The 57,671-nt window shown below is 68.4% G+C and carries 52 protein-coding genes (2 of these 52 running past the window's edge); 18 read left to right on the forward strand and 34 right to left on the reverse strand.

Annotated features, from left to right (window positions below; genetic code table 11):
• Both RU09_RS16775 and RU09_RS16780 read right to left on the reverse strand, forming a co-directional pair.
• On the reverse strand, positions 1-1,509 hold the 5' portion of the coding sequence (locus RU09_RS16775) for a UPF0182 family membrane protein (RefSeq protein WP_042541976.1). Its footprint begins 1,389 nt before the window's first position; 1,509 of the gene's 2,898 nt are visible here — the first part of the coding sequence; it begins with the start codon at positions 1,507-1,509; its stop codon lies off the left edge, out of view.
• Positions 1,510-1,555: 46 nt separating this feature from the next.
• Entirely contained in the window at positions 1,556-2,650 is a 1,095-nt protein-coding gene (locus RU09_RS16780) for a YlbL family protein (RefSeq protein WP_156145961.1), read from the reverse strand.
• 116 nt (positions 2,651-2,766) lie between these two features.
• Between RU09_RS16780 and RU09_RS16785 the strand changes: the two genes are divergently transcribed.
• The gene (locus RU09_RS16785; protein WP_042541977.1) at positions 2,767-4,182 is read left to right on the forward strand and encodes a zinc-dependent metalloprotease; all 1,416 of its coding nucleotides are present in this window, start codon (positions 2,767-2,769) and stop codon (positions 4,180-4,182) included.
• 788 nt (positions 4,183-4,970) lie between these two features.
• Here the strand turns inward: RU09_RS16785 and RU09_RS16790 are convergent.
• The gene (locus RU09_RS16790) at positions 4,971-6,692 is read right to left on the reverse strand and encodes an ATP-dependent helicase (protein WP_042541978.1); all 1,722 of its coding nucleotides are present in this window, start codon (positions 6,690-6,692) and stop codon (positions 4,971-4,973) included.
• Positions 6,689-7,588: an NAD(+) diphosphatase gene (gene nudC / locus RU09_RS16795; RefSeq protein WP_042541979.1), complete on the reverse strand. Its 900-nt coding sequence runs from the start codon at positions 7,586-7,588 to the stop codon at positions 6,689-6,691. Before nudC ends, RU09_RS16790 begins: the two co-directional genes overlap by 4 nt.
• 63 nt (positions 7,589-7,651) lie before the next feature.
• Between nudC and RU09_RS16800 the strand changes: the two genes are divergently transcribed.
• Positions 7,652-8,983, forward strand: coding sequence for a phosphotransferase (locus tag RU09_RS16800; RefSeq protein WP_228385675.1), 1,332 nt, complete (start codon positions 7,652-7,654; stop codon positions 8,981-8,983).
• Here the strand turns inward: RU09_RS16800 and RU09_RS16805 are convergent.
• Positions 8,929-12,378: a UvrD-helicase domain-containing protein gene (locus tag RU09_RS16805; protein ID WP_042542187.1), complete on the reverse strand. Its 3,450-nt coding sequence runs from the start codon at positions 12,376-12,378 to the stop codon at positions 8,929-8,931. The two genes, RU09_RS16800 and RU09_RS16805, sit on opposite strands and share 55 nt — an antisense overlap.
• Positions 12,375-15,611, reverse strand: a complete 3,237-nt coding sequence (locus RU09_RS16810; protein ID WP_042541980.1) for an ATP-dependent helicase — start codon at positions 15,609-15,611, stop codon at positions 12,375-12,377. The genes RU09_RS16805 and RU09_RS16810 overlap by 4 nt, the downstream gene beginning before the upstream one ends.
• A 186-nt stretch (positions 15,612-15,797) precedes the next feature.
• On the opposite strand from RU09_RS16810, the gene RU09_RS16815 reads away from it, so the two are divergent.
• The 3 genes from RU09_RS16815 to RU09_RS18385 all read left to right on the forward strand — a co-directional run bounded on the left by RU09_RS16815 (position 15,798) and on the right by RU09_RS18385 (position 16,565).
• Positions 15,798-16,022 (forward strand): DUF3107 domain-containing protein, encoded by a 225-nt coding sequence (locus RU09_RS16815; protein WP_042541981.1) that lies wholly within the window; start codon positions 15,798-15,800, stop codon positions 16,020-16,022.
• Positions 16,023-16,029: 7 nt separating this feature from the next.
• Positions 16,030-16,317: a hypothetical protein gene (locus tag RU09_RS16820; RefSeq protein ID WP_042541982.1), complete on the forward strand. Its 288-nt coding sequence runs from the start codon at positions 16,030-16,032 to the stop codon at positions 16,315-16,317.
• Positions 16,318-16,406: 89 nt separating this feature from the next.
• Positions 16,407-16,565, forward strand: coding sequence for a hypothetical protein (locus tag RU09_RS18385; protein WP_197066113.1), 159 nt, complete (start codon positions 16,407-16,409; stop codon positions 16,563-16,565).
• Here RU09_RS18385 and RU09_RS16825 read toward each other — a convergent pair.
• Complete coding sequence (locus tag RU09_RS16825; RefSeq protein WP_042542188.1) at positions 16,562-17,275, reverse strand: ferritin-like fold-containing protein; 714 nt, start codon at positions 17,273-17,275, stop codon at positions 16,562-16,564. The two genes, RU09_RS18385 and RU09_RS16825, sit on opposite strands and share 4 nt — an antisense overlap.
• 167 nt (positions 17,276-17,442) lie before the next feature.
• Here RU09_RS16825 and RU09_RS16830 point away from each other — a divergent pair, with 167 nt between their 5' ends.
• Positions 17,443-18,966: a DEAD/DEAH box helicase gene (locus RU09_RS16830; RefSeq protein ID WP_042541983.1), complete on the forward strand. Its 1,524-nt coding sequence runs from the start codon at positions 17,443-17,445 to the stop codon at positions 18,964-18,966.
• A 97-nt stretch (positions 18,967-19,063) separates the two neighbouring features.
• On the opposite strand, the gene RU09_RS16835 is transcribed toward RU09_RS16830, so the two are convergent.
• Positions 19,064-19,939 carry a PHP domain-containing protein gene (locus RU09_RS16835; RefSeq protein WP_042541984.1) on the reverse strand — a complete coding sequence of 292 codons (876 nt, stop codon included), beginning with the start codon at positions 19,937-19,939 and terminating at the stop codon, positions 19,064-19,066.
• Positions 19,940-20,027: 88 nt separating this feature from the next.
• On the opposite strand from RU09_RS16835, the gene RU09_RS16840 reads away from it, so the two are divergent.
• Genes RU09_RS16840 through RU09_RS16850 form a run of 3 tightly spaced genes read left to right on the forward strand, consistent with a single transcriptional unit; the run spans position 20,028 to position 23,412 of the window.
• The gene (locus tag RU09_RS16840) at positions 20,028-21,050 is read left to right on the forward strand and encodes an endonuclease/exonuclease/phosphatase family protein (RefSeq protein WP_042541985.1); all 1,023 of its coding nucleotides are present in this window, start codon (positions 20,028-20,030) and stop codon (positions 21,048-21,050) included.
• Positions 21,051-21,087: 37 nt separating this feature from the next.
• Positions 21,088-22,509, forward strand: a complete 1,422-nt coding sequence (locus RU09_RS16845) for an aminopeptidase P family protein (RefSeq protein ID WP_042541986.1) — start codon at positions 21,088-21,090, stop codon at positions 22,507-22,509.
• 9 nt (positions 22,510-22,518) lie between these two features.
• A complete protein-coding gene (locus tag RU09_RS16850) occupies positions 22,519-23,412 on the forward strand; it encodes a phosphotransferase (protein WP_042541987.1) in 894 nt (297 codons plus the stop codon).
• Positions 23,413-23,587: 175 nt separating this feature from the next.
• Here the strand turns inward: RU09_RS16850 and RU09_RS16855 are convergent, their stop codons facing one another.
• The 3 genes from RU09_RS16855 to RU09_RS16865 form a co-directional block, all read right to left on the reverse strand.
• Positions 23,588-24,238, reverse strand: coding sequence for an alpha/beta hydrolase family protein (locus RU09_RS16855; protein WP_042541988.1), 651 nt, complete (start codon positions 24,236-24,238; stop codon positions 23,588-23,590).
• Entirely contained in the window at positions 24,238-24,888 is a 651-nt protein-coding gene (locus RU09_RS18150; RefSeq protein ID WP_197066101.1) for a DUF4870 domain-containing protein, read from the reverse strand. Before RU09_RS18150 ends, RU09_RS16855 begins: the two co-directional genes overlap by 1 nt.
• Positions 24,889-24,968: 80 nt before the next feature.
• Complete coding sequence (locus RU09_RS16865; protein ID WP_042541989.1) at positions 24,969-25,733, reverse strand: general stress protein; 765 nt, start codon at positions 25,731-25,733, stop codon at positions 24,969-24,971.
• Between the two features lie 99 nt (positions 25,734-25,832).
• On the opposite strand from RU09_RS16865, the gene RU09_RS16870 reads away from it, so the two are divergent.
• Genes RU09_RS16870 through RU09_RS16885 form a run of 4 tightly spaced genes read left to right on the forward strand, consistent with a single transcriptional unit; the run spans position 25,833 to position 29,239 of the window.
• Entirely contained in the window at positions 25,833-27,098 is a 1,266-nt protein-coding gene (locus RU09_RS16870; protein WP_042541990.1) for a magnesium transporter MgtE N-terminal domain-containing protein, read from the forward strand.
• Complete coding sequence (locus tag RU09_RS16875; protein ID WP_042541991.1) at positions 27,098-27,643, forward strand: DUF1003 domain-containing protein; 546 nt, start codon at positions 27,098-27,100, stop codon at positions 27,641-27,643. Before RU09_RS16870 ends, RU09_RS16875 begins: the two co-directional genes overlap by 1 nt.
• The gene (locus RU09_RS16880; RefSeq protein WP_042541992.1) at positions 27,640-28,758 is read left to right on the forward strand and encodes an Mrp/NBP35 family ATP-binding protein; all 1,119 of its coding nucleotides are present in this window, start codon (positions 27,640-27,642) and stop codon (positions 28,756-28,758) included. The genes RU09_RS16875 and RU09_RS16880 overlap by 4 nt, the downstream gene beginning before the upstream one ends.
• Positions 28,759-28,765: 7 nt before the next feature.
• Positions 28,766-29,239, forward strand: a complete 474-nt coding sequence (locus RU09_RS16885; RefSeq protein WP_231567652.1) for a YcxB family protein — start codon at positions 28,766-28,768, stop codon at positions 29,237-29,239.
• Between the two features lie 6 nt (positions 29,240-29,245).
• Here the strand turns inward: RU09_RS16885 and RU09_RS16890 are convergent, their stop codons facing one another.
• Positions 29,246-29,818 (reverse strand): hypothetical protein, encoded by a 573-nt coding sequence (locus tag RU09_RS16890; protein WP_042541993.1) that lies wholly within the window; start codon positions 29,816-29,818, stop codon positions 29,246-29,248.
• 41 nt (positions 29,819-29,859) lie between these two features.
• Entirely contained in the window at positions 29,860-30,246 is a 387-nt protein-coding gene (locus RU09_RS16895; RefSeq protein ID WP_042541994.1) for a translocase, read from the reverse strand.
• 89 nt (positions 30,247-30,335) lie between these two features.
• Between RU09_RS16895 and RU09_RS16900 the strand changes: the two genes are divergently transcribed.
• Positions 30,336-30,971: an O-methyltransferase gene (locus tag RU09_RS16900; RefSeq protein ID WP_042541995.1), complete on the forward strand. Its 636-nt coding sequence runs from the start codon at positions 30,336-30,338 to the stop codon at positions 30,969-30,971.
• Between the two features lie 90 nt (positions 30,972-31,061).
• On the opposite strand, the gene RU09_RS18395 is transcribed toward RU09_RS16900, so the two are convergent.
• The 3 genes from RU09_RS18395 to dapE form a co-directional block, all read right to left on the reverse strand.
• Positions 31,062-31,235: a DUF3117 domain-containing protein gene (locus RU09_RS18395; protein ID WP_079112537.1), complete on the reverse strand. Its 174-nt coding sequence runs from the start codon at positions 31,233-31,235 to the stop codon at positions 31,062-31,064.
• 96 nt (positions 31,236-31,331) lie between these two features.
• A complete protein-coding gene (locus RU09_RS16905; protein ID WP_042541996.1) occupies positions 31,332-32,549 on the reverse strand; it encodes a hypothetical protein in 1,218 nt (405 codons plus the stop codon).
• Positions 32,531-33,604, reverse strand: a complete 1,074-nt coding sequence (gene dapE, locus RU09_RS16910; RefSeq protein ID WP_042541997.1) for a succinyl-diaminopimelate desuccinylase — start codon at positions 33,602-33,604, stop codon at positions 32,531-32,533. The genes RU09_RS16905 and dapE overlap by 19 nt, the downstream gene beginning before the upstream one ends.
• Before the next feature lie 65 nt (positions 33,605-33,669).
• Here dapE and dapD point away from each other — a divergent pair, with 65 nt between their 5' ends.
• Entirely contained in the window at positions 33,670-34,623 is a 954-nt protein-coding gene (dapD, locus tag RU09_RS16915; RefSeq protein ID WP_042541998.1) for a 2,3,4,5-tetrahydropyridine-2,6-dicarboxylate N-succinyltransferase, read from the forward strand.
• A gap of 227 nt (positions 34,624-34,850) precedes the next feature.
• Positions 34,851-36,266, forward strand: coding sequence for a DEAD/DEAH box helicase (locus RU09_RS16920; protein ID WP_042541999.1), 1,416 nt, complete (start codon positions 34,851-34,853; stop codon positions 36,264-36,266).
• Positions 36,267-36,364: 98 nt separating this feature from the next.
• Here the strand turns inward: RU09_RS16920 and RU09_RS16925 are convergent, their stop codons facing one another.
• The 7 genes from RU09_RS16925 to RU09_RS16955 form a co-directional block, all read right to left on the reverse strand.
• Complete coding sequence (locus RU09_RS16925; RefSeq protein WP_042542000.1) at positions 36,365-36,835, reverse strand: SRPBCC family protein; 471 nt, start codon at positions 36,833-36,835, stop codon at positions 36,365-36,367.
• A gap of 11 nt (positions 36,836-36,846) precedes the next feature.
• On the reverse strand, positions 36,847-38,166 hold the full coding sequence (locus RU09_RS16930; RefSeq protein ID WP_153302153.1) for a citrate synthase: 1,320 nt from the start codon (positions 38,164-38,166) through the stop codon (positions 36,847-36,849).
• Between the two features lie 144 nt (positions 38,167-38,310).
• Entirely contained in the window at positions 38,311-39,423 is a 1,113-nt protein-coding gene (gene dapC, locus RU09_RS16935; protein WP_042542001.1) for a succinyldiaminopimelate transaminase, read from the reverse strand.
• 3 nt (positions 39,424-39,426) lie between these two features.
• Positions 39,427-39,747 carry a ferredoxin gene (gene fdxA / locus RU09_RS16940; protein WP_042542002.1) on the reverse strand — a complete coding sequence of 107 codons (321 nt, stop codon included), beginning with the start codon at positions 39,745-39,747 and terminating at the stop codon, positions 39,427-39,429.
• Positions 39,748-39,756: 9 nt separating this feature from the next.
• On the reverse strand, positions 39,757-40,233 hold the full coding sequence (locus tag RU09_RS16945; RefSeq protein WP_228385672.1) for a histidinol dehydrogenase: 477 nt from the start codon (positions 40,231-40,233) through the stop codon (positions 39,757-39,759).
• A 35-nt stretch (positions 40,234-40,268) separates the two neighbouring features.
• On the reverse strand, positions 40,269-40,583 hold the full coding sequence (locus tag RU09_RS16950) for an AzlD domain-containing protein (protein WP_042542003.1): 315 nt from the start codon (positions 40,581-40,583) through the stop codon (positions 40,269-40,271).
• Complete coding sequence (locus RU09_RS16955) at positions 40,580-41,290, reverse strand: AzlC family ABC transporter permease (RefSeq protein WP_042542193.1); 711 nt, start codon at positions 41,288-41,290, stop codon at positions 40,580-40,582. The genes RU09_RS16950 and RU09_RS16955 overlap by 4 nt, the downstream gene beginning before the upstream one ends.
• Positions 41,291-41,383: 93 nt before the next feature.
• On the opposite strand from RU09_RS16955, the gene RU09_RS16960 reads away from it, so the two are divergent.
• Complete coding sequence (locus tag RU09_RS16960; RefSeq protein WP_042542004.1) at positions 41,384-41,932, forward strand: helix-turn-helix domain-containing protein; 549 nt, start codon at positions 41,384-41,386, stop codon at positions 41,930-41,932.
• A 3-nt stretch (positions 41,933-41,935) separates the two neighbouring features.
• On the opposite strand, the gene RU09_RS16965 is transcribed toward RU09_RS16960, so the two are convergent.
• The 4 genes from RU09_RS16965 to typA all read right to left on the reverse strand — a co-directional run bounded on the left by RU09_RS16965 (position 41,936) and on the right by typA (position 47,749).
• The gene (locus RU09_RS16965; RefSeq protein WP_042542005.1) at positions 41,936-43,573 is read right to left on the reverse strand and encodes an MFS transporter; all 1,638 of its coding nucleotides are present in this window, start codon (positions 43,571-43,573) and stop codon (positions 41,936-41,938) included.
• 28 nt (positions 43,574-43,601) lie between these two features.
• Positions 43,602-44,615: a glutaminase A gene (gene glsA / locus RU09_RS16970; protein WP_042542006.1), complete on the reverse strand. Its 1,014-nt coding sequence runs from the start codon at positions 44,613-44,615 to the stop codon at positions 43,602-43,604.
• A gap of 172 nt (positions 44,616-44,787) precedes the next feature.
• A complete protein-coding gene (locus RU09_RS16975; protein ID WP_052493020.1) occupies positions 44,788-45,672 on the reverse strand; it encodes a phospholipase in 885 nt (294 codons plus the stop codon).
• A 163-nt stretch (positions 45,673-45,835) separates the two neighbouring features.
• A complete protein-coding gene (gene typA, locus RU09_RS16980) occupies positions 45,836-47,749 on the reverse strand; it encodes a translational GTPase TypA (protein WP_042542007.1) in 1,914 nt (637 codons plus the stop codon).
• Between the two features lie 101 nt (positions 47,750-47,850).
• Between typA and RU09_RS16985 the strand changes: the two genes are divergently transcribed.
• Positions 47,851-48,636 (forward strand): CPBP family intramembrane glutamic endopeptidase, encoded by a 786-nt coding sequence (locus tag RU09_RS16985; RefSeq protein WP_231567654.1) that lies wholly within the window; start codon positions 47,851-47,853, stop codon positions 48,634-48,636.
• A 15-nt stretch (positions 48,637-48,651) separates the two neighbouring features.
• On the opposite strand, the gene RU09_RS16990 is transcribed toward RU09_RS16985, so the two are convergent.
• From RU09_RS16990 to gcvH, 7 genes are all read right to left on the reverse strand, one after another.
• A complete protein-coding gene (locus RU09_RS16990; protein WP_042542008.1) occupies positions 48,652-49,215 on the reverse strand; it encodes a hypothetical protein in 564 nt (187 codons plus the stop codon).
• Between the two features lie 2 nt (positions 49,216-49,217).
• The gene (locus RU09_RS16995; RefSeq protein ID WP_042542009.1) at positions 49,218-50,891 is read right to left on the reverse strand and encodes a dipeptide ABC transporter ATP-binding protein; all 1,674 of its coding nucleotides are present in this window, start codon (positions 50,889-50,891) and stop codon (positions 49,218-49,220) included.
• Positions 50,888-51,832, reverse strand: coding sequence for an ABC transporter permease (locus RU09_RS17000; RefSeq protein WP_042542010.1), 945 nt, complete (start codon positions 51,830-51,832; stop codon positions 50,888-50,890). Before RU09_RS17000 ends, RU09_RS16995 begins: the two co-directional genes overlap by 4 nt.
• Positions 51,825-52,751 carry an ABC transporter permease gene (locus RU09_RS17005; protein WP_042542011.1) on the reverse strand — a complete coding sequence of 309 codons (927 nt, stop codon included), beginning with the start codon at positions 52,749-52,751 and terminating at the stop codon, positions 51,825-51,827. Before RU09_RS17005 ends, RU09_RS17000 begins: the two co-directional genes overlap by 8 nt.
• A gap of 103 nt (positions 52,752-52,854) precedes the next feature.
• Entirely contained in the window at positions 52,855-54,528 is a 1,674-nt protein-coding gene (locus RU09_RS17010) for a peptide ABC transporter substrate-binding protein (RefSeq protein WP_153302152.1), read from the reverse strand.
• A gap of 225 nt (positions 54,529-54,753) precedes the next feature.
• Positions 54,754-57,585: an aminomethyl-transferring glycine dehydrogenase gene (gene gcvP, locus RU09_RS17015; RefSeq protein WP_042542196.1), complete on the reverse strand. Its 2,832-nt coding sequence runs from the start codon at positions 57,583-57,585 to the stop codon at positions 54,754-54,756.
• A gap of 61 nt (positions 57,586-57,646) precedes the next feature.
• Positions 57,647-57,671, reverse strand: the 3' portion of a protein-coding gene (gene gcvH / locus RU09_RS17020) for a glycine cleavage system protein GcvH (RefSeq protein ID WP_042542013.1). The gene runs 353 nt beyond the window's last position; only the last 25 of its 378 coding nucleotides appear in the window; its start codon lies beyond the right edge, outside the window — the gene reads right to left on this strand; its stop codon occupies positions 57,647-57,649.

Genomic DNA, 57,671 nt, shown 5'->3' on the forward strand with positions numbered 1-57,671 from the left:
CGAGCCGTCCTTGCCGCGCGGGTAGTCGATCTCGACGGGGTCGGTGCCGTCCGGCGAGCCGACGATCGAGTACTCGGGCGAGTTCTCGCCGAAGTACACGCGCGGCTCGAACTTCTCCTGCTCGGTGAGGAAGCCCGCGGACGGGATGCCGCGCTCGAGGAACACCGGCTCGCCGTCGGACGTGCGCTGGTTGCCCGCTGCGACCACCAGGCCGTAGCCGTGCGTGTAGACGGCGGCGCGGTTGTTCCAGTTGCTGACATCGACGCCTTCCATGTCGAGGTCACGGACGGACACCACGGTGTCCTGCATCTCGCCGTCGATCTCGTAGCGGTCGACGTCGAGGTTCTGCTGGAACTGGTAGTACCCGCGGTACTGCTCGAGCTGGCGCACGGCCGGGCTGATCACGGCGGGGTCGACGATGCGGATGGATGCCGTCGTCTCGGCGTCCTCACGCAGCTGGCCGGCCTCGGCGTCGGTCTCGGCCTCGAAAGGCGTCGTCTCGAGGTCGGCGACCCCGTACGCCTCCTTCGTGCCGTCGATGTTCCGCTGGTAGAACTCCGCCTGGTACGCGTTCTGGTTCGGCGCCACCTGGAAGGTGGTCACCGCCCACGGGAAGCCGACGCCCACGACGAGCGAGGCGACGATCAGCAGCGCCGTCGCGGCGAGGGGGAAGCGCCAGCGACCGATGATCGCCGTGACGAAGAAGAGGATCGCGACGATCGCCGCGATGATCGTGAGGATCGCGAGACCGGGGATCGTCGCGTTGACACCGGTGTACGCAGGACCGACGATGCGGTCGTCCTGGGCGACGAGGGTCTTGTAGCGGTCGAGCCACAGGCTCGCCGCCTGCACGAGCAGGTACAGACCCGCGATGATCGCGAGCTGGATGCGGGCGGGCTTCGAGATGCGCAGCTCGCCCTGGCCGATCCGGACGGAACCGTAGAGGTACGACACGAGGGCGGTCACGATGAGGGTGAGCAGCAGGACCGCCGACACGAAGGCCAGGAGGATCGAGTAGAAGGGCATCGCGAACATGTAGAAGCCGGTGTCGACACCGAACTGCGGGTCGACGGTGTCGGTGGCGACGCCGTTCACCCAGAGCCAGACGGTCTTCCACTGGCTGGCCGCGGAGAAGCCCGCGAACAGACCGAAGAAGATCGGCATGCCCCACATCGCGAGGCGGCGCAGCGGCTCGATGACCTCCTGGTATCTGTCCAGCTGCGAGCTGAGCCGCACGTAGACGGGGCGCAGCCGGTACGCGAGCTGGATGGCCACGAACAGGGGCACTGCCATGCCGAGGAATCCGACGACGAACATCACCGCCGTGGCGATCCACTGGGTGGTGAGAACTCCCTCGAAGCCCACCTGGTCGAACCAGAGGTATTCGGTGTAGAGCGACGCGAAGACGAAGAAGCCGGCGATCAGCGCGGCGATGATCGCCAACGAGATGCCGAAGATTCGTCGCGAGGTTCGGGGAGTGGCCGGGTTCGGTGCAGAAGTCGAGGTCACCGTCCCATCCTAGGCACGCCTTACTGTGCTGCGGCTGTCATCCCTGTCACGGGGAGGTCACGACGTCGCATGACGGCAGGGATCCGACGTCACCGTCCTCGGCGATCACATCGAGCGCGGCGAGCGATTCCTCCAGGCTCGACGTGCTGATCACGGTCAGGCCGTCGGGGATATGGCCGGTGACCTCGTCGCAGTTCGTCGACGGTGCGAGGAAGTACTCCGCCCCCGCATCTCGAGCGCCGTAGAGCTTCTGCCGGATGCCGCCGATCGGTCCGACGGTGCCGTCGGCTTCGATCGTGCCGGTGCCCGCGACATTCTTCCCGCCGTTGAGCTCTCCCTCGGTGACGGTGTCGATGATGCCGAGTGCGAACATCATCCCGGCACTCGGGCCGCCGACGTTGTCGAGCTGGAGCGTCACATCGATCTCGAAGTCGTAATCCGTGCGCAGGGTCACGCCGATCAGCCACGTCGTCACGTCGCCGTCGGTCTGCTTCGCCGGCCTCACCTCGACGACCTGCTCTTCGCCGCCGCGCTGCACGGTGAGCTCGACCGGCGCACCGGCAGCATCCTGGATCGCCTGACGCAGCTGCTTGGCCGAGGCCACTGCGGTGCCGTCGACGGCCGTGATGACGTCTTCCGCCTCGAGAGCGCCCTCGGCCGGCGCATCCTCGACGACCTCCTGCACGACGACCTCGGCTCCGGTGTCGTAGCCGAGCTCGTTGAGCGCCGCGGCTGTCGCCTCGTGCTGCGAGTCGACCATGAGCGTCGCGTTGCGTTCGTCCCGCTGCTCTGTCGTGACGCCCTCGGGGAACACCGAGTCGAGAGGGACCACCGCTCGGGAGGAGTCCATCCAGGCCAGCGCGAGTTCGAACCAGCTCGGCGTGCGCTCGCGGTTGCCGACGACCTGCACCGTCGTGAGGTCGAGCGATCCGGCGGTCTCGAACGTCTCGGTGCCTTCGACCTGGATGAGCGGAACCTGCTCGCCGTCTGCGCCCGCCGCAGTGCCGAGGGTGTCGTAGACCGGGCCGGGACGCTGGATGACGTACGGCGTCGGGAGGAAGGTCAGCACGACGAGCGCGATCAACGCGACGACCAGCGCCCAGACGCCAAGTCCGAGCTTCACAGGCCGGGTTCGATCCACAGGTTCCTCCGTCGTTCGCGGGCGGCGTACAGCGATCTGCCCGCTTCGGGGTCTCGCGGCCGATCCTGTGACTAGCGTAGATGCCACGGCTTTAGGCGTGCTGAGAGGCGAGCGACATGTCAGACAACGACCCGACCCCCGAGGACTTCCAGGAGTTCCTCCGACGAATGATGTCCGGCCAGGGTGCCGGCGACATCGACCCCGAGGCGCTGCAGAACGCCTTCGCGGGCATGGATGGAATCCAGTTCGACCCGGCGATGATGCAGACCATCATGTCGCAGCTGCAGGGCGCGTTCGGCGGCGACGCCTGGGAGAACGCGCTGCGTCAGGCGCTGCACATCGCCAACCGCGACGGCCTCGGCATCACCGACGGTTCGCGGAGCTCGCTCGTCGACTCGTTCGCACTCGCCGACCTGTGGCTCGGCGAGGCGACGACGATCTCCGAGCTCAGCGAGTCGCCCAAGGCGATGACACGCGGCGAATGGGTCGAAGCGACCCTCCCGGTGTGGAAGGAGATCGCCGGCCCGGTGTCGACGAGCATCGCCGATGCGCTCACCAGCGCCCTCGACACGCAGGTGCCCGAGGAGATGCGCGACGTCGTGCAAGGCGCCGGCAAGCTCATGCGCGGTCTCGGCGGCTCGGTGTTCGCCGCCCAGTTCGGGCAGGTGCTCGGCAACCTCGCGCTCGAGGTGGTGTCGGGCGGAGACGTCGGCATCCCCGTGCTTCCGGCCGGAACCGCGGCTGTCATCCCGCAGAACCTGACGGCGTTCGGCGACGGTCTCGAGATCCCCGAAGACCAGATCACCCTCTACCTCGCGACCCGCGAACTCGCCTACGCCCGGCTGTATCGCCATTCGAAGTGGCTGCACCTGCACGTCATGGCCCAGATCACCGACTTCGCACGCGGAGTCACGGTCGATGTCGATGCACTCGAAGACGTCGCGAGCCGCCTCGACCCCTCGAATCCCGAGGAGCTCCGCGCGGCCATCGAGGGCGGTGCTCTGCTGCCCACGCAGACGGAGGCGCAGCGCGAGGCCCTCGCGCGTCTCGAGAACCTCGTGGCGACGATCGACGGCTGGGTCGACGTGGTGACGGCTCAGGCGACGTCTCGCCTCCCCGATGGGGCACGGATCGCCGAGGCGGCCCGCCGTCGCCGCGCGGTCGGCGGTCCGGCCGAGGACGCTCTCGGCGCGCTCGTCGGCCTCAAGCTGCGGCCTCGTCGTCTGCGCGAGGCCTCGGCCATGTGGCAGGCGGTGACCGACGCCGCCGGCATCGCAGGACGCGACGCGCTCTGGGACTACCCCGACCTCATGCCCACCTCGGAGGACATCGACGACCCGTCTGCGCTCATCGCACGACTTCAGGCGAGCGCACGAGGCGAGCAGCCCGTCGCAGATGAGTTCGACGAGGCCCTGGCCCGTCTGCTGGACGGCGACGACTTCTCGAGCGAGCAGCCGGAGAGATCTGACGCCTCGGAGGATGAGCAGGACTCCGACGGCGGTGACGGCCCGGGAGGCGATCGCCCGGTGTGAGCGGGGCGGGAGCGGGGTGCGCTGACTTTTCCACGGATGCCCGAGACTCCCCCACCGGAAGTTCGGCTTTGCGCAGAATCGAGGGATGTCTCCTCTGACACCCAAGACCATCACCCGCCTGGATCCCGCCGTTCCGCTGCTCTGGCGAGACGGTGAGACACTGCAGATCGGCATCGAAGGCACGCTGCGCATCGCGGCGTCCGAGCCGTGGGTCGAGCGACTGATCGGTCGGATGGCTGCCGGGTTCCGGCGCACGGCCTTCGATGTGGTCGCGCACGCCGCAGGGGCACCGCGCGCGGAGGCACGGATGCTCCTTTCACGACTCGAACCGCTGCTCGTCGACGACGCCCCGGCGCCGAGGGCCGCATGGGTGGAGAGCATCGACGTCGCCGACGCGCGCTGCGACTACCGCATGCGCGAAGCACTTCTCGACGAGGGGATCGCCGCCGGGGCGCGGGAGAACCCCGCCGACATCGGAGTCGTGCTCGTCGAAGGCGCAGCAGCCGCCCTGCACTTCGCCCGCTACCTTCGCGACGACACCTCGCATCTCCCCGTGGCACTCGAGCGAGGGCGGACGACCGTCGGCCCCCTGGTGGTGCCCGGCGAGACCCCCTGTCTCACCTGCCGCGACGAGCACGAACGCGAGCGCGACGACGCCTGGCCGCGGATGCACGCGCAGCTCATCGGGCGAGCGTCGGGTCCGATCAGCGTCGCTCGGATCGCGGACGCGGCGACGCTCGTCGCGCGGCTCCTTGCGGAGACGTCATCAGCGGGCTCGTTCGTCGACGTCAGCGGCGATGGCCGGCGCGAGTGGCGTTCGGTGACGTTTCATGCAGAATGCCGGTGCCGCGCGCAGTCGTTCCCATCTCTGCCAGGAACCGCGACGGCGCCCGCTCCCCTCGCCCCGCTGAGCGTGACCACGACAGCGAGAGAGTACGCGCGGCCCGCGTGACGCCGACGTAGGCGAGGCGGCGTTCTTCGTCGATCGCCTCGAAGCCGGTGGCGTACGAGATCGGAAGCGCGCCTTCTGCCCACCCGGCCAGGTGGACGTGCGGCCATTCGAGACCCTTGGCGGCGTGCAGTGTCGAGAGCGTCACGGTGCGCATCGTGGGCTCGTGCTGGTCTTTCGCCCGTGCCATGAGCGCATCGCTGAAGGTGCGCAGGTTCTCGTCCGGCCCCGCATCCTCGGCGAGACGCAGAATCGCGCGCCGAGCCTCCCACCCGTCGCGCTGCGCGCCACCGGCCGCGGGTGGCTCGTCGGAGAGCCCCAGCTCGCGGAGGACTCGCTGAACACCCGGGAGGAACCCCTGCTCCGTCGGGGCGACGGCGGCGGCCCTCAGCGCCAGGATCGCCTGACGCACCTCCGGCATGGCGAAGAACCGCGTTCCGCCCAGCACCGAGGTCGGGATCCCCTCTGCGGCGAGCGCCTGCTGCAGCACCGCCGACTGGGCATGGGCGCGATAGAGCACCGCGATCTCCGAAGGCGACGCGCCGGATTCGATCCGCGCCGCCACGGCAGCGGCGATCCCCTCGGCCTCGTCGCGCTCGGAGTCGTAGGCCGTGACCGTGGGTGATTCCGCGTTGAACGTCTCTCTCGCCGGGATGAGCTCGAGCGCGCCCGGCCGACCCTTCATGAGCGCATTGGCCGCTTCGAGGATCGGCGCCTGCGAACGGTAGTTCGTCTCGAGCCGCACGACCGTGGCATCCGGATGACGCCGCTCGAACTCGAGCAGGAAGCGCTGTTCCGCGCCGGCGAACGAGTAGATGGTCTGGCTCGCATCGCCGACGACGCAGATGTCCTTACGGTCTCCCAGCCAGAGTTCGAGCAGTCGGTTCTGGAGCGGAGAGACGTCCTGATACTCGTCGACCGTGAAGTGGCGATACTGCTCGTGCACGGAGGCGGCGACGCGCGGCTCCGCTTCGAGCATCCCGGCGCATGCGAGCAGCACGTCCTCGAAATCGAGTTGGCGCCGCTCGTCCTTCAGCGCCTCGTAGCGCTGCTGCAGCTCGACGAACTGCGCGGAGTCGATCCCGCTCACCGTGCGACCGAGCAGCGAGTGCTGTTCGACCGAGAGCATCGACACCTTGCGCCATTCGATCTCGGACGCGATGTCGCGGAGGGTCGCAGTGCTCGGGCGCAGACGCATCGAGTCCGCAGCCTGGCCGAGCAGTCTCACCTTGTTGTCGATGATCGACGGCGCGGGCGAGCCGGCCAACGTCGGCCAGAAGAAGTTGAGCTGGGCGAGCGCGGCGGCATGGAAAGTGCGCGCGGCGACCCCCTCGACACCGAGAGCGCGCAGGCGTCCCCTGAGCTCTCCCGCGGCCTTCGCGGTGAAGGTGACCGCCATGACCCGAGACGGCGAGTACGCCCCGGTGTCGACGCCGTGGGCGATCCGATGGGTGATCACACGCGTCTTGCCCGTTCCCGCGCCGGCCAGCACGGCGACGGGACCACGCAGAACGGATGCCGCCTCCCGCTGTCGATCGTCGAGGGCTTCGAGCGCGCTCACGCGCGCTCCTCGAACCACTCGAGGATGAGTGCGCGCGCGATCGATGCGGGCCCAGGCAGACCGACCGGTCCGTCGCCTGCGAGAGCGGACCCGATCTCGTCGCGAGAGAACCAGCGCACGTCGATGATCTCCTCGCCGTCCGGACGCAGCACGTGATCGTCCAGCGCCACCGCACGGAAGCCGAGCATGAGCGAGCGGGGGAAAGGCCAGGGCTGAGACGAGACGTAGCGCAGTGAGGCCAGTCGTACGCCCGATTCCTCCTCGAGCTCCCGATGCACCGTCGATTCCAGCGACTCGCCCGCCTCGGTGAATCCGGCGAAGCAGGAGTACATCCGTCCGCCCCAGTTCGCGTTCGCCCCGAGCAGGAGCCGTTCGCCGTCCGAGCTCTCGACCGCGACGATGACCGCAGGGTCCGTGCGGGGGAAGTGCTCGCGACCGCAGACGAGGCATCGGCGCGACCATCCGGCCTGCCGCAGCTCGGTCGCTCCCCCGCAGCGGGGGCAGAACGGCGCGTCGCGCAACCAGCCGCCGAGCGCGAGGGCCTCGATGAGCAGCTCTGTGTCGCCGGAGCCGAGACGCGCGCCCAGGTCGCGAAGGCCCAGCCAGACCTCATCCGGGGCGGTGTCGACGGTGTCGCCCTCCGGCGGCAGCACCGCGAGAAGCACAGCGGTTCCGTCACCGTCGCGCCCGAGGAGCGCCCAGGTGGCGTCGACGATCTCGGAGGCCGGCACCCGCAGCAGAGTGGCCGGATCGAGATCGGCGCCCGAGATGCGCACCCGACCATCGCGCACGGCGATCACCCTCGTCGCCTCCTCTGCGCGGAGTCGATCGAGGATCCCTGGCTCGATGCGCAGATCCGCTGCGCGGTCGAGGGAAGTGCTGCTGTCGGCGATCATCGGCTCCTCTCTCACGGGCGTGGCGGAAGCGGGACCGCCCCTACGTCCACCTACCCTGGAGGCATGGGACGCTCTCCATTCACTCTAGCCGCGGCGGTGACTGCCGCACTGCCCGGCGCCGAGGTGACCGGGGCGCGCGCGCTCAGTGCCGACGGCGACGGCCGCTTCGACTCCGCCGTCGCCACGCTCGCCGACGGACGCGAGCTCGCGATCCGCGTGGCAGACGACGACGAGACCTCTCGGGAGCTCGCCGCCGAGGCCCTCGCCCTCAGAGCGCTGACGGCCGGTGCGCGGGCGATGCTGCCCTTCAGAGCTCCCGAGTACATCGGCGAGACCCGGCTGGCGGACGCACACGCACTGGTGACCGAGCTGCTGCCCGGTTTCCAGATCGAAGCCGCGATGGTGCCAGCGGGCCGGGGCGCCGCCGAATCGATGGGCGCGGCGATCGCCGCCGTCCACGCGCTTCCCACGTCGGTCGTGCGCGGCGCCGGTCTGACCACACGGTCTGCTCAGGAGAGTCGCGACGAACTCGCTCGACTCGTCGACGCCGCCGCATCGACCGGGCGCGTCCCCGCTCGACTCACGGTGAGGTGGCGCGACGCCATCGCCGACGACGACCTCTGGCGTTTCGAATCGACGGTCGTGCTGGGTGGAGTGCAGTCCACCTCGTTCATCTTCCGCGACGACCCGGAGCTCGGCCCCGAGGTCACCGGACTCGTCGGGTGGCATTCGCTGGCTGTGGGCGACCCGGCGATCGACCTCTCGTGGCTGTCGACCGCCCCTGATGCCGCAGATGACGTCCACGCGTCGTATGCTCGCGCCGCCGATCGCGGCCCGGACGCAGCACTCGAGGTGCGCGCTCGGCTGCTCGCCGAGCTCGAGTTCGCCCGCTGGCTGGTGCATGGGGACTCGCTGCACCGACCCGACATCGTCGACGATGCCGCCGCTCTCCTCGAGGCGCTCGCAGACGGACTGCACAGCGACGATCTCGGCGTGATCGCATCGCGCAACGAGGGTGTCGAGTCTGCTCTCGATGCGCTCGACCGGGTTCCGTCGAGCGCCGTCTCCGGGGTCGACACATCGATGCAGACCGACGCGTACAACCCGGACGACCTCTGGCGCGACGACAGCGACGCCCAGAGCACGAGCGATCTCAGTGAGACGGCGGATGCCGCCCATCGCCTCCAGGTGGGTGGCCTCGAGACCGAGGACCTGTCCGGGGTGCGCGACCAGCTCTCGGAAGACCGCGGTGCGGAGCAGCGCACGACCGGCGATGCTCATCATGCCGACAAGCCCGAGAAGGCGGATGGCTCCGACGAGGGGTCGCCGGAAGATGAAGCTCAGCGGGCCGCCCGAGCAGCGCTCCAGCGCTGGAAGAGCTCCGGCTCGGAGTAGACCCGGTCACCGCGGATGACGAGGTCGTCTGCGACGTAGTAGAGCGCGACATCGATCTCGTCGAGCGGCACGCCGAATCGGCGATGGTAGGCGAGGCGATACAGCGCGAGCTGCAGCATCCGCTCTTCCCGCTCCTGGGGTGTGCGCGGGGCCTTGCCCGTCTTCCAGTCCACGATCTCGATGCGCCCGCCCCGGTCCTCGCGTCGGTAGACCGCATCGAGCTTGCAGATGACGATATGGCCCTCATCGCCCGGCAGCGCGCCGCCACCCAGCGCGAAGTCGATCTCGATCTCGACCGCGATGGGCTTGAGGGATCCCCACTCGCTGGCCTCGAAGATCTCCTGCAGAGTCGAGAGGTCTGCGGCGTCGGCTGACGACACCTCCGCTCCGCCTGCGCTCTCGCCGAAGGAGAGGTCGTCTTCGTCTACCTCCCAGAGTGCCTCGTCGACGCGCTGGCCCACGCCGACCAGTTCGCTGCGCCGCTCGACCCAGGCATGGAACAGCGTGCCCAGGCGAGTCTGCCGATAGGGTCGCTCGGGCATCGGGCGGACGAGGGAAGACACCGTGCCGGCGAAGTCGGTGACGTAGTCCTTGAAGCGGGAAGCGGGCACGCGAGTCGGGGGTGGCGCATCGACGCCGTGCAGTCGAGCGGCACGCTCGGCGAGCAGACGGACCAGCTCCGGGGAGGCCACAGGGTCGCCCTCGGCGGCAGCGCGCACAGCTGCGGCCGCGGACTCGACGATGCCTCGCCGAGCACCGAGTGGGTCGAGCGGCCAGGTGAGCGTGGCGCCCGGACCTTCATAGGGGTTCTCGTCAGGATCCACGGGCTCGATCGGCCTGCGACCGAGCACCTCCATGGCCTCGATCAGGTACGGGCTCGGCGCCTTCGGCTGCTTCTGCCCCGCCCAGTGCGCTCCGGTCAGGAGCAGGTGGCTGCGCGCCCTGGTGACGGCGACGTAGGCCAGTCGGCGCTCCTCCTCTTGCTGATACTCGCGATAGGAGTCCTTGAAGACGGTGATCGCGCCCGGCGCCGTCTTGCTCTTGCTCGTCAGAGATGCGATCCCGGCCTTCAGCCGCTTGGCCGGATCGAGCTCCTCGTCAGAGGGGGCGATCCAACTGAACGTCGGCAGCGCCGCGCTGTCGCCGCGCAACGCGAAGGGCAGCACCCCGAAGCCGAACCACCCCGAGGTGTCCGTCGGTCGCGACGGCAGTTCCCCCTCGACCATGCGCACCACGGCGACCGCATCCCATTCCAGGCCTTTGGAACCGTGGACGGTCAGAAGCTGAACCACTCCCGGCTCCGGCGGCTCCGGGCGCGGCACCAGTTCATCCGTGCTCTCGGCCTTCTCGAGCCAGGCGAGGAGGCTCGAGATCGTCCCGCGCTCGTCGGCGGCGAGGAACGACCTGACCTCGTCGGTGAACGCACGCAGCTGGGTGGCGGCGATACGAGCCGGCCCCCTCGTCTCGTTCGCAGCGAGCTCGATGTCCAGACGCAGTTCGAGCTCGATGAGCCTCAGCATGTCGGGAAGCGGCAGCGACGAGGCTCTGCGAAGACGTTCGAGCATCTCCCCCGCTGCGCGTATGCGAGAGCGACCCTCCGGTGTGATGCCCGACAGAAGGCGGTAGTCATCGCTGAGGCCGCGGAGCACATCGACGGCGTCGATGATGGACAGCGCCTCGTCCGCGCCTCGTGACGCGCGGATGCGCTTTCGGAGTTCGTCGTCCAACGGCAGCAGACCGCTGTCTCTCCGCGAGAGCTCCGCTGCAAGCCCCTGCAGCGCGGCCATGTCGGCGACCCCGACCGAGAAGCGAGGGCCGACGAGGAGTCTGATCAGAGCTGAGCCGGCGGTGGGATCGTGCAGCACCCGCAGTGTCGAGACGACATCGACCACCTCGGGCGTGGCCAGGAGACCACCGAGGCCGAGGATCCGGTGGGGAATGCCCTGCGCGGCCAGGGCTGCCGCGAAGGTCTGCATGTGGCGCTTCGACCTGAACAGCACCGCCCCGGTGTGCGGCTTGGCTGGGTCGTCGTGTGCTGCACGACGCGCGGCGAACCACTCGGCGACCGCGCGCGCTTCCTCATCGACCGTGAGCGGGAAATCCACCTCGACCGCCCCGGGGCCCGCACCCGGGCGGGCCTCGAGGGGCGGCACGTCCAGCCCAGGTCTGCGAAGCGGACCGAGGATGCGGTTGGCGACGCCGAGGATGCTCCGGTCGTTGCGCCAGCTCGTCATCAGACTGTAGTTCCCGACGGTCTCCTGCTCGGAGAAGGTCCGCGCGAAGGCGTGCAGGTTGTCGGCGCTGGCGCCTCGCCATCCGTAGATCGACTGGTGGGGATCGCCCACCGCCATCACGGCGGAGTCTCGGAAGAGCCGTGCGAGGAACTGCGTCTGGATCACAGAGGTGTCCTGGTACTCGTCGAGCAGCACGACCTGATGCTGCTGTCGGAGATCTTCGCGCACATCGGGTGACGACTCGACGATGTCGTAGGCGCCGCTCACCTGGTCGGCGAAGTCCAGCACACCACGTCGTTCCTTCTCGGCGATGTAGTCGCGGACCAGCACCGACAGAGCGGGAAGAGCGCGAAGATTCGCCACCGCGGTCACGACATCCGCATTGCTCGAGTACGGCTCGAACGCCTCGGCCTGACGCAGCGCGATCCGGTCCGCGCGGTCGAGGTCGACCCTGTGGTCGAGCGAGTCACCGGCCAGCCTCTGCACCGCATCGACCACTCCCGCCACAGATCGGTCTATCTGTTCCAGCTCGGGGAGGTCGGCGCGCAGCACGACGTCGCGCACCAGCATCCAGGACGCCGCCTGACTGAGCATCGCGACGTCGGACTCGCGGCCGATGCGCGCCGCGTGCTCGCGCACGATGCCGTCTGCGAATGCGTTGTACGTCGATACCTTCGGACGGATCAGCAGGTCCTCGGCCGACAGGGGGGCCGAGTCGCCCGCGGTGCCGAAGCGCTGGGCGAGTTCATCGAGCACCTGCGATCGGACGACCTCGCGCTGACGGCCGTTCGCTGCTTTCGACACGCGATCGAGAGCGTGGCTCGCCACGATCTCGGGAAGGTGCGGCAGCAGCCCCCTTCTTCCGTATTCGTCGATGAGCGCCAGCCTGGCGCCGATCCGCTCGGCGAGCTCACCGGCGGCCTTGCGGGTGAAGGTCAGCCCGAGAATCTGATCGCGGCGCACGTGCCCGTTCGCGACGAGCCAGACGACGCGACCGGCCATCGTCTCGGTCTTGCCGCTGCCCGCTCCCGCGACCACGAGCGCAGGTGCGGGTGGCGATTCGATCACCCTCTGCTGCGCCTCCGTGGGCGCCGGGAGGCCGAGAGCGGCGGCGACGTCCAGTGCAGAGATCCCGTGCCCCGCTCCCGTCCACGCAGTCACGCGCTCACCGCGGCGACGGTGTGGATGCGGCACGGCTGGACCCGCCATTGGGTGTCTGCGCAGTGCGCCTCGACGTGCGCGGTGAAGCTGGACGCCGACATGCCTCGCGCGGCCTCGGCGATGCGTCCGAGGAACTGCACCCGCTCTTCGCCGGCGAGGGTGTGCTGGTGTGCGACGCGGAAATCGCTCCCGGCAAGGGTCTTGGCGACCAGCACGAGCCGCGCTCCGGCCAGCGCCGCCGGATCCGCTCCCTCGATGAGCCCCTCTTGCACAGCCACCTGGTATGCGGCGAGCTGCGCGTGGTCTGCGACCTTCTGCTCGCTCTCCGGCTCGTACTTGCCGGTCTTCAGATCGACCACCACGACGCGTTCTCCTCCCTGCGCATCGGCCATACGCGTCCATCTCTGCCCTCGGGCCTTCGCATGCTCCCCGCCCCCGGCGGTGTACGCCTCGACCCTGTCGATGAAACCGTGGACGATCGCGTGGTGCGGGTGGGGGTCGTCCGGTTCGGTGCTCACCGGGCGGACAGCAGGCGGGACGCCGATCTCCTCCGGAACCTCGACCGCGAATCGGAACTCGACCTCCCCGGCGATCACGCGACCGCCTTCCTCTGCCACGTCCGAGAGATAGCTGTGCAGTCGATCGATGTACAGGTCGGCTCGACGACGCTCTTTCCTGCCGATCCAGGCCGTCTCGAAGTCGAGCTCGGGCCAGTGCTCGGCCAGAACGTCGCGAAGGCGATCCAGTTCCCCGTCGGGCACCTGCTCCATCGCTTCATGGATGATGGTGCCGATACCCGCCGACGGCGGCATCACGGTGTCGCCGCCGAGCGCGGAGACCGCCCAGTTCAGCTCGCATTCCTCGAACGATTCCATGCGTGACGGCGACACCCGAGCGGCATCGACCGCGAGGTCGTGCAGTGGGGCGTCGGTCGTCGGCGGAGCCACGCCGTACCACTCGGACGGGTCCGCGCCCGGCACGCCCTCTCTCGCGAGCACCGCCAGCTGCGCGGACGCGTGCTCTCGCGCGGCCGGGGAGGTCGAGGTCGTCAGCACCCGGCGATGACGGGCGACGAGCCCGCGCAACGTGAGCGGATGCTCCGCCGATGCATGCAGCTCGGGCGGATCGGGCGGCGGGAGGAAACCGAAGAACGGGCTGGGCATCAGGTCGTCGTCGTCGACCGCGGTGACCAGGAGCCGGCGGCGCGAGCGAGAGATCGCGCGCACGAAGAGCCGCAGTTCGTCGTGGAGTGCCGCGCGGCGCCGGTCGAGGGTCTCGGGCGGGTGCTCGACGGTTCCGGTGCGGGCGGCGAGCAGCGCATCGGCGAGGCGCCAGGTCTGCAGCATCCCGCCGCGCAGACGCACGTTCGGCCAGATGCCGTCCTGCACTCCGGCCACCACGACGGCGTCGAACTCGGTGCCGAGCGCTGTCGCAGGTGTGAGCAGGGTCACCCGTCCCGGCCGATCGGGACTCGACAGGGAGTCTTCGGGCACCTCACTGTCGAGGATGTCGCGCACGAACACCTCGGGCTTCTCATTCGGGGTGCGTTCGACGAACCGCTTCGCCGCACCGAACAGGGAGACGAGGGCGTCGAGGGCTCTCGCGGTCTCCGCACCGCTGGGCTGCAGCGACATCTCGCGCCACGCGACCTGGAGCTTGCGCCCGTCGACTGCCCTGGACTGATCCCAGACCCGCCACAGAAGATCGTGGATCGTCTCGCCGTCAGCCGCCGCGGAGGCCACCTCGGCGATGGTCGAGGCGAAGCGCGCGGCCAGGCGGGATTCCTGCGCATCGATGAGAGTGAAGTGGTCGGGCGCGGCCAGCGCCTGGCGCAGCAGCTCCCGAGCCGGCGTGGACCCGCCGAGGTCGAGCTCGATATGACGCAGACGTGCCCGCAGACGCCGGAGACCGATCGCATCCATGCCGCCGAAAGGAGTGCGGAGCGCCTCCTCCCAGTCCTGGGAGGTCCGGTCGTCAGGTGCGGTGAGGGCCAGGCGCACGATGCCGACGATGTCGCGCACGATCGGCTCGGAGCCGAGGGGCCGCTGCACACCCGCGGCTCTCGTCGGGATCTCGCGTGCCGCGAGCTCGGACTCGAGGTGCGTCACCTGCCGGGTGTCGTGCGCGATCACCGCGATGCGATCCCACGGAACACCGTCTGTGAGATGCCATTCGCGCATGACGCCGGCGATGCGGTCGAGCTCTTCGTGCGGCGACGGCGCGATGAAGGTGCTGACGTCGGTGGGGGCGCCTGATTCCTGTGCGTCGAGCGGTTGGGGGGCGCGTCGGTGGTCGATGCGGCCCGACGCCCCGATCGCCTGAGTGACGGTGCGGGTGAGCGCGGTGAGAGCGGGCGCCTGCCGATGGGGCCTGTCGAGGACGTGCACCTCGCCGAGCGCGGCGGCGAGCTGAGCGAACAGCTCCGGGCTCGCACCGCGGAAGGCTCCGGAGGAGATGTCAGGGTCGCCGAACGCGAGCACTGCCGTGCCTCGCGCGCGCAGCGCCTCGACCATCGCGATCCCGCCACGTGTCAGCTCCTGCGCGTCGTCGATCAGCACCACCCTGAGATCCGCGAGGGGCCCCAGGACAGTCGACTCGGCCGTCTGCAGGATCGTGCGCGCCTCGGCGAGCAGATCTGCGGCGTCACGGTGGGATGCCCGCGCCAGATCGAGCACCGCGCGGTACTCGACGAGGAAGTCGGCGACGGCCGACCAGGCCGCATCGTCGGCCGCGCGCAGCTCCACGGGCTGCGCGCCGAGCTCGACGCACTCGGCGAGGAACGCACGAAGCTCGGAACGGAAGCCCTTCGATGCGCGAACCGCGGGGCTCAGCGCCTGCGGCCATACGATGCGCTCGTCTTCCGCATCGCCCGCGAGCAGCTCGGCGATCAGACGGTCCTGGTCCGCCCCTGTCAGCAGGGCCGGCGGCTCTGCTCCTGCGCGCACCATCGCTCCGCGCACGACCTGGAAGGCGAACGATCCGAGCGACCTGGCCAGCGGGCCGGGGGTGGCCTGACCGATTCTGACTCCGATGCGGTCGCGCAACGCGGTGGCCGCCTGCCTGCTCGGCGTGAGGACGAGGAGCTGCTCGGGGCGCATCCCGACGGTGTCGAGCAGATGCACCACACGCTCGGTGAGGGTGCGGGTCTTGCCCGTTCCGGGCGCCCCGATGATGACACCGGATGCCGACACCTCTGCGCCGATCACGGCGTTCTGCGCGGCGTCCTCTGTCATGTCCTCCACGCTACTGCGGCGCACGGACATCGCCGCCCGCCGCCGTCTCACGACGCTGTGCGCTCAGGGCGAAACCCACCCGATCGGCGGATCCCGTCGTCTCGCCGCCCGGTAGAGTTGGGCGCAGTCGTCGACCTCCGAGGTCGACTCGACCACAGCATCGTCGACTGGAATACAGGAGTACGCGTGGAAATCCGCATCGGCATCATCAACACCGGCCGCGAGCTCAGCTTCGAGACCGCTTCGAGCGCGGACGAGGTTCGCGCACAGGTCTCCTCGGCTCTCGAGCAGAACACCTCTCACCTGAGCTTCGCCGATGTGAAGGGCAACTCCTACCTGGTTCCGACCGCGAACCTCGCGTACATCGAGCTCGGCACCGAGGAGTCTCGTCGCGTCGGCTTCTTCGCCTGACGCCACGATGTACATCCTCCTCGCTCTCGTCGGAGCGTGCGCGCTCGGCATCGCGGCCCACTACATGATCGGTGGCCGGGAGCTGCGCGGGGTCGCACTGACGCCCGCGATGGCCACGGCCCTCGCCGCGCTCTTCTATACGGGCATGCAGTGGCTGGGCGTCGGAGAGGACAGCATCTGGCTGTGGCTCGCGAGCATCGTCGGATCCGTCGCGGTCGCCGCAGGCCTCACGGTCGCGATCGTCGCGTCGCGCCGTCGGTCGGACGCATCGGCCAGGGCCGCGCTCGGCATCTGAGCATTCGTGAGCGAGCGTCGCACGCTGCGGTGGATCCGCGTCAGCGTCGGCGTGCTGATGCTCGGCCTCGTGGTCAGCGGTGTCATGTCGTGCCGCTCGCGCTCATCGCCGGCAGCATCCGGGGCATCCCGCTCGGCTGGCAGCTCATCGACATCTCGTTCGGCGTGGTGGGCGCAGTCCCCGCCGTCGTCGCCTGGCGTCTGACCCGGCGGCTCGAGCGGATGCGCACGCAGACCGCTGCGGGCTAGGAGGCCAGCCCCATCGCGTCCATGCGACGCGCGTGCGCGCCCATCAGCTCGGTGTAGACCAGCTCGACGCGGTCTTCGCTCATGGCGGCGAGTTCGGGCTGACGCAGGGCTGAACGGCACACCAGGATCGTGTCGCCGACCAGGCGGCGCGCCCACATCGACAGGAGCGATCGCCACTCCCCGTCGCCGTCGATGGTCTCCTGGATGATCGCGACGATCTCGTGACGGGCGTCGTCCTCGCCCAGGATGGCTGCCACCCGCTCGCCGGTCTCTCCGTAGCTCGAGGCGAGCGCGAAGTAGAAGTCGTCGAGCATCCCTGCGGTGATGTAGACGGCCAGCAGCGTCTCACGTGGACGCGCCCCGATCGTCTTGCGACGGAATGCATCAAGGTTCTCGCGGAACGGGAGCATGAGCTGCGTCGGATCGTCACCGCGCTCGGCGATCAGGTCGACGATTGCCCGATGCTTCGTGAGAGCGGCGCCGGCCGCGCGAGACAGGGATTCCTTCTCGGAGAGCTCGGGCGTCGCCCTGATCAGTCGGGTGAGCGTCTCGAAGTAGCCCAGCTGCAGGTACGCGGCCTGTCCGAGGAATCGTGGCAGCTCCGGCGCGAGTTCGGCGAAGTCGACGCGCGTCGCCGCGCCTTGATCCCCTCGACTGCGCAACGTCAGTGTGCGCCGGGGCGTCCTTCGCTTCCAGAACCAGTTCACCACGGGGTTCACAATACTCGGACGAGAGGGGCCTTCCGGGCGCCGCCACCCCCTCGGGTAGGCTGTCGGTGTCCCCGCCGTCGGAGCGGGGCCCGCGCCTGTGGCACAAAGACGGCGTGGATCCGTGAACGTGGCGATCCTCGCAGGTCGCCGGACAGGCACTCTGAACATTGACAACCTTCGCTGATCTCGGAATCGATCAGGACATCATCGACGCACTCGCCGCCAAGGGCATCGTCGACGCCTTCCCCATTCAGGAGCAGACCATCCCCCTCGGCCTTCCCGGCCAGGACATCATCGGCCAGGCCAAGACCGGCACCGGCAAGACCTTCGGATTCGGCATCCCTGTCGTGCAGCGACTGGGGCTCAACCCCGAGCACGGCGTCAAGGCGCTCATCGTCGTTCCCACCCGCGAGCTCGCGGTACAGGTGTACGAAGACATCGACCTGCTCACGAGCAACCGCTCGACCAGCGTCGTCGCGATCTACGGCGGCAAGGCCTACGAGGGTCAGATCGACCAGCTCAAGGCCGGCGCGCAGATCGTCGTCGGCACGCCGGGTCGTCTGATCGACCTCGCCGGCCAGCGCCTTCTCGATCTGTCGAACGCGACCGAGGTCGTGCTCGACGAGGCCGACAAGATGCTCGACCTGGGCTTCCTCGCCGACATCGAGAAGATCTTCCAGAAGGTCCCCGCGGTGCGGCACACGCAGCTGTTCTCGGCGACCATGCCCGGCCCGATCGTCGCGCTCGCTCGTCGGTTCATGTCGAACCCGATCCACATCCGTGCCAGCGACCCCGACGAGGGTCTCACCCAGGCGAACATCAAGCACCTCGTCTACCGGGCTCACTCGCTCGACAAGGACGAGATCATCGCGCGCATCCTGCAGGCCGAGGGCCGCGGCAAGACCGTCATCTTCACGCGCACCAAGCGTGCCGCGCAGCGCCTGGTCGACGAGCTCTCCGACCGCGGATTCAACGTCGGCGGCGTGCACGGCGACATGGGCCAGGATCAGCGCGAGCGCTCGATGGCGGCCTTCAAGGCCGGCAAGCGAGATGTGCTGGTCGCGACCGACGTCGCCGCCCGCGGCATCGACGTCGATGACGTCACCCACGTGATCAACCACACGATCCCCGACGAGGACAAGACGTACCTGCACCGCGTCGGCCGCACCGGTCGGGCCGGCAAGACCGGTATCGCCGTGACGTTCGTCGACTGGGAGGACCTGCACAAGTGGGCGCTGATCAACCGCGCCCTCGAGTTCGGCCAGCCCGAACCCACCGAGACGTACTCGTCCAGCCCGCACCTGTTCGAAGACCTCGACATCCCCGCCGGCACGAAGGGCCGTCTGGTCTCGGCGCCGAAGACGCAGTCGGTGAAGACCGAGCGGGCTCCGCGCCCCGAGCGTGCGGCAGACGTGGCTGCAGAGGGCACCGACGAGGGCGGCACCCGTCGCCGTCGGCGTCGTCGGGGCGGTTCGACCCCGGTGGGTTCCACGTTCGCAGAAGGCGCCTCCGAGGCTCCCGCCGACGACTCGCAGTCCACGACGTCAGCCGACCGCAGCGCCGAAGGCGCCGGCACCCACGACGGCGCAGGCAAGGAGCACCACGACGGCAAGCCGGCTCCCACGCGCCGTCGCCGTCGTCGTCGCGGCGGTTCGGGCGGAGCGGGAGCGGCTCCGGTCTCCGGAGCCTGATCGACCTCAGAGGGGGCGGATGCTGCAGCAGCGGCATCCGCCCCCTCTGCCGTCCCCCTCGGCACACCGCGCGAAGCGGTCGACGGAACGCCCGGCGTCAGGCGTAGCGCGGTGCGGTTCCGCTCGCGCGCTCGATGAGCCGCTGCACCATCTCGTCGGAGGTCGTGTTCTCGCCCGGCAGGTTCGGTTTTCCGGTGCCGTGGTAGTCGCTCGAGCCCGTGATGATCAGGTCGTGCTTCGCCGCGATCGCATGCAGCGCCTTCTTGCCCGACGCGGTGTTCTCGCGGTGGTCGATCTCGAAACCGCCCAGACCGGCGGCGATCAGCTGCTCGATGAAGTGCAGGGGCATCATATGGTCGCGGCCGACGGTCGCGGGGTGCGCGATGATCGCCACTCCCCCGGCATCCGTGATCAGACGCACCGCGGTGAGCGGATCCGGAGCGTAGTGAGGCTCGTAGTAGCCCTCACGCGGATGCAGGATCCCGTCGAACGCCTCGGTGCGATCGCGGACGATTCCCCGAGCGACGAGAGCGTCGGCGATGTGCGGGCGGCCCACCGTCGCGTCGAGCGTGGTCTGGGCGAGGACATCGTCCCAGTCGAGGTCGTAGTCGCGACCGATGCTGCGGACGATCCTCTCTGCTCGGCCGATCCGATCGCCCCGGATCCGATCGGTCTCGGCTGTGAGCGCCTCGTCGAGCGGGTCGAACAGGTAGCCGAGCACGTGCACGCTGCGCCATTCGTGCTTCGCCGAGAGCTCCATGCCGGGGATGAACGTCATCCCCAGTCCTGCGGTGGCCGCTGCCGCCTCGTCCCACCCGGTGCTGCGGTCGTGGTCGGTCAGCGCCACGGTGCGCAAGCCGTACGCGTGCGCCTGGCGCACGACCTCAGCGGGCGTCTCTGTACCGTCCGAGTGATTGGAGTGCATGTGCAGGTCGGACGGACCGGCGAAACGGCGTGAGGGAGCGGAGGCCATGCTCCGAGCGTACCGACGACCGCGGACGCCGGTCGCGCATGCCGTCGCTCTAGGGACTTCACAGGGGGGGACTTCTAGGCTGGTGGGGATGTTTCGACTACTGGGAATCCTCCTCACCGTGCTGTTCGCGATCGCGACGGCAGTCGTGGTGTGGCCTCAGTTCTTCCATCTCGAGCAGACGTTCCCCTTCGCTCAGATCGTCGCCGCCCGTGGAGTCGTGCTCGCAGCATTCCTCGTCATCGCCGCGCTGTCACTGCTTCTCCTCTTCGCGAAGCCATTGCGTGGCTTCGCGGCATCGGTCCTGATCGTCGCGCTGCTCGGAGCCGGGGCGACCGGAGCCATCGGCTTCCTGCGCGGATTCGGCGCAGACACGCTCCCCGCCCCCACCGAGTCGAGCCTCCGCGTGCTCACCTGGAACACCGCCGGCGACGAGGTGTCAGCCGAGGAGATCGCCCGCGAGATCCTCGATCGAGGCGCCGATATCGTCGCGCTCCCCGAGACCACGGAGGAGGTCGGCGAACAGGTCGCTGTGCTGCTGCGTGATCAGGACCACCCGATGTGGGTGCACCACGTGCAGTTCAAACCCGACGTCGTCGACGGCCCGAAATCGTGGCACACGACCGTCCTGGTATCCCCCGACCTCGGCGAGTACTCCGTGATCGCGTCGTCGGAAGACGGTTCGAACAACACCGGCTCGGTTCCCAGTGCGGTGCTGATGCCGGTCGATGGCGCAGGTCCGACCATCGTCGCCGTGCATGCCGTCGCACCGCGCATGGACGACATGGCGCAGTGGCAGAGCGATCTGCGCTGGATCGCGGACCAGTGCCCCGCGGGCGACTTCATCCTCGCCGGAGATTTCAACGCGACGATCGACCACATGGCGGGCCTCGGGGTCGACGGCGGCGACATGGGCTACTGCCGCGACGCAGCGACCCGATCGGGCAACGGCTTCAGCGGAACCTGGCCGAGCTCGCTGCCGGCTCTGCTGAGCACGCCGATCGACCACGTCATGGCATCGCCCAGCTGGACGGCGACCGGATCGGTCGTGATCGGAGGCGGGGGTGGCAGCGATCACCGCGGCCTGGTCGTGCAGCTCGAGCCCGCAGGCTGACATCCCGCAGTCGTCACGCAGGTGACAGACTGGAGGGATGAGCACCGCAGAACGCGACACGATCGCAGAGCCGACGACCGAGACTCCCGTCGAAGCCACCACCACGAACCGGAAGCAGCCCTTCCCCCGCGGGTTCCTCGACACGATCTCGACCGGATGGGCCGAGCGCCCCGAGTCGATCCCCGCGCCCCGCGCACAGGCGCCGTTCGCTGCCGTGCGCCGCGCAGCCGTCTCGGCAGCATTCCCCGGCAAGCGCCTGGTCATTCCTGCCGGGTCGCTCAAGCAGCGCAGCAACGACACCGACTATCCGTACCGCGCCCACTCGGCCTTCGCACACCTCACCGGCTGGGCATCGGACGCCGAGCCCGACTCGATTCTCGTGTTCGATCCCACCGACTCAGGCCACGACGTCACGCTGTATTTCCGCGAGCGCGCGGACCGCACCACGACCGAGTTCTACGCGGATGCCACCGTCGGGGAGTTCTGGATCGGCCCGCGCCCCTCGCTCGCCGGGGTCGCCGCAGACCTCGATGTCGCGACCGAGCACCTCGCGGAGTTCACGAGCGCTGACGGCGAACTCGTGCTCGACGAGGACGCCGACCTCACCCGGTTCGTCTCGGAGCTTCGTCTCGTCAAGGACGAGTACGAGATCGCCGAGATGCGCCGTGCCGTCGACATCACCGCCCAGGGCTTCGAAGACGTCATCCGTTCGCTCCCCGACGCGATCGCGCACGCTCGGGGCGAACGGGTCGTCGAGGGCGTCTTCCATCGCCGCGCCCGCGAAGACGGCAACGGCGAGGGGTACGACACGATCGCCGCATCGGGTCCCCACGCCTGCTACCTGCACTGGACCCGCAACGACGGCACCGTGGTCCCCGGCGATCTGATCCTCGTCGACGCGGGCGTCGAAGCCGACAGCCTCTACACCGCGGACATCACCCGCACTCTCCCCGTCTCCGGCACCTTCAGCGAGGTCCAGCGCCGGGTCTATGAGACCGTGCGCGAGGCTGCGGACGCCGCCTTCGCCGCGGCACGGATCGGCGTGCGGTTCCGCGAGGTGCACGAGGCCGCCATGCGCGTGATCGCCGCCCGCGTCGCCGAATGGGGCCTGCTGCCGGTGACCGCGCAGGAGGCGCTGGACGCAGATGCCGGCGGACAGCACCGTCGCTACATGGTGCACGGCACGTCGCACCATCTGGGCATCGATGTGCACGATTGCGCTCAGGCCCGTCGAGAGATGTACTACGACGGCATCCTCGCGCCCGGCATGGTGTTCACGATCGAGCCCGGCCTGTACTTCCAGATCGACGACCTCACCGTGCCCGCGGAGTACCGCGGCATCGGCGTGCGCATCGAGGACGACATCCTGATGACGCAGGACGGTCCGATCAATCTGTCCGCCGACATCCCCCGCACCGCCGACGAGGTCGAGGCCTGGATCGCTCGCATCCAGAGCTGAGCCCGCTGCATGCACGAGGGCGAGCTCGCACTCACGGAGGAGACCGCTGCGCGACTGATCGCGCAGCGGTTTCCCGCGCTCGCCCACCTGCCGGTCGAGCGCATACGCACCGCGGGCACCGTGAACACGATCACCCGGATCGGCGACGAGTTCGCGGCGCGGTTCCCCCTCGTCGTCGAATCGGCAGAGGCACTCGCTGCTGAGGCCGCGGCGATGGAGGAGCTCGCAGACGTCTGCGCGGTGCCTTCGCCTCGCTCTCTCGGCATCGGCATGCCGACGGCAGAGTATCCATCCGCATGGTCGGTGCAGACATGGGTGCCTGGCGACACAGCGTGCCGAGACCTTCACGCGACTTCTGATGCCCTGGCGCTCGACGTCGCCGCGCTGATCGCGTCGCTACGGGCCGCCGATGTGCGCGGGCGCGAGTTCGACGGTCAGGGGCGTGGTGGCGTCCTCACAGATCACGACGAGTGGGTCGCACTCTGCATCGAGAGAAGCGCTCATCTGGTCGATCCGGCCCGGGTGCGACGACTGTGGCGGGCTCTGCGCGATCTGCCGCGCTCCGGTCAGGATGTGATGAGCCACCGCGATCTCACCCCGTTCAACCTGCTGGTCGCGGGCGATCGCGTTGTGGGCGTCCTCGACGGCGGCGGATTCGGCCCTGCTGATCGCGCTCTCGATCTGGTCGCCGCCTGGCATCTGTTCGACGCGTCTCGCCGATGCATGGTGCGCGAGCGCGTCGGAGCGTCGGATGTCGAATGGCAGCGGGGCGCCGGGTGGGCGCTGCAGCAGGCGATGGGACTCGGCTGGTACTACGAGGACTCGAGTCCCGCGATGAGTGCTCTCGGACTCTCCACGGTGCGCCGTCTGCTCGACGACGCAGAGCTGATGTCGCTCACGTGATGCCTACGCCGGCGGATCCGCAACGATCTCGACCTTGAATCCCTGGTCGTTCTCGACCCACCCGGCGTAGTGATCCGGGCCGCCTGCAACCCCAATCGAGTCAGCAGCCAGTGCCAGCTTCGCGAAGCCTCGTCGAGATCGGGCACCCAGATCTCGACATGGTGCAGACCCCTCATCAGGGGTGCACGAACTCCGCGACGAAGGGTGCGAGCGACGCGCCGATCTCCGATGCGGGGCGCTTGCGTCCCTTCACCTCGAAGGTGTGACCGCCGCCGTCGATCCAGATGATGCGCGCGTCCTGGCAGGTCGCGACGACCTCTTCGAACTGCGCCAGCGGCTGGATGAACGGATCGTTCGCGCCCTCGATGAACAGCTGCGGAACGCTGATGGCCGGAAGGTGCTCGGCGCGCGGCTTCTCGGACTTGCCCGGCGCGTGCAGCGGGTATCCCAGGTACGCGAGACCGTCGACGGAGAGTCCCTGCGCGACGGCCATCGACGCCATCCGCCCGCCGTACGACTTGCCGGTCGCCCAGATGGCCGCATCCGGGTCCTGCTCACGCGCGAACGCGACCACGGCGTTCCAGGTCGCGATCGCATGGGTCGCCGGCCCTGGCATCCGGCGTCCCTGCTCGACGTACGGGAAGTTGAAGCGCAGCGTGGCGTGTCCACGGGAGGCGAGATCTTCGGCGAAGCCGGTGAGGAAGGGGTGGTCTTTGCCGGTGCCTGCACCGTGCGCGACGATCACGGTCGATCCGCTGTCCCCTGCCGACCAGTCAGCCGAGATGGCGACCGGTCCGGCGGGCAGATCGACGAGGATCTCGACCATCAGGCGCGAAAGTAGGGAATCGCGAACGGTACGCGCATGACTCTGCCGCCGGACGCCTTCACCATGCCCATGATGACCAGGACGACGTGGAAGACCGACAGCGCGAAGTAGATCGTGATCGGGATGCCGATGGGGTAGAACCCGCTCGACGGAGAATCGGCCGTGAGTGAGAACAGGATCACGAAGTGCGAGATGAGCAGAACCGTCGACACCAGCAGGTATGTGAGCCCCCAGTTCGCGGCCGCCCGAGCGTTCTCGCCGGCCACGCCTCCGAAGCGACGCGATGTCCCGCCGCTGACGGCCATGGCGATCCCCGATGCGAGTCCGCCGACGAACGGGAACGGGATCAGGATCAGAAGGCCGAGAGCCCATGGAAGAAGCCCGCGCGGCGGTACCGCTGCGGGATAGGTCCCCGCGGGGTAGCCCTGTGCCGGATAGCCGGGTGCCGGATGCCCCTGGGAAGGAGGCATCTGCGGCGGGGCGTAGCCGACGGGCTGCTGAGGCGCCGGAGCCTGGCCGGGAGCGGCGGGCGGCGCGTACCCCGGTGACTGCGACGCGGGCTGCTGCGCATATCCCGGAGGCTGCGGCGGCGCGTAGCCGTACACAGGCGCCGGTGCAATCGGGCCCTGCGCGGGAGGCGCGGAAGGCACGGGAGGCACGGGAGGCACGGGAGGTACTGCGGGGTGTGCGGGTGTCGCCGACGGGTCGGACGCGCGGTCTGCGTCGGACATCAGACGGTTCCCGCCGAGGTGGGCGGGAGGCCGGGCTTGCCGGGGTCGGGCGTGTCGATCGGCGGTGCGGCCGGCGGTGCGGCCGGATCTGCGGGGCGCGGCGGAACAGTCGGCTCTTCGGGAGCGGCTTCAGGTCCACCGAGCGGCGGGGTCGGGCCGGGAGTCGGGTCCTCTGGCGAGACGGGAGGCGCTGCCGGAGGCGCAGGCGCAGGCGCAGGAGCGGGCTGGCCACCCGGAGCGATGCGCTCGCCGTACCTCGGCGGCTCGTCCAGATCGACGGGCGCACGCACCGGTGCAGGCTTGGCCGCCCCCAGGGCGAGACGCGCCTTCGCGAGTGACGTGGCCTGCACCCGCACCTCGTAATGGTCTGCGGCGAACTGCGTGACGCTCGCGAAGTCGCGGCGTCGGCGCACGATCGCATAGGTGACGAGGCTGAGGAGCATTCCGAGCGCGACGCCGATGAAGACGAACCCGACGAAGAGCTGGATCGGCACCTCGGGGTTGCCGATCACGAGGATCGCGGAGAGGAAGAGACCGATGAGCACGCCGTTGATGGCCCCCGATCGTGCCGCGGCGGCATAGCCGAGTCGCCCCGTGATGCGCTCGACCGTCCGGACGCTCTGCCCGATGATCGCGATGTCTCGGGCCGGCACCTCCTGGGCGATCAGTTTCGACACCGTCTTCTGGGCGCCTTCGTAATCGCGGGTGGAGGCGACGATCTCGCCCTCATCGCGGCTGTCGGCTGGACGGTTCAGCATGCTCATCCCGCCATTGTTCCATGCCTTGTGGTGACAGGGCCGGGAGTGTGTCGTGCTGCGGCCCCGCGGGGGCCGCGGGAGGGCCCTGCGCACTACGCTGGACGAGTGAGCACACAACGGGTATTCGCCGCGCGCCTGGCAGGCTGCGCCGTCTTCGATCCCGTCGGCGACCGGCTCGGCAAAGTCCGAGATGTCGTCATCGTGTACCGAAGTACGGCTGCTCCGCGTGTCATCGGCCTCGTCGTCGAGATCCCCGGGCGACGACACGTCTTCCTGTCGATAGGACGAGTGACGTCGATCCGTGCAGGCCAGGTCATCAGCACCGGACTCATCAACGTGCGCCGCTTCTCGCCGCGCGCCGGAGAGGTGCGGGTTCTCGCAGAGCTCTTGGGCCGACGGGTCAGCCTCGTCGACGGCACCGGCACTGCTGTCATCGAAGACGTCGCCATCGAGCCGAACCGCCTGGGCGAGTGGGCCGTCAGCCAGCTCTTCCTCCGTCGCCCGAAGACCAGCGCCTCGCCGTTCGCCAAGGGCCCGACGACGTTCGCCGCCTGGAACGAGGTCACCGAGCAGCACTCCCCCGGCGAGTCCCAATCGGCCGAGCAGCTCGTCGCCTCCTACTCCGAGCTGCACGCCGCCGACCTCGCGAACACCCTGCTCGATCTGCCGCAGCAGCGCATGATCGAGGTCGCAGAGGAGCTCTCCGACGATCGGCTCGCCGACGCCCTCGAAGAGATGCCCGAGGACGACCAGGTGCACATCCTCGACCGCCTCGGCGACGAGCGAGCCGCAGACATCCTCGACCAGATGGAGCCGGATGACGCCGCCGACCTCCTCGCTCAGCTGCCGCCCAATCGCCTCGAGCAGCTGCTCGAGCTGATGGAGCCGGAGGAGGCCGAGGACGTCAGGATGCTGCTGCGGTACGGCCCTGACACGGCCGGCGGTCTCATGACGCCCGAGCCGATCATCCTCTCCGCCGATGCGACCGTGGCCGAAGCGCTGGCCCTCATCCGGCGTCACGAGCTGCACCCCGCCCTTGCTGCAGCCGTGTTCGTGACCCTGCCGCCCTTCGAGACGCCGACGGGCCGACTGCTCGGAATGGTGCACTTCCAGAGGATGCTGCGCTACCCGCCGCACGAGCGGCTCGGCGCGATCATGGACGACAGCCTCGACCCCGTGCGCGTCACCGCATCGGCTGCGGAGGTGGCCAGGATGCTCGCGAGCTACGACCTCGTCTCGCTTCCGGTGATCGACGCCGCCCATCGTCTGGTCGGCGCCATCAGCATCGACGACGTCCTCGACTATCTGCTGCCCGACGACTGGCGCACACACGACAGCGACGAGCCGTCGATCCCGAAGGAGGTGCGCTGATGCCCCGCTCCCGCTCGCGCTCCCCTCAGCTCGACGCCCCTCTGGGCCGCGGCACCCCTCGGCAGCGGCCGACATCGCGTGACCGCTTCGGCCGCTTCACCGAATGGGTCGCCCGTGCCATGGGCACCCCGGCGTTCCTGCTCATCCTCACCCTGTTCTGTGTGCTCTGGATCTGCTGGAACACCCTGCTGCCCGACCACCTGCGCTTCGACGATGCCGCGCTCGGCTTCACGGCCCTCACCCTCATGCTCTCGCTGCAGGCGTCGTACGCGGCCCCCCTGATCCTCCTCGCGCAGAACCGCCAGGACGACCGCGACCGCGTGCAGATCGAGCAGGATCGCCAGCGTGCCGAGCGCAACCTCGCCGACACGGAATACCTGGCCCGAGAGATCGTCGCGCTGCGGATGTCGCTCGAAGAGCGCAACAACCAGGTCGTGACCCGGGATGTGCTGCGCCACGAGCTCAAGTCGCTGCTCGCCGAGCTCGGCGAGCAGGACGAGGAGCCGAGCGAGCGACGCCCCCGCGGCCGCTCCACATCATCATGAGCTCAGCCGACTCCGTCCGAGCGGCCGTCGCCGCTGTCACCGACCCCGAGCTTCGCAGACCCATCGGCGATCTCGACATGGTCAGGGATATCAGTGTCGATGGAGCACACGCGCACGTCGCGATCGTGCTCACGATCGTGGGCTGTCCCGCAGCGGCTCGCATCGAAACCGATGTCCGCGCCGCGGCCGCTTCGGTGCCCGGCATCGCCGAGGTGGACGTCGAGGTCGGCGTGATGACGCCGTCAGAGCGCAAAGCGCTCACCGAGAAGCTGCGCGACGGGCGGCCTCCTCGCCAGATGCCGTTCGGCCCGGACTCACTCACACGGGTGATCCTCGTCTCGAGTGGCAAGGGCGGCGTGGGCAAGTCCACTGTGACGGCGAATCTCGCGGTGGCGCTCGCGGCTCAGGGCCTCTCGGTCGGCCTCGTCGACGCCGATGTGCACGGCTTCTCGATCCCGGGCCTCCTCGGCATCCCTGCGGGAACACAGCCCACGCGCATCGACGACCTCATGCTCCCGCCCGTCGCCCATGGCGTGAAGACCATCTCGATCGGCATGTTCCTCCGCGACGGGGAGGCTGTGGTCGCCTGGCGCGGACCGATGCTGCACCGCACCGTGCAGCAGTTCCTGACAGACGTGTTCTTCGGCGATCTCGACATCCTGCTCATCGACATGCCTCCTGGCACCGGTGACATCGCCATCTCGATCGGGCAGCTGCTGCCCCACGCCGAGGTGCTGGTCGTCACGACGCCGCAGGCGGCAGCATCCGACGTGGCGATCCGCAGCGGGCTGGTCGCTCGCCAGACCGGGCAGCGGGTGATCGGGGTGGTCGAGAACATGGGAGCCCTCACGCTTCCGGACGGCACCGTCGTCGATCTGTTCGGTTCAGGAGGCGGTGCAGCCGTGGCCAGTGCGCTGTCGGAGACGCAGTCCGTGCCGCTGCTGGCATCGATCCCCCTCAGTCCCGCGCTGCGTACGGGAGGCGACGAAGGGGTGCCCGTGGTGCTCAGCGCCCCCGACGATGCGGCGGCCGTCGCGATCCGCGAGCTCGCAGGTTCCCTCGCCGCTCAGGGGCGCGGCCTCGCCGGTCGTTCGCTGCCGATGACCCTGGGCTGAGACGATCGTGGCTCTCACCGTCGACGAACAGCTGCTTCGGGGCATGGCACGCGACGCCGCGATCTACGCCCTCACCCGCCCCGTCGCGATCGTGATGTGGATCGCCCTCGTCGCAGCATTCGTCGTCAGCATCCTCAACCTGACCGCCGTGCGCGGCAGCCAGGGGCTGGCGGGTCTGCTGCCCGTCGCGAGCATCGCCCTCATGGTCTACGCGGTCGTCATGACTGTCGTCGGCGCCAGACGCGCCGTTCGGGCCGCCACCCCTCCCGGCAGCGCGGTGTGGCTTCGGCTCGATGACACCGCTCTGCACGTCGGCGCCGGCAGTCGGTCGTCGGACATCTCTTACAGCACCTTCCAGAGCGTTCGTGCCGGCAGGCATGCCGTGCTCTTCAAGCTTCGAGGCGCGTCTGCGATCACGGCGATCCCCCGTGCGCTGCTGTCCGATGACGACATCGCGACTCTCCGGGCCAGGATCGGCTGACTGCGATCAGGTCTGGGGCGGCCTCGGAACGCGGCGTGTGATCAGGCGCCTCAGCAGGATCACCAGAGGAAGAAGCACCGCGAGGGGTGGACACATCACCGCTCCGAGAGCAAGCAGAGTCCCCACCGGGTAGTCGTTGCCGCCGGTGCGGCCCAGTCCGATGCTGCCGTCACCGATCGAGTCGCCGGCGACGAGGAATCGCCCGTCGTACGTGTCGAGCGAATCCCGGCAGTCCACCAGGTGAGTGCCCGCCTCGGCCGCGGTGAACTGGGCGGACTGCACGAACCCGGTCCGCGGCGTCATCCACCACAGCACGTCGTCCCAGCTCACCGCGGATGGGCCCTGCTGCGGACGCTCGGCGCCGTCCGGCCCGATGACGCTGCAATCCATGGTGCCGAGCGTGGCGGAGATCCCGCTGGTCCAGATGCCGACGCGAGCCCCGGAGTCGAGGTCGACCGCCATCGTCTGCCCGATCGGGACGTCCGCGGCGCTCTCGATCGACCGCACGATCGGCAGCACCCAGAGGGCCCAGATGAGGATTCCGGTCACGGCGCAGAACGCGGCGGCGAAGAACGCCATCCGGTCTCTGTTCCTCAGCCGACTCTGGTCGACCGTCCGCGTCACGTGGCTTCGGGATCGAACGGGGGCGGACTCGCGACCGAGAACTCCGGTCGCACCCTCGGCGTTCGCACCGGCTTCACCGTCGGCTCTGCGACGACCGCCTCGGCTCTGGCGGGCCCGGGCGCCGCGTCGTCTTCGAAGAGAGCGTCGCGGATGATGCGTCTGGGGTCGTACTGCCGAGGGTCGAGCTTGCGCCAGTCGACGTCATCGATGTCGGGGCCCATCTCGTCGCGGACGCGCGATTTGGTGTCACGGAGGAACTCGCCGGCACGCCGAGCGAGCTTCGCGACGCTCTCGGCGTAGCGGGGCAGCCGCTCCGGTCCGATGAGCAGCGCAGCGATCAGACCGATGAGCAGCAGCTTCTCGAAGGTGATCCCGAACTGCATGTGTCCAGGCTACCGCCGCGCCTGCCGTTGTGCCGCGCACCGAGCGCATACGCTGGGAGAACACATATCTCAGTCGGGAGAATCAGTCAATGAGCGAGAACGATGCGAACGCACGTTTCATCCGCGAGTCGATCGTGGAGCCTTCGCCGATCGCCCGCGCGCGTGCGCACGCCATCGAACTCGGCGCTTCGCCGATCAGCGCGGCCGTCGGCTCGCAGATCGCGGTGCTCGCCGCGGCGACAGGTGCCAGGTCGATCGTCGAGATCGGCACCGGAGCCGGTGTCTCGGGCCTCTGGCTGCTGCGAGGGGCGCCGCAGGCCGTACTGACCTCGATCGACAACGAACCGGAGCATCTGGCCGCGGCTCGTCAGGCGTTCTCCGACGCTCGGGTCGCCCCGACGAAGGCTCGGTTCATCACCGGTCGCGCCGCCGACGTGCTGCCGCGCATGAACGAAGCGTCCTATGACATCGTGCTCGTCGATGCGGACCCCGAGAACGTCATCGACTACGTCGAGCACGGGCTGCGGTTGGTTCGCACCGGCGGGATGGTCCTGGTCCCCCGGATTCTCGGTGGCGGCCGCGTGGCCGACCCCGTGCAGCGTGACGAGGTGACCTCGGCCTATCGCTCGCTCGTGCAGGAGACCCAGGAGTCCTCAGCGGTGCTCGCGACCGTCTCGAGCTCCGGTGAAGGCCTGCTGCAGCTGATTAGCGTCGGTGAGGGCTGAGCCGACGACACCCCGCACAGACGGAAGAGGGCGACGGATCGATGATCCGTCGCCCTCTTCGTGAATCCGCGTGCGCGAATTCGAGTTCTCTCAGGCGGGCTTCACGACGGCTGCCAGCACGTCGTGGAGTTCCTTCGCCTCTGCGTCGTTCACGGAGACGACCAGACGGCCGCCTCCTTCGAGCGGGACGCGCACGATGATGAGTCGTCCTTCTTTTACGGCCTCCATGGGTCCGTCTCCGGTCCTCGGCTTCATCGCTGCCATCGTGGGCTCCTTTTCCTCCGGTGGTATGCGATCAGTTTATCGGGTGTTACCGGAACCTGGATGTCCCCTATGAAGAAATGCATCAAGCCTTAACATTCACGGCACCTGCCAGAACGTGTTCCCCAACGCATAGATGTGGTAGATCCAGAGCCACTGACCCAGCAGGCAGACCGCCAGAACCCCCAGCCGCCAGACGCGCGAGCGCGGCACCGCGAGTGCTCCCCAGGCAGGACTCAACGGCAGGAGCAGCCGGAAAGTGCTCGACTGCGGGAAGAAGACGGCGAGCAGATAGAGGAGGTAGCTCGCGCTCCAGAGCCTGAGATCGGGACCGAGCGCGCGCACCTGGGGCAGATAGAGCAGAGCCGCACCCGCCACCACGACGAGGAGCGCCAGAGCGACGGGGCCCCACGCGCCGGGAAGCCCCCACTGGGCGAACCAGAACTGGGACGCCTGGATCCAGCCTTCGAACGGCACGAAACCCTCGACGCCGCCGACGAGCCAGTTCCTGCGCCAGGCGAGCTCGGTCGCGAGGTACGCGCCGGGGTCTCCGGTGACGATGCCCGCGATGACCTGCCACGAGAAGCCCGCGATCGTGGCGAGGGCGCCGAGCGCCACGATGTGCACGATCTCCCGCAGGGCGAGCGGGTCGTCTCGGCGGTGCCACCAGCGGAGGATGCCGTGCAGACCGAGGTAGAGCGCGAATGCGAGGATCCCCGGTCTCGTGAACGCCATGACGGGGATGAGCAGATAGAGCCAGACGTAGTTCCTGCGCACCGTCGCGTCGAGCGCCAGGAACAGCAGGAGGAGGAACAGGGTCTCGGCGTATCCGACCTGGAACATCGCCGCGACAGGTCCGGAGGCGAAGAACACCACCGACCACATCGTCGCCCGCGCGCCGATGCGCTCACGCAGCAGTCGGTGCAGCGCGAGGCAGGCGAAGTAACCGGCCACGAACGACAGCAGGAAAGCGCCCATCCCCCACGAGCCGAACACGAACCCGACCGTCTTGGCGGCGAAAGCGAACACCGGCATGAACGCCCAGGCGTTCTCTGCGACCTCACCGGACTCGGTGAGGGGAAGAGAAGACGGATATCCCTCTTCGGCGACGAGCCAGTACCACTGCGCATCCCACCCGACGATGAAGTCGGCGAGCCCCGGCTCTGCCCCGAACCTCGACAGCGACGTCGACAGCGTCGCCGCCGCGATCATCATCGCGGTCGTCACAGCGCGCGCCGCGAGGTAGATCAGGGCGATCCGCAGCGCCAGCGGTGCGGCCGCCCACCGACGGGTCGCGGTCAGCGCGAACTGAGCCATGCGCGCAGTCCTCGCTCGACGGCGTCGATCTGCGCGAGCGGAACGCGCTCCTCGTCATGATGCGCGAGGTGCGGGTCCCCCGGTCCGTAGTTCACGGCGGGGATGCCGAGGGCCGAGAAGCGAGCGACGTCGGTCCATCCGTACTTGGGGCGCGGCTCGGCGCCGACGGCAGTCACGAAGTCCCGGGCGATCGGGGCATCGAGACCTGGCCGCGCGCCTTCGGCGGCATCGGTGATCTCCACGTCGAAACCTGCCAGCAGGTTGCGGATGTGCGCTTCTGCATCCGCCGCCGACTTGCTCGGAGCGAACCGGTAGTTCACCTCGACCTCGCACGCATCGGGAATCACATTGCCCGCGACCCCTCCCGTGATCCGGACGGCGCTCATGCTCTCGCGATACAGCAGTCCGTCGACCGCGATCTCCTTCGCACGGTACTCGGCCAGACGCGCGAGGATCGGGGCCGCCCGATGGATGGCGTTCTCTCCTATCCAGGCGCGGGCGGCGTGCGCGCGCACGCCGGTGGTGCGCACGATCGCACGCATCGTGCCGTTGCAGCCGCCTTCGACCTCACCGTTCGACGGCTCACCGAGGATCGCGAAATCGGCCCGGAAGAGGTCCGGCCGCACCGCAGCGAGGAGAGCCAGCCCGTTCTTCGACGCCTCGACCTCCTCGTTGTCGTACCACATCCAGGTGATGTCGACCGTGGGCTCGGTGAGCTCGGCCGCGAGTTTGAGCTGCACCGCGGTGCCGCTCTTCATGTCGACGGTCCCTCGACCCCAGAGATGGGCGACACCGTCGATCTCGAGGTCCTTCGTCGGCACGTTGCCGTTGATCGGCACAGTGTCGATGTGCCCTGCGATCGCCACCCTCTGGGCTCGTCCGAGGTTCGTACGGGCGACGATCGTGTTGCCGTGACGGATCACCTCGAGGTGGGAGTAGACGGAGATCGCCTCCTCGATGGCGTCCGCGAGCGTCTTCTCGTCACCCGAGACACTCGGGATGTCGCAGATCGCACGGGTCAGGTCGACAGAGGACGCTGTCAGATCGAGCATCATGCACCCAGCCTACTTACCCCGACATCTGTGCGATCGTCCACGCCCGCTCGCGATACCGTGGAGGCATGACTGAGGCGCGCACCGTGTGGGGTACCGGACTTTCGACGACCGCCGGCGACGGCACAGTTCTCGACGCGTGGTTCCCCGGGGTGCTCACCGAAGCCCCGTCGGCCGAAGACGCCGAGGCCGCACTCCTCGCGCTCGAAGCGCTGGCAGGTCCCGACGAGCGACGCAACGTCACCATCGAGACCGTGCAGCTGCACATCGATCTGGATGCCGCGCCCACGTCGACAGTCGACGCCTATCTGCGACTGCACGCGCTCTCACACCTGGTCGTGCGGCCGAACGAGCTCAACCTCGACGGCATCTTCGCCCACCTGCCGAACGTGGCCTGGACCAACGCCGGCCCCGTGCACCCCGATGACGCCGCACGACTTCGCCCGTTGCTGCAGCGGGCAGGGATCCAGGTGCAGGGGCTCGACAAGTTCCCCAGACTCACCGACTACGTGCAGCCGGCGGGCGTGCGCATCGCTGATGCCTCACGCGTCCGCCTCGGCGCCCACCTCTCCCCCGGCACGACGGTCATGCATGAGGGCTTCGTGAACTTCAACGCGGGCACGCTGGGTGCGTCGATGGTCGAAGGACGCATCTCTCAGGGGGTCGTGGTCGGCGACGGCAGCGACATCGGCGGCGGTTCGTCGATCATGGGCACGCTCTCGGGTGGCGGTGCACACCGCGTCTCGATCGGATCCCGCACTCTGTTGGGCGCCAACGCGGGAATCGGCATCTCGCTCGGCGACGACTGCGTCGTGGAAGCCGGGCTCTACGTGACGGCGGGCACCAAGGTCGTGCTCCTCGACGCTCCGGCGACCCCTGACGGCGGCAGGAAGACCGTCAAGGGCGCTGAGCTGTCGGGCCAGAACGGCCTGCTGTTCCGCCGCAATTCGCTCAGCGGAGCAGTTGAGGCCGTGCGGCGCGCGGGTGTCGGCGTGACACTCAACGAGGCGCTCCACGCCTGAGCGACGCGCTGAGCGGGAGCGCGTCCCAGGCTTCTCCCCCTGACGCGTGATAGTGTCGAATCGACGATCCTCGCACTGCGAGTCGTCTGCGTCGTCGACACGCTCCCGCGCCACTTGCCTGGTTCTGGCCATTTCGAACGGCGAAACGATGCGCGATCCCGCGCCGTCGCCCACCCTTCCGCACCCGGCCCGTTGGTACGTGCGTGCATTCTCACGGAGATACCTTTATGACTTCCTTCCTCGATCTCGGCGTGCCCGCCGACCTCGCCGCCGTCCTCACCAAGGACGGCAAGACCGAGGCGTTCGCGATTCAGCGCGACACGCTTCCCGATTCCCTCGCCGGTCGTGACCTCCTCGGCCGCGGCCGCACCGGCAGCGGCAAGACGATCGCGTTCGCCCTCCCCCTCGTCGCCCGCCTCTCCGCATCTTCGCGCAGCAGCCGCCCCGGTCACCCGCGTGGTCTCGTGCTCGCGCCGACCAGGGAGCTCGCCACGCAGATCGCAGCGACCATCGCACCGCTCGCCGAGGCCAAGGGCCTGCGCGTCACGACCGTCTTCGGCGGCGTCAGCCAGCGCCCGCAGGAGCAGGCGATGCGCAACGGCGTCGACATCGTCGTCGCGTGCCCCGGCCGTCTGGAAGACCTGATGAAGCAGCGGGTCGTGCAGCTCGACGCCGTCGAGGTCACCGTCCTCGACGAGGCCGACCACATGGCCGACCTCGGGTTCCTCCCGGGCGTCACCCGCATCCTCACCGCCACGCCGGCCGGCGGCCAGCGTCTGCTCTTCAGCGCAACCCTCGACCGCGGCATCGACACGCTCGCCCGCCGCTTCCTGTCGAACGCCGTCAGCCACGAGGTCGACGAAGAGAGCGTGCCCGTCGGCGAGATGACCCACCGCGTGCTGGTCGTCGACTCGACCGACAACAAGACCGAGCTCGTGCGCGAGCTCGCGTCGGGCACCGGCCGGCGCATCCTCTTCACCCGCACGAAGCACCAGGCCAAGAAGCTCGCGAAGCAGCTCACCGCAGCCGGCATCCCGGCCGTCGACCTGCACGGCAACCTGTCGCAGAATGCGCGTGAGCGCAACCTCGGCGCCTTCTCGGCAGCCCCCGAAGACGGCGGCGTGCGCGTCCTCGTCGCCACCGACGTCGCTGCCCGCGGAGTGCACGTCGACAACGTCGATCTCGTCGTCCACGTCGACCCGCCCATGGAGCACAAGGCATACCTGCACCGCTCAGGTCGCACTGCTCGTGCCGGAGCCGCAGGAACGGTCGTCACGGTGGTGCTCCCCGAGCAGCGCCGCGATGTGAAGGATCTGCTGCGCAAAGCAGCGATCAGCGCCGCTCTCGAGCCCGTCACGACGGCCGCCGTCAGCGAGCTGGTTCCCGAGCGCGCCGCACACGTGCGTCCTGCTCCCGTCCAGGCGCAGCAGCGCCAGGCGCCCAAGCAGCGTCCCGCGGGCGGCGAGCGCAACTCGGCCGCCAACCCGCCGTCGCGTCGCAGCCGTCGTCCCCGCTCTGGCCAGAGTGGTCAGGGTGCGCCGGCAGCGCAGACCGGTTCGCGACAGGGCGGCCAGGGCGGATCTCGCCAGGGCGGTCAGTCGCGCAACCAGGGCGGCCGTGGCTGGAGCTCGCAGGGTCGCTGAACCCCGCTGCAAGAGAGGCGGGTGCGCCGATGCTCAGGCATCGACGCACCCGCCTTTCTGCGCCCCGACGAAACCGGAGTGTGCGGAGGGCGCCGTGATCAGCGTCCTACCGCCGCCAGCACCTTCGGATCCGAGCAACCGCGGGCGAACCCGGCGAGGCGACGACGGATCTCGAAGCCGAGCACTCGAACTCCGATCCATTCGGCGAACGGTGCGAGCCACGCGGGGCGGCACGAGAAGTTGTACTTCCACACAGCCAGCGTGCCCTCCGGCACCTCGGTGAACCGCCAGCCGCCACCGAGCTTGGTGAAGAACCAGGGACCCCGCTCCATCACCATGCCCACGTTCGTGGGTGGGGCGTACGACACGTAGCGGCTGACCATCGAGAGACCGAACCGCTGCCGGGTGAAGGTGCGCACACCCTTGGCGGGCGCATCCGCGTCGTCCATGAGGTGCTGCTCGCTGATGAAGCGGTCCCAGCGTCGCCGCACCGCTCCCGTCGTCTGAGACACCGCGAACGCCGTCGCGGGGTCCACCGGCACGACCGCTTCGGCGCTGACGACAGGCATCGCGCTCGGCGTCAGCGAGTCTGGAAGGTGCGCTCGGGAGATCCCGTGTAGAGCTGCTGCGGGCGGCCGATCTTGGTCTGCGGGTCGAGCTGCAGCTCACGCCACTGCGCGAGCCACCCGGGGAGACGACCGATCGCGAACAGCACGGTGAACATGCGGGTCGGGAAGCCCATCGCCTTATAGATCACACCGGTGTAGAAGTCGACGTTCGGGTAGAGACGACGCTCCTTGAAGTAGTCGTCTGCGAGAGCGAGCTCTTCGAGTTCCTGAGCGAGGTCGAGAAGCGGGTCCGTGACGCCGAGCTCGGCGAGCACCTCACCGGCTGCTTCCTTGACGAGCTTGGCGCGGGGGTCGTAGTTCTTGTAGACCCGGTGCCCGAAGCCCATGAGCTTCACGCCCTCTTCCTTGTTCTTCACCCGCTCGACGAAGCGAGACACGCTCTGGCCGGAGTCACGGATCTGGCCGAGCATCGTGAGGACGGCTTCGTTCGCACCACCGTGCAGCGGGCCGGACAGCGCCTGGATGCCCGCAGAGATCGATGCGAACTGGTTCGCACCGGTCGAGCCGACCAGACGCACGGTCGAGGTCGACGCGTTCTGCTCGTGGTCCTCGTGCAGGATGAGCAGCAGCTCGAGGGCCTTCGACATGACCGGATTGACCTGGTACTCCTCGGAGTGCACGCCGAAGTTGAGCTTGAGGAAGTTCTCGACGAAGCCGAGGGAGTTGTCGGGGTAGAGGAACGCCTGGCCGATGCTCTTCTTGTGCGCGTAGGCGGCGATGACCGGCAGCTTCGCCAGCATCCGGATCATGTTCAGCTCGACGTGCTCGGGGTTGTGCGGGTCGGTCTGACCCTCGTAGTAGGTCGAGAGAGCGGCGACGGCCGACGACAGCACAGACATCGGGTGCGCCGTGTGCGGCAGCGCCGAGAAGAACCGCTTCAGGTCTTCATGCAGCAGCGTGTGCCGACGGATCTTCTCATCGAACTCCGCGAGCTCGGCGGCGGAGGGCAGCTCACCGTAGATGAGGAGCCAGGCGACCTCGAGGTAGCTCGTCGATCCCGCGAGCTGCTCGATCGGATATCCGCGGTAGCGCAGGATGCCCTTGTCTCCGTCGATGAAGGTGATCGCGGACTTGGTGGACGCGGTGTTGACGAAACCGTAGTCGAGCCCTGTGTAGCCGGTCTGCCGCGTCAGCGTCGAGAAGTCGATGCTGTCGGTGCCCGCCGTGCCTCGCACGAGTGGGAACTCAGCGGTCGTATCGCCGATCGTCAGCTTCGCTGTCGCCTGCTGCTCTGCCGCTGCGCTCACGCGGGCCTCCTCATGGATCTTCATCAAGTCGGATGTGGCGATGTCACGGCGCTGAGCACCAGGTCTGTTCGAGATCATCGATACACAACCGAATCGCCTTTACAGCCTAGTAGGCACACAGGCCTACTGTGACAACCGACAAAAGAACCCGCAGTCTGAGGCGAGAACCTACACGGCTTGTTCGCGCAGGCGCCGGGCGCCCTCGGCGATCCGTTCGGAAGGAGCCGTCAGCGCCAGCCGCACGTGCTCGTTCGAGAACGCGCCGTAGAAGGGGCCGGGACCCGCGAGGATGCCGAGATCCGCAAGCCTCTCGATGCTCGTCCAGGCATCCTGCCCCTCGGTCGCCCACAGGTAGAGGCCGGCTTCCGATCCATCGATCCGGAACCCCGCAGCTTCGAGCGCCGGCCGCAGGATGTCGCGCCGCCCACGGTAGAGCTCCTTCTGAGCCGCGACGTGCTCGTCGTCACCCAGAGCCACGGCCATCGCGTGCTGCACAGGCTCCGGTGGCATCAGCCCCAGGTGCTTGCGCGCGGTGAGCAGCTCTCCGACGATGCGCGCGCACCCCGCCACGAAAGCGGCCCGGTAGCCGGCGAGATTCGACTGCTTGCTCAGCGAGTAGACGCTGAGCAGATTCGCCCTGCTCCCACCCGTCACGCGCGGGTCGAGGACCGAGGGGATCGGCTCGGTCGCCCACTGGCCGTCCCACCCGAGCTCGGCGTAGCACTCGTCGCTCGCGAGCACGGCCCCCAGCTCCCGAGCGCGCAGAACCGCGGCGGAGAGCTCCTCCACCGTCCAGGTGCGACCGTCGGGGTTGCCCGGCGTGTTGATCCAGATGAGCTTGGTGCCCTCGGGCCAGTCGGCAGGATCGTCGGAAGGCAGCGGCGTGGCCCCGACGACGCGGGCACCCACCTCGTAGGTCGGGTATGCGATTCGGGGATGCACGACGATGTCGCCGGCGCCGAGACCGAGCAGGGTCGGCAGCAGGGCCACGAGCTCCTTCGAGCCGATCGTGGGCAGGACGTTGTCGACCGTGAGGTCGACCACTCCCCTGCGGCGGGCGTACCACGCGACGATCGCCTCACGCAGAGCGGGAGTGCCGACGGTCTGCGGGTACGCGTGCGCGTCCGTCGCCTCCGACAGAGCTCGGCGGATCAGCTCGGGCGTCGGGTCGACGGGCGACCCGACGGACAGGTCGACGATCCCCTCCGGATGCAGGGCAGCGCGCTGACGATAGGGAACGACCGCATCCCACGGATAGTCGGCGAGATCCCGAACGCTCACCGACTACTCGCCCTGTGGCGGGAGAGCGGCGATGATCGGGTGATCGTGCGCGATGACGCCGACCTTGGCGGCACCACCCGGAGAGCCGACCTCGTCGAAGAACTCGACGTTGGCCTTGTAGTAGTCCTGCCATTCATCCGGCAGGTCGTCTTCGTAGTAGATCGCCTCGACGGGGCAGACGGGTTCGCACGCGCCGCAGTCGACGCATTCGTCGGGGTGGATGTACAGCGAGCGTTCGCCCTCGTAGATACAGTCAACGGGGCACTCGTCGATGCAGGCGCGATCCTTGACATCGACGCACGGGAGAGCGATCACATACGTCACTCGACCAGTCTACGACTCGCCGCCGGTCCGATCGCCCAGAGCGGGGGCACGCCGAGCACTCGGCGCTTCGCCGTCGGACGCCCCAGACGACATTGCGGGCGCAGGCGCAGGCGCATCGGTGCGCGCGGGAAGCCGGGAGAAGGACGGCCATGCCACGGCGAGAAGCACGAGTCCGGCGACGAGATAGGTCCAGATGCGACCGCTGAGCGTGTCTTCGACGACCACCGACCCACCAGGGCCGACGCCGGAGATCAGCATCAGCATGCCGAGCATGCCGAGCCCCGCGGCGAGAGTCGCGCCCCGGTCGTGGGTGAGCGCCCGGATCGCGACGAGGATCGCCCCGCACGCGACCGCTCCCACCAGCAGCCCCACGGGCACCGGTCCCCACATCAGGCTGTGTCCGATCGTTCCCGCGACGCCGAAGACGCCGCCGACGAGAGCCGCGGCGATCCAGGAAAGCACCCGGGAGATCCATCCAGTACGCACGAGTCGATCCTACGCGCGCCGAGGATCTGCTCGACTCAGGCAGCGAGGCCGAGAAGCCTCAGGATCGCGGCGACGACCGCAGCGGCGAACACCACGACCAGGAACGACTGACGCAACCACAGAAGACCGGCCGCGACGAGCAGAGCGGGGACCCGTGCATCGACGACCACGGCCTGCCCGGCTCCGAGAGTCTGCACAGCCACGAGTGCGGCGAGGAGCGCCACGGTCAGCAGGTCGGAGATGCGAGCCGGTCGTGGCGCCTCGAGCACGCTCGGCGGAACGAGATAACCGCTGGCCTTGAGCGCCAGGCAGATCACCGCAGCGAGCAGGATCGCGCTCCACACGCTCATCGGTCGATCTCCCCGGGGCCGGCCGTGGAGCCGTCGACTCGTCCCAGCCAGTTGAACCAGCCGACGACGATCGCGACGACAGCCGCGACCAGCACGGGCAGACCGGGCATGATCAAGGGCGTGAGCGACGCGGCCACGACAGCTGCGGCCACACCGACCGCGATCGCCTGGCGCTCCTTGAGGCGCGGCCAGAGCAGAGCCAGGAACGCAGCGGCAGCGGCAGCATCCAGCCCCCAGGTCTTCGGGTCGCCGAGCACGTCGCCGACCAGAGCGCCGATCAGCGTCGTGATGTTCCATCCGATGAAGATCCCGATGCCGGTCACCCAGAAGCCGACCTGCCTCAGACGAGGATCTCTCTGCGAGATGGCCACCGCGGTGGACTCGTCGATCGTGAAGTGCGCCGCCGCGACTCGGCGGGCGGGCGTGGTTCCGACGATCGGAGACATCCGCATGCCGTAGGCGACGTTGCGCACCCCGAGCAGCGTCGCCGAGGCGATGGCCGAGGGAAGCGCCGACACGCCTCCGGCGGCGAACACGCCGACGAATGCGAACTGCGATCCGCCCGTGAACATCAGCAGGCTGAGCACGCACGTCTGCCAGACATCCAGACCGGATGCCACGGCGAGCGCGCCGAAAGAGACGCCATAGGCGCTGGTCGCGAGAACCACGCCCAGCGCCTCGCGCCAGACTTCGCGCTCAGCGGTCATCGCGAGATCGTTCGCTGCAGTGAACACATGATCATCATTCTGAACAACGCCTCATGGATAGTCAAGCGAACGATCGTTTGACATACTGAACAGATGGAGGATCTCCGCACCCGCATCGCCCGTACCGTGCGCAACGAACGTGAGAGAGCCGCGCTGTCCGTCTCCGAGCTCGCGCGTCGGGCGGGGATCTCGAAGGCGACTGTCTCGCAACTCGAATCAGGCTCCGGCAATCCCAGCGTCGAGACGCTGTGGGCTCTGGGTGTCGCGCTCGGGGTGCCTTTCGCCGTGCTCGTCGACCAGCAGATCAACGCGCCGACGCTCATCCGCGCCGACGACCTCGCCGGTGTGCCGTCGTCAGCGGCGGCGTACAGCGCGACGCTGCTGTCTGCGAGCCCGCCGGGCGCCCGCAGGGATGTGTACCTGATCCAGGCGGAACCCGGTGATCCGCGGCGCTCCGATCCGCATCATCCGGGCACCACCGAGCACGTGGTCCTCATCTCGGGGCAAGCTCTGATCGGACCGACAGACGCCCCTGTGCTGTTGAACCCCGGCGACTACCTCTCGTACGCCGGAGACGCACCGCACGTGTTCGAGGCGATCGTCGCCGGTACAAGCGCGGTTCTCATCTCCGAACTCCGCTGAGCATCATTCCGGCCCCGGACCCGAACCCGAGACCGGTGACGGGTCGGGGATCTCCTCGGGCTTGTACTTCGGAAGCCTCGATGCGGGCAGGATCGCCACCGCGCTGAGGCCGGCGAGCAGCAGCAGCCCGAGTCGCAGCGTGCCCAGACGAGACTCCTCGTTGACGGCCACCGCCGCGTCGATCTGCTCGGGGGTCGCATCGGTCTGCTCGAGGGCGGCGCGGAGGTCGTCGTTGCTGACGAAGTTGAGGTTGTCCATGTCGACCTGCGCGACGAGCGAGGGCGGCAGCTCGGGATGCTCGACGACCGCACGACCGATGCTCAATCCGAGGAGCGATACGAGGAGCGCGCCCGCCAGAGCGGTGCCGACCGCGGAGGCGAGGTTCTGCGTGGTGCCTCGGAGCGAACCGACATCCCCCGCGAGCTCGGCGGGCGCCGAGGTGACGAGCACGTTGAACACGAGCGTCACGAGCGCGCCCTGGCCGATGCCGAAGACGATCAGCCCCAGGATCGTGGGCAGGGTCTCCCAGTTGTTGTTGACCACGACGGACAGCCAGACGAGCGCGACCGTGGTCAGGATGAACCCGAAGACGCCGATCACCCGCGGCGGGTAGCGCTTGTAGAACCGGACGACGAGGGTGGCCGTGATGAAGACCGTCAGGTTGAAGGGCATCATCGCGAGGGATGTGTCGAAAGGCGTCCTCCCCTGCACGATCTGGATGTACAGCGGGATGGTGAAGTTCACGCACGCCTCGAGAGCCACGACGATGAACATCGCATAGACGGCCGCTCGCTCCTTCGAGGAGTCCAGGATGCTGAGGTCGATCAGCGGCACCTTGCCCTCGGCCATCCGCCTCCGCGTCCACACGAAGAAGCACTGCCCGAGCACGATTCCCACGACCACGAAGGCGGGAGCTGGGGAGAGCCCCAGGATGCTGAAGGGCGCAGCCTCCGTCGCGGCGACGGCACCCCACCCGTTGAGGTTGTTGAAGCCGAGGGTGAGGAGGACGATCGCCGCACCGATGAGCAGCGACGCCACGAGGTCGATGCGGATCGACGCGTCGCCGCGATCGCCGCGAAGCGTGAAGCTGAAGGCGAACACCACCACCGCGATGCCGAACACGATGAAGAACATCGGACGCCATCCGACGAGCGTTCCCAGGGTGCCGCCGATCAGGAAGGCCGTGACCCCCGAGATGGCCCTGGCCGAGCCGATCGCACCGATCGCGGTCGCCTGCTGCGCTCCGCGATAGTTCTCGGCGATCAGCGCCACGATCGAGGGCACGATGATCGCCGCGGCAGCGCCCGCGACCGCCTGCCCGGCGATGGCCCAGCCCACGCTCGGCGACACGATCATGAGCACCGAGGATGCGGCGAAGAGGCCGATCACGATCCGGAAGATGAGCACCCACCCGATGCGCTGGCCGAGCTTCGCGCCGGTCATCACCAGTGCGGCCACGGCGAGCCCGTACATCACGATCGTCGTGCTGGCGACAGTCGGCGGCACGCCGAACTCGCTGACCATGCCGCCGAGCGAGATCGGAAGGGCGGCCACGTTGAACGACATGAGCACCTGGGCGAGGAAGAGGCTGACGAGCGGCATCCAGGAGGTCTTCGTGGGAGCCGGAGCGGTGTGTGTCATGACAGGGTCCTCCGAGCGGTGAGAGGGGTCAGTCCGTCGAGCGAGGGGTCGCCGACGGCGCGGAAGCGAAGAGGTTCAGGCCGAGTGCGCGCGAGAGATGGCCGATCGCGAGCTGCGACCGCACAGAGTTGCCGGCTCGGTCGAGGCGAGGTGAGAATCCGGCGACCGCCCCCTTGCCGGGGGCGACAGCCACGATGCCTCCGGCGACCCCCGACTTGGCCGGCAGGCCGATCTCGAACAGCCACTCCCCCGAAGTCTCGTAGAGGCCGGTCGACGCCACCACGGCGAGAGTGTCGCGGCAGACGTCCGCCGAGACGACGCGCTCACCCGTGATGGGGTTCACGCCGCCGTCTGCGAGCGTCGCGCCCATCACCGCGAGGTCATGAGCGGTGACGCTGAGCGCGCACTGACGCGTGTAGACGTCGACCACGTCATCCGGGTCGCCGGTCAGCCGCCCGTAGCTTCGCAGCAGCCACCCCATCGCTCGGTTCCGCTCGTTCGTCTCCGCCTCGGACGCATAGACGACCCCGTCAAGACTCAGCGGGCGTCCGGCGAAGGCCGACAACCCCTCCCGGACGCGCTCCCACTGCTCGACGGACGTCTGCCCCGGCATCAGCGCCGTGGTGGCGATCGCACCCGCGTTGACCATCGGATTCATCGGATGCCCCGCGTTGAGCTCGAGCGCCATCAGCGAGTTGAAGGCGAGCCCGGTGTTGTTGACCCCCACGATCTCGCGAACCCGCTCATGGCCGTGCTCCTGGATGGCCAGCGCGTACACGAACATCTTCGAGATCGACTGGATCGAGAACGGATGCAGCGCGTCTCCGGCGTCATGCAGGCCGCCATCGACCTCGATGACCGCGAGACCGAACAGCTCGGGGTCGGCCTCCGCGAGCACGGGGATGTAATCGGCGACTGCACCCGTGCGGTCGTCCGCATAGCGGCGGTGGGCTTCGCGCACGAGCTCGTCGACGCGGTCCCACCCCGGCAGGGCGCCGGTCGACACCTGCTGCGGGATGTCTGTCAGTGCCGCGACGTCCATGCGTTCTCCTCCGAGTCCACGACCCCCCAGCCGTCACCGCTCACCGTAGTGGCAATGCCTCGCTCTGCCTAGAGCACGGAGCGCCGGTTTCAGGCTGCGCCCTGAAACGCCGAGACCCACCGCCGCACGCATGCGGGGTGGGTCTCGGTGGTGCCGGTCGGGCGGCGGAGGCTCAGTACCAGTTCACGGACTGGGAGTGCCCCCACGCGCTGCAGGGGGTGCCGTACACGGAGGAGATGTATCCGAGACCCCAGCGGATCTGCGTGGCCGCATTCGTCTGCCAGTCGGATCCGGCAGACGCCATCTTGCTTCCGGGCAGAGCCTGCGGAATCCCCGTCGCGCCGCCCGAGGCGTTGTACGCCTGGTAGTTCCACCCGGATTCCTTGGTCCACAGCGAATCCAGGCAGGAGAACTGGTCGGCGCCCCACCCGTACTGACCTGACGCGATGTCGCGCGCCGCGGCCTTCGCGCCGTCGACGGTGTTCGTCTGAGCGAGTGCGGCGGCTTCAGCGGCCGCCTGCTCGGCAGCCGCATCCGCAGCGGCTTTGGCCTGCTGAGCCGCCACGTAGGATTCCTGCAGGGCGGCGGTCTCAGCGACGATCTCGTCCGTGCCGGTGACCGCATACGCAGTGAGGCTCGTGAGCTGCCTGTTCGAGAACTCATCGCGGTCGGCGAGCTGATCGACCCAGGCGGTCACGTCGGAGGTATCGACCGAGGAGGGTGCCGCGCCGAGGTCGAGGCCCGATGCCGCGACCTCGGCGTTCAGCGCCTCGGCCGCAGCAACGGCGTCCTGAGCGGCGACCATCGTCAGGGCTGAGTCGTCGGCGCTCTTCGCCGGCTGCTCGGTCTCGCCGGTGACGAAGGACGTGACGCCGGCGACGGCGTCCGGCACCTCGGCACCAGCCGCGGGCGCCGACACCATGCCGACGGTCAGGGCGAGGCCGAGCACACCGCCGGTGATCGTTCCGAGAATCAGCTTGGGGCGACGTGCCGTGATCGCGTTGCGGGCTGACGCCGCCGCGTGGGCGCGCCGAAGCGCACGGGTGTTCTGAAGCATGGGTTCGACTTTCGGGTCGTCGTACGCCCGTCACAGGACACTCATCGGGAGATCGCCCCAGGCGCAAGGTAACGATTCTGCAACGGCTCGCCTGGACGTTTCGTGAGAAAAGGGCCCTGTACAGCCGTTTTCGGCGGTACAGGGCCCTTCTCTTAGACGATTCTCAGGAGCCGGCGTCCTGACGCTTCAGGCGCGCGGTGTCGCGAGCACGCGTGTTGGCGTCGAGGTTGACCTTGCGGATGCGGACGACCTCGGGCGTGACCTCGACGCATTCGTCGTCACGCGCGAACTCGAGGCTCTCCTCGAGGGTGAGCTGGCGCGGAGGGGTCATCGATTCGAAGGTGTCGGAGCTCGCCGCACGCATGTTGGTGAGCTTCTTCTCCTTCGTGATGTTGACGTCCATGTCGTCGGCACGCGAGTTCTCGCCGATGACCATGCCCTCGTAGACCTCCTGAGTGGGCTGCACGAAGAAGGACATGCGCTCCTGCAGGGCGATCATCGCGAACGGGGTGACGACACCCGAGCGGTCGGCGACGATCGAGCCGTTCTGGCGGGTCGTGATCGACCCTGCCCACGGCTCGTAGCCGTGCGAGATCGCGTTGGCGATTCCGGTGCCGCGGGTCGTGGTGAGGAACTCGCTGCGGAAGCCGATCAGACCACGAGACGGGACGATGAACTCCATGCGCACCCAGCCGGTGCCGTGGTTCGTCATGTTCTCCATGCGGCCCTTGCGGTTCGCGAGCAGCTGCGTGATCGCGCCGAGGTGCTCCTCAGGAGTGTCGATGGTGAGGTGCTCGAACGGCTCGTAGGTCTTGCCGTCGATCTTCTTCGTGACCACCTGCGGCTTGCCGACGGTGAGCTCGAAGCCCTCGCGACGCATGTTCTCGACCAGGATGGCGAGCGCCAGCTCGCCGCGGCCCTGGACCTCCCAGGCGTCGGGGCGTCCGATGTCGACCACCTTAAGCGAGACGTTGCCGATCAGCTCCTTGTCGAGACGGTCCTTGACCATTCGAGCGGTGAGCTTGTGGCCCTTGACCTTGCCCATCAGCGGCGAGGTGTTCGTGCCGATCGTCATCGAGATGGCGGGGTCGTCGACCGTGATCGCGGGAAGCGGGCGGACGTCCTCGGGGTCGGCGATGGTCTCGCCGATCGTGATGTTCTCGAAACCGGCGATGGCGACGATGTCGCCGGGGCCGGCGGACTCGGCGGGGTAGCGCTCGAGCGCGCGCGTCTTGAGCAGCTCGGTGATACGTGCGTTCTGGTGCGTGCCGTCCGCACGGACCCAGGCGACGGTCTGGCCCTTCTTCAGCGTGCCGTTGAAGACGCGGAGAAGCGCGAGGCGGCCGAGGAACGGGCTGGAGTCGAGGTTCGTGACCCAGGCCTGCAGCGGGTGCTCGTCGTCGTACTCCGGAGCGGGAACATGCTCGAGGATCGCCTCGAAGAGCGGCTCGAGGTCGTCGTTGTCGGGCAGCGATCCGTCGGCCGGACGGTTGCGCGACGCGGCGCCGGCACGGCCGGACGCGTAGACGACGGGGACGTCGAGCAGAGCGTCGACGTCGAGGTCGGGCACGTCGTCGACGAGGTCGGACGCGAGGCCGAGCAGCAGGTCGTGGGCCTCTTCCTCGACCTCGGCGATGCGAGCGTCGGGGCGGTCGGTCTTGTTGACCAGGAGGATGACGGGAAGCTTGGCCTCGAGAGCCTTGCGCAGCACGAAGCGGGTCTGCGGGAGCGGGCCCTCGCTGGCGTCGACGAGCAGCACGACGCCGTCGACCATCGACAGGCCGCGCTCGACCTCTCCACCGAAGTCGGCGTGGCCGGGCGTGTCGATCACGTTGATGGTGATCTCCTTGCCCTGAGCATGCTTGCCCTTGTAGGTGATCGCCGTGTTCTTGGCGAGGATCGTGATGCCCTTCTCACGCTCCAGATCGTTGGAGTCCATCGCGCGTTCATCGACGTGCGCGTGTTCGCCGAAGGAGCCCGTCTGACGCAGCATGGCGTCGACGAGGGTGGTCTTACCGTGGTCGACGTGAGCGACGATAGCGACGTTGCGGAGGTCAGAACGGAGGGCGTGCGCCATGCAGATGTCCTAAAGAGTGTGGGGTTTTGTCGAGAAGCCGACGTTCCAGACTACCGTATGCCGACGACTCGTTCCTGAGCGCTCGAAGTACGATCGGGAGCGTGACCGTCGTCGACCTCTCTCCCCCGCCCTCGCGCGCTCGTCTGTGGTGGGAGATCGCCATCGTCCTCGCCCTCGGACTCGGTCAGTCCGCGGTGTATGCGATCGTGCAACTGGCCTACCGGCTCACCGACGAGACGCCGCTGGCCGATCAGACCGCGACCCTGAATCCGTCCCGGAGCGACAGGGAGATCTTCGACCTGATCTACCAGGTCCTGTCGATCGGGTTCTCCCTCGTCCCGGTGCTGCTCGTCTGCTTCCTGCTGTGGCAGTCGTCCAGACCGCACCTGAGCAGGCTGGGTCTGGACGGCACCCGGGTCGGAGCGGATGTGGGCCGCGGGATCCTCCTGGTCGCAGCCATCGGCATCCCCGGTCTCGGTCTGTATCTCGCCGGCCGTGCCCTCGGACTCTTCGTCGCGGTGAACCCCGCGGGGCTCGACAGTCACTGGTGGACCATCCCGGTCCTTCTCCTCGCGGCAGCGCGCGCATCACTGCAAGAGGAGTTCGTGGTGCTCGGCTACCTCTTCGCCCGGCTCCGGCAGCTGGGCTGGGGGCCGTGGGCGATCATTCTGACCACCTCCGTGCTGCGGGCGAGCTACCACCTCTACCAGGGTCCCGGAGCGTTCATCGGAAACCTCGCCATGGGGCTGCTCTTCGGATGGCTGTTCCAGCGCAGCGGACGGCTCATGCCGTTCCTCGTCGCGCACTTCCTGATCGACGCCACGGTGTTCGTCGGCTACCCCTGGGCGGCGGCCACCTGGCCGATGCTCTTCGGGCTTCCCGGCTGACGGAGCTCCGCGCGATCAGGCGTTCGCGATGAGGATCGACGCCACAGCCCAGATCACGATGACGCCGAGCGCGATGAGCGCCTGAGAGTCCCAGGTGCGGCGGATCGGCGTGTCCGCTGACGAGGGAGCCGCCTGCCAGCGGTCACGGATGTCGGTGAGCTCGCGGAGGCCGGCCGGCGCCTTGGCCTCGTCGTCCTCGCGCACCTGGCGCCGAATCGGACGCGCTCTCGCAGGCCCCCCGTAACTCGAGAGCTCCGAGCCGTCCTCGAGCGAGAAGACGAGCTGCCAGCGCAGGTCGATGTCGCGGACGCGGCTCCAGCCGAAGGACGTCCGGCGCAGCATGTTCTGCACCATCGCTCCCTCGCCGTCGACACGCACGACCGAGACGAAGGCGATCTCGTACACGACCCAGAGACCGAGCAGCACCCAGGGGGCGAGCAGCAGCATCTGCCCCCATCCCGCGCGCACGACCGCATCGCCGAGCAGGAAGATCGCGAGCAGCGAGCAGAGGACGAGGGAGACAGGCCCGGAGGCCGCACGGAATCTCCGTGCGGCCTCCGGTCGAGGTTCGATGCTCACTCTCAGTGACCGCCGAGGGTGATCGATGCACCCGGGATCGCCTTCAACAGGCGATCCGTGTACTCCTGCTGCGGGTTGGCGAAGATCTCGTCGACGGTGCCCTGTTCGACGATCTTGCCCTTCTCCATGACGCACACGAGGTCGCTCGAGACACGGACGACCGCGAGGTCGTGCGTGATGAACAGATACGTGAGCCCGAGCTCCGACTGGAGTTCGGCGAGCAGCTGCAGCACCTGATCCTGCACCAGCACGTCAAGCGCCGACACCGCCTCGTCGAGGACGATGATGTCGGGCTTGAGCGCCAGCGCACGCGCGATGGCAACACGCTGACGCTGTCCGCCCGAGAGCTCGTTCGGATACCGGGTCGCCAGAACGCGCGGCAGCGATACCTGGTCGAGAAGCTCCTCGACCCGCTCACGCTGTGACGCGCGGTCGCCGACGCCGTGGATCTGCAGCGGTTCGGCGATGGTGTTGCCGATGTTGCGCAGCGGGTCGAGCGAGCCGTACGGGTCCTGGAACACCGGCTGCATGCGCCGACGCAGTCCGAACGCCTGGGCGTTCGAGAGCTTCGACACGTCCTGGCCGTCGATCTCGATCACGCCGCTGGTCGGCTCCTCGAGCTTCAGCACCATCTTCGCGACGGTGGACTTGCCGGAACCCGACTCCCCCACCAGTGCGAGAGTCTTGCCTCGAGGGATCGCGAACGAGACGTCGTCGACCGCACGGAAGGCTTCGCTGCGGAAGCCGCCCTGACGGATCCGGTAGTCCTTCGTGAGCCCGGCGACGCGCACCGTCGGCGGGATGGCGGCGAGGTGGTCGAGAGTCTCGATGCCCCGGTCCTCCACCACCGCCTGGATGCGCTGCGATGCCACGCTGGGCGCCGCGGCGACCAGACGCTTCGTGTACGGATGCTGCGGGTTCTCGAGGATCTCGCGGCTGGGGCCGGCCTCGACGATGTTGCCGCCGTTCATCACGATGATCTTGTCGGCACGCTCGGCCGCGAGGCCCAGATCGTGCGTGATCAGCAGCACCGAGGTGCCCTTGTCGCGGGTGAGCGAGGCCATGTGATCGAGGATCACGCGTTGCACCGTCACGTCGAGAGCCGAGGTCGGCTCGTCGGCGATGAGCAGCTTCGGGTCGGCCGCAAGGCCCATCCCGATCAGCGCGCGCTGACGCATGCCACCCGAGAACTGGTGCGGGAACTGGTGCAGACGCTTCTCGGCGTCGGCCAGGCCCGCCTGCTGCAGCACCTCGACGGTGCGTGCTTTGGCGGCGTCGCGCCCCTGGGCGATGCCGTTCGCACGGATCGCCTCCTTGACCTGGAAGCCGATGCTCCAGACAGGGTTGAGGTTCGACATCGGGTCCTGCGGCACGAAGCCGATGTCCCGACCGCGCACAGCCTCGATCTCGCGACGGTTGAGTGTCGTGAGCTCGCGACCTTCGAGGGTGATCGACCCGGCGGTGACCTCGCCGGTTCCCGGGAGCAGGTTCACGATGGCCGTGGCCGTCGTGGACTTGCCCGAGCCCGACTCGCCCACGATCGCGACGGTCTCGCCCGGCATGACGTCGAAGCTGACTCCGTGGAGCACTTCGCGCAGACCCTCCTGCGTGCGGAACGCGACTGTGAGGTCGCGGATGCTCAGCAGCGGGACCTGTTCGGTGATTCGCTCGCTCATCGGCGTGCCCTCGCCTTCGGGTCGAGGGCGTCTCGGATGAGCTCGCCCAGGGTGACGAACGCCAGCACCGCGAGGGTGAGCGCGATCGACGGATAGATGAGTGCCATCGGTGCGACACGCAGCGATGCCTGAGCCTTCGCGATGTCGTTACCCCACGACATCACGTCACTGCCGAGCCCCACGCCGAGGAACGACAGCGTCGCCTCCGCGACGATCGCCGCCGCGAGTCCGAGGGTCGAGACGACGAGGAGCGGCGCGATGGCGTTCGGGACGACGTGATTCAAGAGGATCTTGAACTTGGACTGCCCGAGCGCCTGCGAGGCCATCACGAAGTCCGCTTGACGCACCCGGAGCACCTCAGCGCGTACGACGCGAGCCGTCGAGGCCCACGCGAATGCTCCGATGGCGAATGCGAGTGTCCACACCGAACGGGAGTCCCGGAACACGGTCATCACGACCACGGCCGCGAGGATGTACGGGATCGCGAAGAAGATGTCGCCGATGCGCGACAGCAGGCCATCGAGCCAGCCGCCGTAGAAGCCCGCGAGGGCTCCCATGATCAGTCCGAGGATCGACGAGATCAGGGTCGCGATGAGGCCGACTGCGAGAGAGGTCTGCGAACCCCAGACGATGCGGGCGTAGATGTCACAGCCCTGGAACGTGAACCCGAGCGGGTGGCCGTCGGTCGGACCGCCGTTGCTGTTCGCCAGCTGGCAGTCGTCGTTCGGAGGCGTGGCGGTGAACAGTGTCGGCCACAAAGCCATCACGAGGAAGAAGAGCGCCAGCACTATCGAGAACCAGAACAGCGGTCGACGCCGCACGTCGAACCAGGCGTCTCGCCACAGATTGCTGGGCTTGTCGGAGATGCGGACGGCGTCGACAGCGATCGACTCCGTCTCGATCGGAGCGACGTAGTGCTTCTGAGAGGTGGGATCAGGCATAGCGAATCCTCGGGTCGAGCAGACCGTAGAGCAGGTCGATGAGAAGGTTCACCAACACGTACAGGATGACGAACACGGTCACGAACGAGACGACCGTGGGTCCCTCGCCGCGCTGGATCGCCTGGAACAGCGTGTTTCCCACACCGGGGACGTTGAAGATGCCCTCGGTGACGGTGGCACCCACGAGCAGCACGCCGAAGTTCGTGGCGGAGTTGGTGATCACGGGGATCAGCGAGTTGCGCAGCACGTGCACGGGCAGCACGCGGTTGCGCGAGAGGCCCTTGCTGTATGCCGTGCGCACCCAGTCCTGGTTGAGGGTCTCGATGACGGAGCTGCGCATCAGACGCATGCTGACGGCGTAGAGGCTGAAGCCGAGCACGATCGCCGGCAGCCAGAGACCGCCCCAGTCGTTGTCGGCGCCGACAGTGGGCTTGAACCATCCGAGCTGGATCGCGAGGAAGTACTGTGCGAGGAACGCGACGACGAAGATCGGGATCGCGATCGCGACCAGCGCGACGACGAGCGAGATGTTGTCGAAGAGCTTGCCCTTGCGCAGCGCCGAGATGGTGCCGATGATGATCGCCAGCACGAACTCGATGGCGATCGCCATCACCGCGAGGCGCCCCGTCACCGGAAGCGTGGCGGCGAGCACTGCAGAAACCGGCCGACCGGAGTAGGTGGTGCCCAGGTCGCCCTGGAACACGCCGGTGATGTAGTACCAGTACTGCACGATGAACGGATCGTTCAGGTGGTACTGCTCGCGCAGCTGCGTGACGACTGCCGGACTCGGCGTCTTGTCGCCGAACAGGGCGAGGATCGGATCGCCGGGCATGGCGAACACGAGGAAGTAAATGAGCAGGGTGGCTCCGAAGAAGACCGGGATCACCTGCAGTAGACGTCTCAGAATGTAACCGAGCATCCGCTTGTCCCTTCTTAGAGGGCAGAGAAAGCCGTGCGAACACAAGCCTGTGAGGCGGTGACGAAGAATCGTCACCGCCTCACAGGTGAAGTGCCGTCAGACTTTACTCGCCGGCCTTCGTGATCTCGTAGTAGAGCGGAACCGAGTTCCAGCCGAACGTGACGTTGTCGACGTTCTCGCTGAAGCCACCGGTCACGTTCGAGTACCACAGCGGGATCGCGGGAAGGTCCTGGAAGAGCACTTCCTGAGCCTTGCTGAAGTCCTCGATCTGCGCGTCGGCGTCGGGGTTGCTGATTCCGGCCTTGATGAGGTCGTCGAACTCGGGGTTCGAGTAGTCACCGTCGTTGGAACCGGCGCCCGTTGCGTAGAGCGGTCCGAGGAAGTTGTACAGACCCGGGTAGTCGGCCTGCCAGCCCGAACGCGCTGCCGTGGTGATGGAGCGGTCGTTGATCTTGGTGCGAAGATCCTGGAAGGTCGGGTACGGGTCGCCCGATGCCTCGATGCCGAGCGTGTTCTTGATGCTGTTGCTCACCGCGTCGACCCAGGCGTCGTGCCCGCCGTCGGAGTTGTAAGCGATCTTGAACTCGCCGTCCCACGGCGAGATGGCGTCGGCCTCGGCCCACAGCTCCTTCGCCTTCTCGGGGTCGTAGTCGAGGACCTCGCTGCCGGGAACCGAGTCGGACCAGCCCGCGATGACCGGCGACGTGAAGTCGGCTGCCGGGGTGCGAGTGCCCGAGAAGATGGTCTCGGTGATCTCTTCGCGGTTGATGGCCATCGACAGCGCCTGACGACGCAGCTGGCCCTCTTCGCCGCTGAAGTGCGGGAGGAACTGACCGATGGTGAACGACTGGAACACAGCCGACGGCTGGTTCACTGCGCGGTCGCCGAGCTCGTCTGCGAAGACGGGCAGGGAGTTGGTCGGGATCGCGTCGATGACGTCGACCTCGTTCGACAGCAGGTCGGCGTATGCCGCTTCCTGCGTGGCGTAGAACTTGATGGTCAGACCGCCGTTGGCCGCCTTGCGGGGGCCGTCGTAGTCGTCGTTGCGCACGAGGTCGATCTGCACGTCGTGCTGCCACGCGTCTTCGCCGTCGATCATGTACGGGCCGTTGCCGATCGGGAACTGGCCGAAGGCCTCCATGTCCTCGAAGGCGGCGTCGGGCAGCGGGTAGAACGCCGAGTATCCGAGACGCAGAGCGAAGTCGGAGGCCGGCTTGTTCAGCGCGATCGTGAAGGTGTAGTCGTCGACCTGCTTGAGGCCGGCCATGTCGCCCTGCGCGCCGAAGACGTCGTCATCGGGGTTCGCGGGGTCACCGGCGTCGTTGATGAAGCCCTCGATGTCCTCGAAGAAGTAGCCCGAGAGCTGAGCGTTCTCAGCCTGAGCGCCGTAGTTCCACGCCTTGATGAAGTTGTCGGCGGTGACTTCTTCACCGTCGGTGAAGGTCAGGCCTTCCTTGATCTTGACGGTGAGGTTCTGCGGGTCCTCCGTGGTGATCTCCTCAGCGACGTCGTTGACGGGCTTGCCGTCGGCGTCGTAGTAGATCAGACCGGCGAAGATCTCGTCGAGGATCTTTCCGCCACCCACCTCGTTGGTGTTGGTGGGGATCAGCGGGTTCTCGGGCTCCGAGCCGTTCGTCGTGATGATGGCGTCCGCGTCACCGGTTGCACCGGATCCGCCGTCGCCGTCGTCGCTTCCACCGCTCGCGCAGCCCGCGAGCGCCAGGGCGCCGATCGCGAACAACGCAGTGCCCGCAAGGGCGATCTTGTTGCGCTTCACTTTGTGTCCTCCTGTGGACGGGTATTCATCAGACTGCGCGCTCATCGTCGAACGCGTAGGGATAGTTGACTGTAACCCGCGATTCAGGGGACTCCGCTCTCGGCTAATGAACCGTTACTGAGTGGTGATCAACTGAAACATCCCTGAAACACGCGGAAATGCACGGAAACGAGCGACGGCGTCGCGTCCGGATGGACGCGACGCCGTCGCTCGTCAGGATTCGTCTCAGGCGAACGCCTCGATCGGCGGGCAGGCGCACACGAGGTTGCGATCGCCGTACGCCTGATCGATGCGGCGCACCGGCGGCCAGTACTTGCCTGCCACGAGAGCGTGCACCGGGTAGGCCGCGTCCTCCCGCGTGTAGGCGTGGTTCCACTCCCCCGCGATCAGCGAGACCGCGGTGTGCGGAGCGTTGACCAGCGGGTTGTCGTCCGCGGGCCAGCGCCCGGCGGCGACGGCATCCGCCTCGGCCTTGATCATGATCATGGCCTCGATGAACCGCTCGATCTCGCCGAGGTCCTCGGACTCCGTGGGTTCCACCATGAGCGTGCCCGCGACGGGGAACGACATGGTGGGGGCGTGGAATCCGTAGTCGATGAGTCGCTTGGCCACATCGTCGACCGTTATTCCGGTCTCCTCTCGGAGGGGCCGCAGGTCGAGGATGCACTCGTGCGCCACCCGACCGTCTTCTCCCGCGTACAGCACCGGGAAGTGCTCGCCGAGGCGCGCTGCGATGTAGTTCGCCGACAGCACGGCAGCTGCGGTCGCATGGCGGAGGCCGTCCGCCCCCATCATCCGCACGTACGACCAGGAGATCGGCAGGATGCCGGCCGACCCGTACGGCGCGGCGGACACGGCGCCACCCTCGAAGACGAATCCGCCCGCATGCTCCGCGCGCTGAGCGAGCGGGTGCGACGGCAGGTACGGAGCGAGGTGCGCCTTCGCAGCGACGGGGCCGACGCCCGGGCCGCCACCGCCGTGCGGGATCGCGAACGTCTTGTGCAGGTTGAGATGCGAGACGTCGCCGCCGAGATCGCCGAAGCGGGCGTAGCCGAGCAGCGCGTTGAGGTTCGCGCCGTCGACGTAGACCTGTCCGCCGGCGTCGTGCACGGCGGTCGTGATCTCCACCACGTCCTGCTCGTACACGCCGTGGGTCGACGGGTAGGTGATCATCAGAGCGGAGAGCTCGTCGGCGTGCGCCGCGATCTTCGCCCGCAGGTCGCCGAGGTCGACGTTGCCGAGCTCGTCGCAGGCCACGACGACGACCTTCATTCCGGCGAGCACCGCCGACGCCGCGTTCGTGCCGTGCGCGGACGACGGGATCAGGCACACGGTGCGCTGGGTGTCGCCGTTCGCGAGGTGGTAGCCGCGGATCGCGAGCAGGCCCGCGAGCTCACCCTGCGAACCCGCGTTCGGCTGCAGCGACACGGCGTCGTATCCGGTGACCTCGGCGAGCCACGCCTCGAGCTGCGTGATCATGTCGAGGTACCCCTCGACGTCGGATGCCGGGGCGAACGGGTGGATGCCCGCGAACTCGGGCCACGTGATCGACGCCATCTCGGTCGCCGCGTTGAGCTTCATCGTGCACGAGCCGAGCGGGATCATGCCGCGGTCGAGCGCGTAGTCGCGGTCGGCCAGGCTCTTGAGGTAGCGCATCATCGCGGTCTCGCTGCGGTGCGCATGGAAGACCGGATGCGTGAGGTAGTCGTCCTGACGGAGCAGGTCGGCGGGAAGGCCGCCCTGCGATCCTGAGCCGAAGAACCCGAAGGCGCGCTCCCGGGCCCCACCGAACACCTGAGCCACCTGGTGGAGCTCGGCGACCGTCGTGGTCTCGTCGACCGAGATCCCGATCGTGTCGGCATCGGCGGCGTGCAGCAGGATGCCGAAACCGTGGTGAGCCTGCTCGGCATACTCCGCCGCGCGCCCGGGCACCCGCACCTGCAGGGTGTCGAAGAACGAGTCGTGGACGATTTCAGAGCCTGCGTCGACGAGCCAGTCGCGCAGCATCACGGTCTTGGCCGCGACCTCCCGAGCGATCGCCTTGAGCCCGTCGGGTCCGTGGTACACCGCGTACATCGATGCCATGACCGCGAGCAGCACCTGCGCGGTGCAGATGTTGCTTGTCGCCTTCTCCCGGCGGATGTGCTGCTCGCGGGTCTGCAGAGACAGTCGGTACGCCGGCTTGCCGTCCGCATCGACCGAGACGCCCACCAGGCGCCCCGGCAGCTGCCGCTCGAGTCCTGCACGCACGGCCATGTAGCCCGCGTGCGGCCCTCCGAAGCCGATCGGCACGCCGAAGCGCTGCGTGGTGCCGACCGCGACATCCGCACCGAGCGAACCGGGCGACGAGATGAGGGTGAGAGCGAGCAGGTCGGCTGCGACGACGGCGAGCCCGCCGGCGAGGTGCGCGGCGTCGATCACGGCGCTCGGGTCCCAGACGCGCCCTGAGGCGCCGGGGTACTGGACGAACACACCGAAAAGCTCGGAGGGAAGCTCCTCGCCGGCCGCGAAGTCGACCGTCACGAGCTCGATGCCCACGGCCTCGGCGCGGGTCTCGAGCAGCGCCTTGGTCTGCGGGAACGCATCTGCGTCGACGGCGAAGACGTTCGACGCCTTCTTGGATGCGCGACGTGCCAGCAGCATCCCCTCGACGACAGCGGTCGACTCGTCGAGCATCGACGCGTTGGCCGTGGTGAGACCGGTGAGCTCGGCCACCATGGTCTGGAAGTTGATGAGCGCCTCGAGACGACCCTGCGAGATCTCCGGCTGGTACGGCGTGTAGGCGGTGTACCACGAGGGGTTCTCGAGCACGTTGCGCTGGATCACCTGAGGGGTGACGGTGCCGTAGTAGCCGAGGCCGATCATCGGCCGGTTCACCGTGTTGCGAGCGGCGATCGCCCGCAGCTCGGCGAGCGCCTCGGTCTCGCTCGCCGCGCGCGGGATGACCGAGTCCGTGGAGGCGGGGGTGAAGATCGAGGCGGGCACGGCCTGGCGCATCAGCGCCTCGACGGGGCTCCAGTCCTCGAGCTCAGACTCGACGCCGAGGGCATCGAGCATCTGACGCTGGGTGGCGGCGGTGGTTCCGATATGACGATCGGCGAAAGAGACCACTGGTCGATCAGCCCTCCGTGAGAGCGACGTAC

Origin of the sequence: Microbacterium sp. MEJ108Y (assembly GCF_000834175.1) — a bacterium.
GTDB lineage: Bacteria > Actinomycetota > Actinomycetes > Actinomycetales > Microbacteriaceae > Microbacterium > Microbacterium forte.

Coding starts and splice junctions, on each gene's coding strand:
- RU09_RS16785 (WP_042541977.1), top strand. CDS start 2,767: ATGTCAGACAACGACCCGACCCCCGAGGACTTCCAGGAGTTCCTCCGA.
- nudC (WP_042541979.1), bottom strand. CDS start 7,588: ATGATCGCCGACAGCAGCACTTCCCTCGACCGCGCAGCGGATCTGCGC.
- RU09_RS16800 (WP_228385675.1), top strand. CDS start 7,652: ATGGGACGCTCTCCATTCACTCTAGCCGCGGCGGTGACTGCCGCACTG.
- RU09_RS16810 (WP_042541980.1), bottom strand. CDS start 15,611: ATGACAGAGGACGCCGCGCAGAACGCCGTGATCGGCGCAGAGGTGTCG.
- RU09_RS16820 (WP_042541982.1), top strand. CDS start 16,030: ATGTACATCCTCCTCGCTCTCGTCGGAGCGTGCGCGCTCGGCATCGCG.
- RU09_RS16835 (WP_042541984.1), bottom strand. CDS start 19,939: ATGGCCTCCGCTCCCTCACGCCGTTTCGCCGGTCCGTCCGACCTGCAC.
- RU09_RS16840 (WP_042541985.1), top strand. CDS start 20,028: ATGTTTCGACTACTGGGAATCCTCCTCACCGTGCTGTTCGCGATCGCG.
- RU09_RS16845 (WP_042541986.1), top strand. CDS start 21,088: ATGAGCACCGCAGAACGCGACACGATCGCAGAGCCGACGACCGAGACT.
- RU09_RS16850 (WP_042541987.1), top strand. CDS start 22,519: ATGCACGAGGGCGAGCTCGCACTCACGGAGGAGACCGCTGCGCGACTG.
- RU09_RS16855 (WP_042541988.1), bottom strand. CDS start 24,238: ATGGTCGAGATCCTCGTCGATCTGCCCGCCGGACCGGTCGCCATCTCG.
- RU09_RS16865 (WP_042541989.1), bottom strand. CDS start 25,733: ATGAGCATGCTGAACCGTCCAGCCGACAGCCGCGATGAGGGCGAGATC.
- RU09_RS16875 (WP_042541991.1), top strand. CDS start 27,098: ATGCCCCGCTCCCGCTCGCGCTCCCCTCAGCTCGACGCCCCTCTGGGC.
- RU09_RS16880 (WP_042541992.1), top strand. CDS start 27,640: ATGAGCTCAGCCGACTCCGTCCGAGCGGCCGTCGCCGCTGTCACCGAC.
- RU09_RS16890 (WP_042541993.1), bottom strand. CDS start 29,818: ATGGCGTTCTTCGCCGCCGCGTTCTGCGCCGTGACCGGAATCCTCATC.
- RU09_RS16895 (WP_042541994.1), bottom strand. CDS start 30,246: ATGCAGTTCGGGATCACCTTCGAGAAGCTGCTGCTCATCGGTCTGATC.
- RU09_RS16900 (WP_042541995.1), top strand. CDS start 30,336: ATGAGCGAGAACGATGCGAACGCACGTTTCATCCGCGAGTCGATCGTG.
- RU09_RS18395 (WP_079112537.1), bottom strand. CDS start 31,235: ATGGCAGCGATGAAGCCGAGGACCGGAGACGGACCCATGGAGGCCGTA.
- RU09_RS16905 (WP_042541996.1), bottom strand. CDS start 32,549: ATGGCTCAGTTCGCGCTGACCGCGACCCGTCGGTGGGCGGCCGCACCG.
- dapE (WP_042541997.1), bottom strand. CDS start 33,604: ATGATGCTCGATCTGACAGCGTCCTCTGTCGACCTGACCCGTGCGATC.
- dapD (WP_042541998.1), top strand. CDS start 33,670: ATGACTGAGGCGCGCACCGTGTGGGGTACCGGACTTTCGACGACCGCC.
- RU09_RS16920 (WP_042541999.1), top strand. CDS start 34,851: ATGACTTCCTTCCTCGATCTCGGCGTGCCCGCCGACCTCGCCGCCGTC.
- RU09_RS16925 (WP_042542000.1), bottom strand. CDS start 36,835: ATGCCTGTCGTCAGCGCCGAAGCGGTCGTGCCGGTGGACCCCGCGACG.
- RU09_RS16930 (WP_153302153.1), bottom strand. CDS start 38,166: ATGAAGATCCATGAGGAGGCCCGCGTGAGCGCAGCGGCAGAGCAGCAG.
- RU09_RS16950 (WP_042542003.1), bottom strand. CDS start 40,583: ATGAGCGTGTGGAGCGCGATCCTGCTCGCTGCGGTGATCTGCCTGGCG.
- RU09_RS16955 (WP_042542193.1), bottom strand. CDS start 41,290: ATGACCGCTGAGCGCGAAGTCTGGCGCGAGGCGCTGGGCGTGGTTCTC.
- RU09_RS16960 (WP_042542004.1), top strand. CDS start 41,384: ATGGAGGATCTCCGCACCCGCATCGCCCGTACCGTGCGCAACGAACGT.
- RU09_RS16965 (WP_042542005.1), bottom strand. CDS start 43,573: ATGACACACACCGCTCCGGCTCCCACGAAGACCTCCTGGATGCCGCTC.
- glsA (WP_042542006.1), bottom strand. CDS start 44,615: ATGGACGTCGCGGCACTGACAGACATCCCGCAGCAGGTGTCGACCGGC.
- RU09_RS16975 (WP_052493020.1), bottom strand. CDS start 45,672: ATGCTTCAGAACACCCGTGCGCTTCGGCGCGCCCACGCGGCGGCGTCA.
- typA (WP_042542007.1), bottom strand. CDS start 47,749: ATGGCGCACGCCCTCCGTTCTGACCTCCGCAACGTCGCTATCGTCGCT.
- RU09_RS16995 (WP_042542009.1), bottom strand. CDS start 50,891: ATGAGCGAGCGAATCACCGAACAGGTCCCGCTGCTGAGCATCCGCGAC.
- RU09_RS17000 (WP_042542010.1), bottom strand. CDS start 51,832: ATGCCTGATCCCACCTCTCAGAAGCACTACGTCGCTCCGATCGAGACG.
- RU09_RS17005 (WP_042542011.1), bottom strand. CDS start 52,751: ATGCTCGGTTACATTCTGAGACGTCTACTGCAGGTGATCCCGGTCTTC.
- gcvP (WP_042542196.1), bottom strand. CDS start 57,585: ATGCTCGATGCCCTCGGCGTCGAGTCTGAGCTCGAGGACTGGAGCCCC.